Annotated in this window: 55 protein-coding genes and 2 pseudogenes (1 of these 57 running past the window's edge); 32 read left to right on the top strand and 25 right to left on the bottom strand. The window is 59.1% G+C overall.

What is annotated here, in order from left to right:
* On the top strand, positions 1-667 hold the 3' portion of the coding sequence (locus JQ616_RS28310; RefSeq protein ID WP_212020312.1) for a 2-hydroxyacid dehydrogenase. It extends 299 nt beyond the left edge of the window; only the last 667 of its 966 coding nucleotides appear in the window; its start codon lies off the left edge, out of view; it ends in the stop codon at positions 665-667.
* A gap of 473 nt (positions 668-1140) precedes the next feature.
* Here the strand turns inward: JQ616_RS28310 and JQ616_RS28305 are convergent, their stop codons facing one another.
* Positions 1141-1977, bottom strand: a complete 837-nt coding sequence (locus tag JQ616_RS28305; protein ID WP_212020310.1) for an alpha/beta hydrolase — start codon at positions 1975-1977, stop codon at positions 1141-1143.
* 186 nt (positions 1978-2163) lie between these two features.
* On the bottom strand, positions 2164-2601 hold the full coding sequence (locus JQ616_RS28300) for an SRPBCC family protein (protein WP_212020307.1): 438 nt from the start codon (positions 2599-2601) through the stop codon (positions 2164-2166).
* A gap of 546 nt (positions 2602-3147) precedes the next feature.
* Between JQ616_RS28300 and JQ616_RS28295 the strand changes: the two genes are divergently transcribed.
* On the top strand, positions 3148-3555 hold the full coding sequence (locus tag JQ616_RS28295; RefSeq protein ID WP_212020305.1) for a nuclear transport factor 2 family protein: 408 nt from the start codon (positions 3148-3150) through the stop codon (positions 3553-3555).
* Positions 3556-3561: 6 nt separating this feature from the next.
* Here the strand turns inward: JQ616_RS28295 and JQ616_RS28290 are convergent, their stop codons facing one another.
* The 6 genes from JQ616_RS28290 to JQ616_RS28265 form a co-directional block, all read right to left on the bottom strand.
* Positions 3562-4077 (bottom strand): methylated-DNA--[protein]-cysteine S-methyltransferase, encoded by a 516-nt coding sequence (locus tag JQ616_RS28290; RefSeq protein WP_249137370.1) that lies wholly within the window; start codon positions 4075-4077, stop codon positions 3562-3564.
* A gap of 30 nt (positions 4078-4107) precedes the next feature.
* On the bottom strand, positions 4108-4851 hold the full coding sequence (locus tag JQ616_RS28285) for a 2OG-Fe(II) oxygenase (RefSeq protein ID WP_212020300.1): 744 nt from the start codon (positions 4849-4851) through the stop codon (positions 4108-4110).
* Positions 4848-5429, bottom strand: a complete 582-nt coding sequence (locus JQ616_RS28280) for a methylated-DNA--[protein]-cysteine S-methyltransferase (RefSeq protein WP_349630050.1) — start codon at positions 5427-5429, stop codon at positions 4848-4850. The genes JQ616_RS28285 and JQ616_RS28280 overlap by 4 nt, the downstream gene beginning before the upstream one ends.
* A 112-nt stretch (positions 5430-5541) precedes the next feature.
* On the bottom strand, positions 5542-6252 hold the full coding sequence (locus JQ616_RS28275) for an alpha/beta hydrolase (protein ID WP_212020296.1): 711 nt from the start codon (positions 6250-6252) through the stop codon (positions 5542-5544).
* A gap of 41 nt (positions 6253-6293) precedes the next feature.
* On the bottom strand, positions 6294-7262 hold the full coding sequence (locus JQ616_RS28270) for a DNA-3-methyladenine glycosylase family protein (RefSeq protein WP_249137369.1): 969 nt from the start codon (positions 7260-7262) through the stop codon (positions 6294-6296).
* A complete protein-coding gene (locus JQ616_RS28265) occupies positions 7262-8005 on the bottom strand; it encodes a 2OG-Fe(II) oxygenase (protein WP_212020884.1) in 744 nt (247 codons plus the stop codon). The genes JQ616_RS28270 and JQ616_RS28265 overlap by 1 nt, the downstream gene beginning before the upstream one ends.
* An 843-nt stretch (positions 8006-8848) precedes the next feature.
* Between JQ616_RS28265 and alkB the strand changes: the two genes are divergently transcribed.
* The 4 genes from alkB to JQ616_RS28245 all read left to right on the top strand — a co-directional run bounded on the left by alkB (position 8849) and on the right by JQ616_RS28245 (position 12288).
* The gene (alkB, locus tag JQ616_RS28260) at positions 8849-9496 is read left to right on the top strand and encodes a DNA oxidative demethylase AlkB (RefSeq protein ID WP_212020294.1); all 648 of its coding nucleotides are present in this window, start codon (positions 8849-8851) and stop codon (positions 9494-9496) included.
* 167 nt (positions 9497-9663) lie between these two features.
* Entirely contained in the window at positions 9664-10113 is a 450-nt protein-coding gene (locus tag JQ616_RS28255) for an ester cyclase (protein ID WP_212020291.1), read from the top strand.
* Between the two features lie 337 nt (positions 10114-10450).
* Complete coding sequence (locus tag JQ616_RS28250) at positions 10451-11320, top strand: alpha/beta fold hydrolase (RefSeq protein ID WP_212020289.1); 870 nt, start codon at positions 10451-10453, stop codon at positions 11318-11320.
* 494 nt (positions 11321-11814) lie between these two features.
* On the top strand, positions 11815-12288 hold the full coding sequence (locus tag JQ616_RS28245; RefSeq protein ID WP_212020287.1) for a DUF3617 domain-containing protein: 474 nt from the start codon (positions 11815-11817) through the stop codon (positions 12286-12288).
* Between the two features lie 157 nt (positions 12289-12445).
* Here the strand turns inward: JQ616_RS28245 and JQ616_RS28240 are convergent, their stop codons facing one another.
* Positions 12446-13114: a hypothetical protein gene (locus JQ616_RS28240; protein WP_212020285.1), complete on the bottom strand. Its 669-nt coding sequence runs from the start codon at positions 13112-13114 to the stop codon at positions 12446-12448.
* Positions 13080-13598, bottom strand: coding sequence for a methylated-DNA--[protein]-cysteine S-methyltransferase (locus JQ616_RS28235; protein ID WP_212020282.1), 519 nt, complete (start codon positions 13596-13598; stop codon positions 13080-13082). Before JQ616_RS28235 ends, JQ616_RS28240 begins: the two co-directional genes overlap by 35 nt.
* Positions 13599-13943: 345 nt before the next feature.
* Here JQ616_RS28235 and def point away from each other — a divergent pair, with 345 nt between their 5' ends.
* The gene (gene def / locus JQ616_RS28230; protein WP_212020277.1) at positions 13944-14456 is read left to right on the top strand and encodes a peptide deformylase; all 513 of its coding nucleotides are present in this window, start codon (positions 13944-13946) and stop codon (positions 14454-14456) included.
* Positions 14457-14687: 231 nt separating this feature from the next.
* Here the strand turns inward: def and JQ616_RS28225 are convergent, their stop codons facing one another.
* Together JQ616_RS28225 and JQ616_RS28220 are read right to left on the bottom strand one after the other, a co-directional pair.
* Positions 14688-15554 carry an alpha/beta fold hydrolase gene (locus JQ616_RS28225; protein ID WP_212020273.1) on the bottom strand — a complete coding sequence of 289 codons (867 nt, stop codon included), beginning with the start codon at positions 15552-15554 and terminating at the stop codon, positions 14688-14690.
* 161 nt (positions 15555-15715) lie between these two features.
* Positions 15716-16495 carry an isocitrate lyase/PEP mutase family protein gene (locus tag JQ616_RS28220; protein ID WP_212020272.1) on the bottom strand — a complete coding sequence of 260 codons (780 nt, stop codon included), beginning with the start codon at positions 16493-16495 and terminating at the stop codon, positions 15716-15718.
* Positions 16496-16874: 379 nt separating this feature from the next.
* Here JQ616_RS28220 and JQ616_RS28215 point away from each other — a divergent pair, with 379 nt between their 5' ends.
* From JQ616_RS28215 to JQ616_RS28205, 3 genes are all read left to right on the top strand, one after another.
* Entirely contained in the window at positions 16875-17267 is a 393-nt protein-coding gene (locus tag JQ616_RS28215) for a helix-turn-helix domain-containing protein (protein WP_212020271.1), read from the top strand.
* A 66-nt stretch (positions 17268-17333) separates the two neighbouring features.
* Positions 17334-18788: a hypothetical protein gene (locus JQ616_RS28210; protein WP_212020268.1), complete on the top strand. Its 1455-nt coding sequence runs from the start codon at positions 17334-17336 to the stop codon at positions 18786-18788.
* A 7-nt stretch (positions 18789-18795) separates the two neighbouring features.
* Positions 18796-19710, top strand: coding sequence for an RNA-guided endonuclease InsQ/TnpB family protein (locus JQ616_RS28205; RefSeq protein ID WP_212020262.1), 915 nt, complete (start codon positions 18796-18798; stop codon positions 19708-19710).
* On the opposite strand, the gene JQ616_RS28200 is transcribed toward JQ616_RS28205, so the two are convergent.
* Positions 19658-20464 (bottom strand): DUF72 domain-containing protein, encoded by an 807-nt coding sequence (locus JQ616_RS28200; protein WP_212020257.1) that lies wholly within the window; start codon positions 20462-20464, stop codon positions 19658-19660. The two genes, JQ616_RS28205 and JQ616_RS28200, sit on opposite strands and share 53 nt — an antisense overlap.
* 767 nt (positions 20465-21231) lie before the next feature.
* Between JQ616_RS28200 and ada the strand changes: the two genes are divergently transcribed.
* Positions 21232-22323 carry a bifunctional DNA-binding transcriptional regulator/O6-methylguanine-DNA methyltransferase Ada gene (ada, locus tag JQ616_RS28195; protein WP_212020252.1) on the top strand — a complete coding sequence of 364 codons (1092 nt, stop codon included), beginning with the start codon at positions 21232-21234 and terminating at the stop codon, positions 22321-22323.
* Between the two features lie 102 nt (positions 22324-22425).
* Here the strand turns inward: ada and JQ616_RS28190 are convergent, their stop codons facing one another.
* Complete coding sequence (locus JQ616_RS28190; protein ID WP_249137363.1) at positions 22426-23334, bottom strand: LysR family transcriptional regulator; 909 nt, start codon at positions 23332-23334, stop codon at positions 22426-22428.
* Between the two features lie 120 nt (positions 23335-23454).
* On the opposite strand from JQ616_RS28190, the gene JQ616_RS28185 reads away from it, so the two are divergent.
* The 8 genes and pseudogenes from JQ616_RS28185 to JQ616_RS28155 all read left to right on the top strand — a co-directional run bounded on the left by JQ616_RS28185 (position 23455) and on the right by JQ616_RS28155 (position 29081).
* Positions 23455-24393, top strand: a complete 939-nt coding sequence (locus JQ616_RS28185; protein WP_212020244.1) for a ketopantoate reductase family protein — start codon at positions 23455-23457, stop codon at positions 24391-24393.
* A gap of 2 nt (positions 24394-24395) precedes the next feature.
* Positions 24396-24788 carry a VOC family protein gene (locus JQ616_RS28180; RefSeq protein WP_212020242.1) on the top strand — a complete coding sequence of 131 codons (393 nt, stop codon included), beginning with the start codon at positions 24396-24398 and terminating at the stop codon, positions 24786-24788.
* Between the two features lie 12 nt (positions 24789-24800).
* Positions 24801-25283 (top strand): MaoC family dehydratase, encoded by a 483-nt coding sequence (locus tag JQ616_RS28175; RefSeq protein ID WP_212020240.1) that lies wholly within the window; start codon positions 24801-24803, stop codon positions 25281-25283.
* On the top strand, positions 25280-26512 hold the full coding sequence (locus JQ616_RS28170; protein WP_249137361.1) for a CaiB/BaiF CoA transferase family protein: 1233 nt from the start codon (positions 25280-25282) through the stop codon (positions 26510-26512). Before JQ616_RS28175 ends, JQ616_RS28170 begins: the two co-directional genes overlap by 4 nt.
* A gap of 56 nt (positions 26513-26568) precedes the next feature.
* The gene (aroE, locus tag JQ616_RS28165) at positions 26569-27390 is read left to right on the top strand and encodes a shikimate dehydrogenase (protein ID WP_212020238.1); all 822 of its coding nucleotides are present in this window, start codon (positions 26569-26571) and stop codon (positions 27388-27390) included.
* Positions 27345-27494 (top strand): annotated as a pseudogene (glnQ, locus tag JQ616_RS39915) (glutamine ABC transporter ATP-binding protein GlnQ); the annotation flags it as partial. The gene aroE and the pseudogene glnQ, both read left to right, overlap by 46 nt.
* An 89-nt stretch (positions 27495-27583) precedes the next feature.
* Entirely contained in the window at positions 27584-28030 is a 447-nt protein-coding gene (gene aroQ, locus JQ616_RS28160) for a type II 3-dehydroquinate dehydratase (protein ID WP_212020236.1), read from the top strand.
* 13 nt (positions 28031-28043) lie between these two features.
* Positions 28044-29081, top strand: a complete 1038-nt coding sequence (locus tag JQ616_RS28155; protein WP_212020234.1) for a Gfo/Idh/MocA family protein — start codon at positions 28044-28046, stop codon at positions 29079-29081.
* A gap of 175 nt (positions 29082-29256) precedes the next feature.
* Here the strand turns inward: JQ616_RS28155 and JQ616_RS28150 are convergent, their stop codons facing one another.
* Positions 29257-29886: a glutathione binding-like protein gene (locus tag JQ616_RS28150; RefSeq protein WP_212020232.1), complete on the bottom strand. Its 630-nt coding sequence runs from the start codon at positions 29884-29886 to the stop codon at positions 29257-29259.
* Between the two features lie 370 nt (positions 29887-30256).
* Here JQ616_RS28150 and JQ616_RS28145 point away from each other — a divergent pair, with 370 nt between their 5' ends.
* From JQ616_RS28145 to JQ616_RS39910, 3 genes are all read left to right on the top strand, one after another.
* Positions 30257-30472, top strand: coding sequence for a hypothetical protein (locus tag JQ616_RS28145; RefSeq protein ID WP_212020230.1), 216 nt, complete (start codon positions 30257-30259; stop codon positions 30470-30472).
* Between the two features lie 873 nt (positions 30473-31345).
* On the top strand, positions 31346-32692 hold the full coding sequence (locus JQ616_RS28140) for a globin-coupled sensor protein (RefSeq protein WP_212020229.1): 1347 nt from the start codon (positions 31346-31348) through the stop codon (positions 32690-32692).
* A 248-nt stretch (positions 32693-32940) separates the two neighbouring features.
* Entirely contained in the window at positions 32941-33099 is a 159-nt protein-coding gene (locus JQ616_RS39910) for a helix-turn-helix domain-containing protein (RefSeq protein WP_433996014.1), read from the top strand.
* Between the two features lie 330 nt (positions 33100-33429).
* Here JQ616_RS39910 and JQ616_RS28130 read toward each other — a convergent pair whose 3' ends face one another.
* The 4 genes from JQ616_RS28130 to JQ616_RS28115 form a co-directional block, all read right to left on the bottom strand.
* Positions 33430-33774, bottom strand: a complete 345-nt coding sequence (locus JQ616_RS28130; protein ID WP_212020227.1) for a c-type cytochrome — start codon at positions 33772-33774, stop codon at positions 33430-33432.
* Between the two features lie 62 nt (positions 33775-33836).
* The gene (locus tag JQ616_RS28125; RefSeq protein ID WP_212020226.1) at positions 33837-35534 is read right to left on the bottom strand and encodes a PQQ-dependent dehydrogenase, methanol/ethanol family; all 1698 of its coding nucleotides are present in this window, start codon (positions 35532-35534) and stop codon (positions 33837-33839) included.
* Between the two features lie 310 nt (positions 35535-35844).
* Positions 35845-36237 (bottom strand): c-type cytochrome, encoded by a 393-nt coding sequence (locus JQ616_RS28120; protein ID WP_212020225.1) that lies wholly within the window; start codon positions 36235-36237, stop codon positions 35845-35847.
* 111 nt (positions 36238-36348) lie between these two features.
* Positions 36349-37785: an FAD-binding protein gene (locus tag JQ616_RS28115; RefSeq protein WP_212020224.1), complete on the bottom strand. Its 1437-nt coding sequence runs from the start codon at positions 37783-37785 to the stop codon at positions 36349-36351.
* A gap of 436 nt (positions 37786-38221) precedes the next feature.
* Between JQ616_RS28115 and JQ616_RS28110 the strand changes: the two genes are divergently transcribed.
* Complete coding sequence (locus JQ616_RS28110; RefSeq protein WP_212020223.1) at positions 38222-38488, top strand: hypothetical protein; 267 nt, start codon at positions 38222-38224, stop codon at positions 38486-38488.
* 235 nt (positions 38489-38723) lie between these two features.
* On the opposite strand, the gene JQ616_RS28105 is transcribed toward JQ616_RS28110, so the two are convergent.
* From JQ616_RS28105 to JQ616_RS28090, 4 genes are all read right to left on the bottom strand, one after another.
* Positions 38724-39458 carry an ABC transporter ATP-binding protein gene (locus JQ616_RS28105; RefSeq protein ID WP_212020221.1) on the bottom strand — a complete coding sequence of 245 codons (735 nt, stop codon included), beginning with the start codon at positions 39456-39458 and terminating at the stop codon, positions 38724-38726.
* A complete protein-coding gene (locus JQ616_RS28100; protein ID WP_249137359.1) occupies positions 39455-41302 on the bottom strand; it encodes a branched-chain amino acid ABC transporter ATP-binding protein/permease in 1848 nt (615 codons plus the stop codon). The genes JQ616_RS28105 and JQ616_RS28100 overlap by 4 nt, the downstream gene beginning before the upstream one ends.
* The gene (locus JQ616_RS28095) at positions 41299-42174 is read right to left on the bottom strand and encodes a branched-chain amino acid ABC transporter permease (protein WP_212020219.1); all 876 of its coding nucleotides are present in this window, start codon (positions 42172-42174) and stop codon (positions 41299-41301) included. The genes JQ616_RS28100 and JQ616_RS28095 overlap by 4 nt, the downstream gene beginning before the upstream one ends.
* Positions 42175-42316: 142 nt before the next feature.
* The gene (locus tag JQ616_RS28090; RefSeq protein WP_212020217.1) at positions 42317-43528 is read right to left on the bottom strand and encodes an ABC transporter substrate-binding protein; all 1212 of its coding nucleotides are present in this window, start codon (positions 43526-43528) and stop codon (positions 42317-42319) included.
* A 696-nt stretch (positions 43529-44224) separates the two neighbouring features.
* Here JQ616_RS28090 and pqqA point away from each other — a divergent pair.
* The 6 genes and pseudogenes from pqqA (at position 44225) to JQ616_RS28060 (ending at position 49452) form a co-directional block, all read left to right on the top strand.
* Positions 44225-44305 carry a pyrroloquinoline quinone precursor peptide PqqA gene (pqqA, locus tag JQ616_RS28085; RefSeq protein WP_212020879.1) on the top strand — a complete coding sequence of 27 codons (81 nt, stop codon included), beginning with the start codon at positions 44225-44227 and terminating at the stop codon, positions 44303-44305.
* A 446-nt stretch (positions 44306-44751) separates the two neighbouring features.
* Positions 44752-45060: a pyrroloquinoline quinone biosynthesis peptide chaperone PqqD gene (pqqD, locus tag JQ616_RS28080; protein ID WP_212020878.1), complete on the top strand. Its 309-nt coding sequence runs from the start codon at positions 44752-44754 to the stop codon at positions 45058-45060.
* Positions 45061-45065: 5 nt separating this feature from the next.
* On the top strand, positions 45066-46292 hold the full coding sequence (pqqE, locus tag JQ616_RS28075; protein WP_212020215.1) for a pyrroloquinoline quinone biosynthesis protein PqqE: 1227 nt from the start codon (positions 45066-45068) through the stop codon (positions 46290-46292).
* A gap of 35 nt (positions 46293-46327) precedes the next feature.
* Positions 46328-47481 (top strand): annotated as a pseudogene (locus tag JQ616_RS28070) (ABC transporter substrate-binding protein).
* Positions 47482-47516: 35 nt separating this feature from the next.
* Positions 47517-48506, top strand: a complete 990-nt coding sequence (locus JQ616_RS28065; protein ID WP_433996009.1) for a PQQ-dependent catabolism-associated beta-propeller protein — start codon at positions 47517-47519, stop codon at positions 48504-48506.
* A gap of 325 nt (positions 48507-48831) precedes the next feature.
* A complete protein-coding gene (locus tag JQ616_RS28060) occupies positions 48832-49452 on the top strand; it encodes a response regulator transcription factor (RefSeq protein WP_212020211.1) in 621 nt (206 codons plus the stop codon).
* A gap of 253 nt (positions 49453-49705) precedes the next feature.
* Here the strand turns inward: JQ616_RS28060 and JQ616_RS28055 are convergent, their stop codons facing one another.
* A complete protein-coding gene (locus JQ616_RS28055; protein ID WP_212020209.1) occupies positions 49706-50197 on the bottom strand; it encodes an SRPBCC family protein in 492 nt (163 codons plus the stop codon).
* A gap of 549 nt (positions 50198-50746) precedes the next feature.
* Positions 50747-51748 (bottom strand): GlxA family transcriptional regulator, encoded by a 1002-nt coding sequence (locus JQ616_RS28050; protein WP_212020207.1) that lies wholly within the window; start codon positions 51746-51748, stop codon positions 50747-50749.
* 481 nt (positions 51749-52229) lie between these two features.
* Here JQ616_RS28050 and JQ616_RS28045 point away from each other — a divergent pair, with 481 nt between their 5' ends.
* The 3 genes from JQ616_RS28045 to JQ616_RS28035 all read left to right on the top strand — a co-directional run.
* Positions 52230-54002, top strand: a complete 1773-nt coding sequence (locus tag JQ616_RS28045; RefSeq protein WP_212020206.1) for a NirA family protein — start codon at positions 52230-52232, stop codon at positions 54000-54002.
* Positions 53999-55585, top strand: coding sequence for a sulfite reductase subunit alpha (locus JQ616_RS28040; RefSeq protein WP_212020205.1), 1587 nt, complete (start codon positions 53999-54001; stop codon positions 55583-55585). The genes JQ616_RS28045 and JQ616_RS28040 overlap by 4 nt, the downstream gene beginning before the upstream one ends.
* 91 nt (positions 55586-55676) lie before the next feature.
* Positions 55677-56042 (top strand): acetamidase/formamidase family protein (locus JQ616_RS28035; protein ID WP_212020204.1); only part of this gene is annotated, 366 nt, incomplete at its 3' end.

Here is a 56042-nt window from a genome sequence, read left to right as displayed (position 1 = left end):
ACAACGTATGACCGAGTACATCGTTCTGCATGTACTTATGCATCACCGTCAGCAACTGTACCTGCAGCAGTGTCAGCGCGACAAGCGATGGGAGCCCAGATCCCAATGGGCGGCTAAGGCGATCAGGATTGGGATCATGGGCATGGGCCATCTTGGCCGAGATGCGGCCGAGGTACTTACCCGCATTGGCTTCAGGGTTGCCGGTTGGAATTCGAGTCCAAAACTCATTCCCGGTATCGAATGCTTCTCCGGCCACGCCGATCTCATGCCATTCTTAGCTCGCACCGATATCCTCGTATGTCTACTGCCATTGACAGCAGACACCAAGGCGATCTTGAACCGTAAGCTCTTCTCGTCTCTCGCACGCAACGGTCCGCTCGGCGCGCCTGTATTGATCAACGCCGGCCGCGGAGGGTTGCAGGTTGAGGCGGATATCCTCGGTTGTCTGGCCGACGGTACGCTCGGTGCGGCAACACTTGATGTCTACGAGCGAGAGCCCCTTCCCAAGTCGAGCCCGTTCTGGTCGCACCCGAATTTACTGGTTACGCCACACAATGCCGCTGATGCCGATCCCGACGCGATTTCGGCTTATATTGCGGGCCAGATAATCAAGTTCGAGGCTGGTGGATTACTCGAGAATGCCGTCGACCGTGTTCGTGGCTACTGAGGCATACGCCACCAAGGAAGCGTGCTCGGATCAGCAACATCGGCCGTGCTAGTCCGAGGCTCAGTGAGCAAGTTCGTTCCCTAGGCGTGTCTCCCGGCTGGGGGCGGCCGACGGTAATCGGCCGGGGGCTTGCGGTGTCGACGGCTCGTCTGGCGCCGGCGACCCGGGTTCATTGCCCGGCCCTTCCGGACCGGACGACCCAAGCAAGTCAGTTCGGAGAAACGTCGGTCCGTCCGCGCATCCACACGCTAATACGGATAGCCGAATTAGCGCTACCTTGCTGCCCTCCATTGAGCAGGAATCTGGACCAGCTTCGGTTCCGGACTGAACCGCAGTCGCATAGATGCCGCGCAGCGGCACCGAAACCTTCAGCTTCTCGAGTTCGACCACCGCTTCGAGACCCTTAAGCTACGCTAGCCAGTAACATCCCTCGAGCATCGCCGAGGTACTTTGGATTCGTAGAGTCTCGTCCATCACATCACTTGTGGCGCTGGCCTCGCAAGGTCGACAATGGCGTCCGTCAAAGCGCTGTGCGAACAGCGAAGTTCATCGAGTATCGAGAAGTGGTCGGCTCCCGGAACCTCGATGAGGCTCGACGGCGCTCCGCCACGTCTTCGGGCCTGGCAGAATGCGATCGAGTTGGTCGCCACGAGCGGCAACTCGTGCGTACCTACGGCAAGCGTGAACGGCTTTTTGACTGGCGGTCGGCGCAGCGGAGACAAATTGGCGATCTCGGCGTCGGTCAATTGTAGCTTCTTGTTCAGAAATGTATCTCGCAACGGCGCGAGCTCGAAAATCCCTGATAGTGTCACCGCTGCGCTGACACTTGGGTGCGAAGCCGCAAGAGCCGCGAGCAGTCCACCAGCAGATGAGCCAACGACGATCCGCTGCGGACCAACATTGTAGCTTGATCCATTCGCAGCTAGCCAGTCCAGCGCGTGATCGATTTCATCAACAATTTCGGTCAGCGACGCTTCGGGCGCCAGAGTATAGCCGATCATGGCTACGGACCAGCCGTAGCTCGCCACGCCACTCCCGAATACCGAAAAGATGTCTTTTGAGTTGAGTTGCCAGTAACCTCCATGGATGTAGACCATGCAAGGGGCGGTTGCGTCTATGCCAGGAAAAACGTCAATCTTCGCGCGTGGGCGTGTGCCGTAAGGGAGGTTCATGGTCGACGCGAAGCGCTCTCGATACTCAATCGAGGCTTCGTTCCACTCATTGAGCCAGCCTTGCCATTCCGGGCAGGCCGCCTTGTTATTGTACGCAGCATCTATCAGATGTTGGGGAACACGATCAACGTCAAGCATCTCCGCTCGCTCCTGGCAAAACCTTCTCCACATATTGCGTGAGCGAAATGCAGGCCTTCGAGAACATCTCGGAGTGCATCTCGCTTGGCGTCGAAGGGTACATTCCGGAATGCGCCATAACGGCTCAACTCACCGATGGACTCGGATGGGTATCGCGCTGTTGATCGGTCATCAATCACGCTAGTTTCACCAGCACGTACTTTCTCCCGCGATCCTCGCGATGTTCGCGAGACCGTCGGTTAAAATGCCGTCTAAAGCATTGCTGGCTTCGTCCGCCCTGGCAGCGTCGTCAATATCGTAGGAGATGTCCCACCTGAGCACGCTCTCTCCCGGCTTGGCGCCAGCTTCTACAGAAAGCTTGCCGTGGTGATTGGATATCGGGAGCGGTGCCTCAACGATCGTGTAGTCATAGCTCCGGTCAGTTATGTCCGTCAGCCTTTCGCGGACTTTCCCACCCCCTTTCTTGAGGGTAAGTACCCGCCAGACGGCGCCGTCGGCCATTTCCCGGGTGCAATCAGAGAACGCTGGATGCCAGCGTGAAATCGAACAATACTCGCCCGCAACACGCCAGATGACATCCGGATCAGCCGTGGTCACGAGGCTCTTCTCAATTCGCACCTTCATCGCGCACCTCCGCTGAATAAGCGCAACCGAGATTTTCGATTCAAGCGCACAGTCATTGCCGCCAGACACTCCGTTTCTTGCGATTGCGTTTTTGTGCGTTGCCAACTGAACGATTGGGGAGGGGCATCCGGACGGCGCCGGCTCGCGAGCGATCTGGCGCTTCCGTTCTAATCTATTGCTGCGGCGAGCCGCATGAGATCGCACAATGCGATTCTAAGGCAAAAGATGGAGTGCACGTACTGTCGGCGTGTGCAACACAGGCGCACACCACGTCGTCGACGGAGTGACGCGGCCTTTGTGTGTGGCCTTTAGACACGCGACCTGCGCCAATCCGCTCCATGGAGACAAGGAATGATACTCGAACTGATCGTCGCCATCGCAATGATGCGGTCCTTAGCGTCCACTTTCGTGGTCATGCTGAGGAGCCGTTTCGATCGCAAGAACCGGAGTGCGCGCCGGAGCGTGTCGCAGTTCAAGTCTCGGCATGAGGGCGCGAAACTGACGCTAACGTAGGGACCCGCGGGCCATTGGGATTGGGAGATACGCATGGCTCAAGAGGCCACTATGAATGCGTTCCGCCGTGCCTTCACCGGCTACGAGAACAACGACCGGGCCCAGCTTCTGGCGCTAATGGATGATGTAGTGGTGTTCGAATTCCCGGATACCGTGCCATATGGCGGGCGATATGAGGGATTGGATGCCTATAAGGCGCTTTGGGCGCGCTTATACGCGACCTACTACAAAGCGTTCGACTATGATCTGAAACGGCTGATTGACGGCGGTGACCATGTCGTCGCCGAGGTGATCGCGCGAGCGGTGGCCAAGACGGGGCAGCAGCTCGACTACGAACAATGCCTGGTCTTCGCCCTGCGCGACGGCAGGATCGTCCACGGCAAGGTGCATGCCGATACCGAGCGGCTGTGTGCATTTCTCGCACGTTGCGAGCTGCTATAGGCTCGATCAGCCTGACTTCGGGGGCAGTCTAATCATCGCGTAACGTGCCTCGTGGGCGAGCAGCCAGCGCTTCCGTTCCAAGCCGCCGCTATAGCCCGTGAGCTTGCCGTTACCTCCGATCAGGCGATGGCAGGGCACGACCACGCAAAATGGATTGGCGCCATTGGCGTGGCCTACGGCGCGGGCCGCATCGGGTTTGCCGAGACGGGCGGCCAGCGCGGCGTAGGGCAGGGGAGCGCCTGGATCGACCGACCGTAACTCCCTCCACACCCGCTCCTGGAATGGCGAGCCACTTGCCTTGAGCGGGACTCCCGCGATGGCGTCTAGCTGCCCTGAAAAATAGGCCCGCAGGGCTGCCGGGATTGCCTGAGGGAGCGTCCCTTGGACGAGCGCAACGTGGGATACGCCGAGCTGACGACTGAGCGACTTCTGCAGTCGGCTCTCACAGTCTGCGAAGTCAGCGGCTCGCAATCTACCTTCTCCATCAGCAACGAGATGGAAAACGCCGAGTGGTGTTTCCATTGTCTCGATCGTGAGGGAGGGCATCACCGACTACTGCGCGTCGTGAAAGATGATGCCCACGGTATGACGGTGGCCGGAACGCACGCGGCTTACCCCGTGGCGGAGATTGACGCGATATGTGCCCTTCGAGCCCTGCACGGGCCGATGATGAACAGTAAAAGCAACGGCATCTCCCTGCGAGAGCGGCACCACTTCGGCCCGGCTCTGCATACGCGGGCGCTGCTCGGTGAGGACGAACTCGCCGCCGGTAAAGTCCTTTCCCGGCTTCGAGAGCAGGATCGCGACCTGGAGCGGAAAAGCCAGATCGCCATAGAGATCCTGATGAAGGCAGTTGAAATCTCCCGGCACGTATTGAAGCAGCAATGGTGTTGGCCGGACCTGGCCAGCATCATGGCAAAGCTTCAGGAAATCTGCATGCTTTTTGGGATAGCGCGTCTCGATATTCATGCGCTCATTCCAGCCATTGGCGATCGGCGCGAGCCGCGGATAAAGCGCTGTGCGCAAGCCGCCCAGCAGATCCGGCAGCGGATACTTGAAATAGCGGTATTCGCCTTTGCCGAAGCCATGCCGCGCCATATGGATGTGGCTACGGAAATGCTCTTCATGCGGATAGAGCGCCGAGATCTCCGCACACTCCTCTGGCGAGAGCAGCTTGGGCAGGATCGCCGCTCCATAACTATCGAGGTCGCTTGCAAGTGCACCCCAGTCGTATTCGCTAACGCGCTCTTCGGCCGATCTGGCTGCTGAGGCGGAAACCTTGGCAAGAGCGTTCATTGGCGTGCCTCCTTGTCGAGCAGAGCCTGTTTGCGGTCCACACCCCAGCGGTAACCGGACAAGGCTCCATCGTTCTTGATCACGCGATGGCAGGGAATTGCGACCGCGATGGTGTTTGCCGCGCAGGCTTGAGCCACCGCGCGCACCGCCTTCGGCGTGCCGATGCGTCGCGCGATATCTGCATAGCTCGCAGTGGTGCCGACGGGGATGTCGCGCAGCGCTTGCCAAACCTTCTTCTGGAAGCTCGTGCCCCGAATATCCAGAGGTAATCTCAGGCCAGTCGTCGGCGCTTCAATGAATTCGGCGACGTCAGCTACCAGCGTCTGCAAATCATCCTCATTTGCGACCAGCTCAGCCCCTGGGAAACGCTCGTGAAGATCGCACATTAACTCTCCGCGGCTGCCGCCGAATAGGATTGCGCAAATGCCGTTGTTACTACGTGCAACAAGAAAGGTCCCAAGGGACGTGGCACCGGTAGCGAAGTTCAGTGTTTCGCGCGGCCCGGCCGTGGAGGTGATCCGAGCGTCCGCCGTGATGGTCTCCCTGCCAATTGCAGGGGCCGGCAATGCAATGGTCATCGTTCTGAATCCTTTTCGTCGCATCGTAGGCTGAACCTAGTCGCTTGAACCCGACATCGCACTCCGGCTCTTGCTTTCGAATTCGTCAGACTGAAGATCCGCTGACGTTTGGCTAGGCCTCTTTGCCCGCACCGTGAGCGAGAAAGGCGGACATGCTCCGATTGACCATTTCACGCGGAACGACGTGGCCGTCATCGAACTCGCAATAATCCACGTTGTATCCAGCCGCGCGCATCCGCTGGCCAAGGCTGCGTCCGCAGGGTTCGATAGGTAGGATATCGTCGCGCAGACCGTGGCAGATGAAGATCTGCGGCTGCCCCTCTCGGCGCTTATGCATTGTAAAGCCTGGCGAAAACGCTAGAACGTGGCTGAATAGTTCTCCGTTCATGAGGCCCAACGACAGCGCATATGAGCCACCGTCAGAAAAGCCACTGATCGCAATCCGTTCCGGGTCCACCGGATAGCGGCTCATGGTCCAGCCTAGCATTTCGTCGATTGCGGTTACGTCCGGGCCGTAACCACCTCGTAGAATGTCCCAGCTCGTGTCTTTCGATTTCGGTGCGACGACGATCATTCCGGAGTTGCGGGCATGCGCTACGGTCATCTCAACGAGACCGCCATCGATGCCGCTGGCGCCATGCAGTACGACTGCAAGTGGTAGCCGCGTGGCGGGATTATCCAGCTCGGGCACAAACACCACGCCCTTCTGACCATCGCCGGCGGTTACGGCATGAAATCCGCCTTTATGGCGGCTCGGAAGCGTGATTTGTCCGGGGCGCGCGAGAAGCGCGCCGTTGCGATGCCCTTCAGTTGTTTTGTCCATGCTCAACATTCTTCTTGGCCGTCGATGTCGATCCGCCATCTTCACCGCTGGCGGATGACCTTGTCCTCGTCCTCGGCCCAGATGTGATGGGCGGCGTAAGCCCGCCAGGGACGCCATGTTTCGGCGCGGCGGGTGAGCTCGGCAACGCTCGGGCGTGTTCCGTCTTCCGTGGCGGTGCCCCGTAGCAGCCCAGCGTCGCCGGCGGGGAATCCGTCAGGCTCGCGACATGCGCGGATAGCGATATACTGCGCCGTCCAAGGACCGATGCCTTTGATGGCGCAGAGGCGCTCGATGGTTTCCTCCACGGTCGCGCTGCGTTCGAACAGCCGGGGATCAGTCAGAAACGCCTCAGAGACTGCCTGGAGCGTGCGAACGCGAGCGCCTGGCATGCCCATATTCGACATGTCGGCGGCCAGAACCTCTTGCGGTGTCGGAAAAAGTCGATGCGGCTTGGTAGCGGCCGGTTCACCGATCACCATTCCGGCCCGATCGACTAGCCTTGCGTTGAGACGGCGCGCAGCGACCAGTGAGACCTGTTGCCCGAGAACGGCACGTAGGGCGGTTTCGAAAGGATCCCAATGCCCGGGCACGCGGATGGCGGGTCGTATGGCGATTAGCCTGGCAAGGAACGGATCACGAGACAGATGCCCGCCGATGCAAGCCAGGTCGGCGTCGAGATCGAATGTGCGGCGAAGGCGCGATGTGACATCATCGGGCTTAAACGCTGCCCTCGAATAAATCGTCGCGACGAGCTCCATGCTCTCGGGTGCATGACGCACCTCGACCGTGCCATGCCGCTCCCCGAGACGAATTGTGCGGATATAGGCATCATCAGTCACACACTCGACGCCTTCTACCGCCCGGAAGCCGAAGAAGGCCAGCATCGCGGGCCAATCGAAAGGCGACTGATAGGAGAGCCTGATCGTACTTATGTCCTTAAGTGTCCGGCGGCTCTCTCTTTTGGCCTTGGCGGCAAAAGCTGTCGTGATGGTAGTCGCTTTGGGGGGCATTATTTGGCGTCGTGAAAAATGATACCGAGCGTGTCGCGATGTCCGGAACGAAGACGGCTCACGCCATGGCGAAGGTTGACCCTGTAACTGCCACGCGCGCTCTTCACGGGCCGGTGGTTAACCGCAAATGCCACGGCGTCGCCCTGCCTTAGGGGCACTACATGGGGCCGGGCCGGCCCTTTGGGATTGTGCTCGACTAGCAGGAACTCACCGCCCGTGAAATCTCGACCAGGCTCCGAGAGCAGAAAGACGACCTGCATCGGGAACATCAGCTCCCCGTAGAGATCCTGGTGCATGCAGCAATAATCGCCATCGTTATACGTAAGAAGCAGCGGCGTTGGGCGCTTCTGGCCTGCGTCATGGCATTTCTGCAGAAAGTCAGCATGATCGGCCGGATAGCGCGATGCGATCCGCATCCGTTCGTTCCAGGCGTTGGCAATCGGCGCCAGATGACGATAGAGCGCGGTCCTGAGCTCTGCGACCATATCCGGCAGCGGATATGAGAAATACTGATATTCCCCCTTGCCGAAGGCGTAGCGCGCCATGACCACCCGGCTCCTGAACCGTGCACTATCGGAATAGAGTGCAGCGAGATACCGACATTCGTCCACTGTCAGCAATTTTTCGGCCACCGCCACGCCATCCTCTGCCAACTCGGACGACACGCGCTTCCAATCAATTTGGGCCACTCGCTGCGCCGGAGTGATTGATATTTCTTGTTCCAAATCCAATACGCTCATCATCCTGACCATTCGATCGTTCCGGCGTCCCAGAACCCTTTGCGCCCGCCGGACAATTGAGAATCAGGAAGGATTAAACACTCCGTCTCTTGCTTTCAAAATCCCCCGCCACCGGCTACCGAAATTGAAAGCAAGAAACCGGACGTGAGAATTTTGCCTGTGGGTTAGGTTGTTTGTGGGATCTGACCCAAAATTTCCGCAAATCATGCCTCTTCAGAACCGTGTCACGCCATTCGGCGATATCGTTGCGATACCGCAGCGCGGACTTTTCACCGGCAATCGCGGTATCATTCATGATCCAGCGACCCGGACACTCTTGTCGAAAAGGTGGGCGACGAAGACTTGGCTGATCTGCAGCTGTGACTTCAAGAATATGCGCCGTACGCCCATGAGCAGTCGAAGCTGGACTGAGTTGTTTTTTCTTGACGAAGCAACGGCCCTTGCGGCGGGACATCGGCCTTGCTTTTTATGTCGCCGCGACGCAGCGGAAAGGTTTTGCATTGCGTGGACCGGGGGAAACAGTAGCGAGGTGCCGACTGCGACAACCCTGGATGAGGCATTGCACTGCGAGCGGCTTCAGGGAAGACGGAAGCGAATCCACGTCCTGACTCTAGCGTTTGGGCAATTGCCTACCGGAACCATGATCGCTGCAGGGGACACGGCATTCGTTATCGCGAATGGCCACGCCTTCCGCTGGACCCCTGACGGCTATCAAGTGTGCAATCGCCTTCCGTTCATTGACGGGCTTATCACGCCACCCTCCACGGTCAGGGCCTTGCAATCGGGGTATCAGCCTGTGCTGCATCCGACCATTGATTGTATTTGAAATAGGAGCATCCGCGGAAGATGAAGGACTTGTTTGACGAAATTGATGCTCATTCGGAACGCCAGCCGATCGGTGAGGGCGCGGTCCTGCTGCGCGGCTATGCCTTGCAATTGGATAAAGGTCTCCTCTCATCATTGCATGACATCGGTGCGGTCGCTCCGTTTCGTCATATGGTGACCCCTGGCGGTTTCGAGATGTCCGTCGCCATGACTAATTGCGGCCAGGCGGGATGGATAACGGATCGTGCTGGTTACCGCTACGACAGCCACGACCCGGTCAGTGGAAAGCTGTGGCCTCCTATGCCCGATGCGTTCCTGGATCTTGCAACGGGCGCGGCACGCGAGGCAGGCTATCCCGAGTTCAGCCCCGATGCCTGTCTAATCAATCGGTATGAGCCTGGAGCGCGCCTCTCGCTGCATCAGGACAAAAACGAGCGTGATTTCGCCAATCCGATCGTTTCGGTCTCCTTGGGATTGCCGGCCACATTCCAATTCGGTGGCCTCAAGCGAACTGATCCGGTTCGAAAATTCGCGCTGCGCCACGGCGATGTCGTGGTTTGGGGCGGGCCATCGCGCCTTTGCTATCACGGTGTTCCGACGCTGAAACATGGAAGCCATCCGCAACTAGGTAGCGTGCGTTTTAATCTGACGTTCCGAAAGGCACTTTGAACGCGTTCCCGTAGGTTGTTCCATGCGCGAGGCGTACGCGCGCGCGACAAAATCAAATTCATCGCAACAATCGGAGTGTGGCACGCCCTGCGTCTCACTAAGTTCCGTTTGCTTGATGACGAATGGCTTCGTCACGCGTCATTCAGGAACAACCTACGGAGATAGTCATGTCGAAAGAACAAGCCAACAAGGCAGTCGTTGAGCGTTGGTTCAAGGAATTCTGGGGTAACCCATGGAACCCGAAAGTGGTCGATGAACTCGGTACCCCCGATGTTCTCGTTCATTATCCGATGCATGGCCCGCGCAAGGGACGTGAGGTCGTCAAGAAGATGATGACTGAATTTCGTGAAGCGTTTCCCGATCTCAATTTCTGGGGCGTCGGCGAGTTGATCGCCGAAGGCGACTACGTGGTTGGTCGTTGGGATGGCGGCGGCACCCATACGGGCCCGGCGTTCAAGGACCTGCCGGTCGGGGCTCTGCCCGCGGCATCGGGCCGAAAAATGCGTTTCACCGGCACCACGGTGTTCCGCATCGTAGATGGCAAGATTGCCGAGGAGATTGGTGAGGAAGGTGCGTTCAACGCGCTGACCCAGCTCGAGCTCATCAAGGCCGCCTGATATCAGGTGCCAAAGCGTGTTGCCCGTCCCGAGGCGGGCAACATTCATTTAAGCGCTCGAAACGGATTGTGCGTCTGTCCATTCCCGATAGACGCACAATCCAAAATTAGCGAAAGGCGCTGTATCATAGGGCTGCTGCTGGCGCTACGTCGTGCGGGCGCGTCCACCCGAATGAGCGCGTGGATCTAGGCCGCGATAGGCCGAGGGGGGCGTCGACAGGACGGGGGCCGGCGGCCAGATCATCTCGAATTCGGAAGCAATAATCGGAGTGCAGGTATAGCAGCCCGAAATTACGTCGATCTTGGGCACAGAATGCAGACAAGAAAGAGTGTTAGGGATGGACCGGGTTCAATTCGAAAAAGGCCGAAAATTCGTTGCCACACCTGCGGGTCGCATTAGCTATGTAGAGCACGGGACCGGTCCCGTCGCATTATTCATTCACGGCGTTCTCGTTAACGCGTGGCTTTGGCGACACCAGCTCGCCGAGTTCGCGGGCGAGCGGCGTTGCATTGCCATCGATCTGATGGCACACGGCCTGACTGAGATCGCGTCGGATCAGGATGTTAGTTTTGATGCACAAGCTGAGATGCTTGCCCAGTTTCTCGATGCGCTAAAGATCGATCGCGTTGATCTCGTTGCCAATGACAGTGGCACCGGCGTCGCGCAAGTGTTTGCGGCACAAGAGCCGGAGCGCATCCGCTCGCTCACCCTCACCAATGGCGACGTGCACGACAATTGGCCACCGAAAGACTTCTCAGGCTTTCTCGATATGGTGGCCGCGGGAGGATTGCCCGCGACCCTTCGAAGGATGTTGGATGACAAAACTTTCTACCGCGGCCCCGAGGCGATGGCAGGAGCATATGAGCATCCCGAGGCCGTCACCGACGAAACGATCGAAATCTACATCCGCCCGCATTTGACCTCGCCGCAGCGCACGAAAGATATCGAACGGTTTATTCTCGGGTTCGACAACGCCCAGACCGTACGCGTTGAGGGTTTGCTGCGCGAGCTGCACGCGCCCACGCTTGTTGCCTGGGGGACGGGGGACGTATTCTTCAATGTACAATGGGCCTATTGGCTGAAAGGTACGCTTCCAGGTGCGGTGACTGTCGAAGAATTTCCGGGCGGCCGGATGTTCTTCCCCGAGGAACGTGCCAAAGAGCTCAATGCAAAGATCCGGGCACGCTGGAATACGGCGACCCATTAACGAATTGCTGTCGTTCATCCGGCTAAACCGCCGGCACATCAAGGAAAGCGAATTGTGGGTCGAGCCGATTCAATAACCTCGGAGGGCACGCCGGGGAGAGGTACCACCCTTACCCAAGGCCGCGCGGCCCGACGCCAGCGCCGGGCGAAGTGTGATCAGAATGAACGCGATAAAGCGCTGGTCATGCGGGCGGTTCGCACTCTTGTACACGAGGGGAAGGCGACTTGGCGCGAGCGCCCCAGTGGGGATATCGAATTGCGCCTGAGTGCCGGCCAGACCTATCTATTGGGCGAGCGGGAGGTGACCCGTATCTGTTAGCCCAAAGCGGGGAACCGCTCCCGGCCCGGTGGGCTGCGGATCTTCGATCGGTGGCTAGCCGTCAAACGAATGGCTTCATTTCGAGCGCAAGAAACGGAGAGACAAGTCGCCTGCGGAAAGAGCAACATCGACCCTAATGCGCCCGGTGGAGGTGCTGACATCTGGGAGGGGTCGCAATGGTTCGGATAAGCGCATTATTGATCCCAGTGGCTGTGTTTTTGACGTCAGGGAATTTGGCCGTCGCGGACTCGGCAGTGTTTCCCAGCGGCGCTTATTCAATTGTGTCTCGGTTGGAGTTGCCGCACGTGGAGCGCTGGGCGGTCGATCAGACATCGAACGTATGCCTCTCGGGGAGACTGGGTGAAGGCGACATACCGATCCCTGTGCTCAGCGCCAATAACCCGTTTAAAGAGTGCACTGCGGTCAATCTGGTAGCCAGTGGCGCTGCCATTGAATACGACATTATCTGCCCGGGCCGCGCGTCCGCGAAGGCTCACGCAACCTATCAGGTTGCGCAGGGCGAATTTAGTGGCCGCGTCGCAATGATCATGGGAGCAAAGAACATGACCATGACCGAGGTCGTGCGCGCCCGTCGGACCGGCGAGTGCGAGTCCCGAAGTGATACTCGAGCTGCAGCCGTGGTCCATTGAAAAAAGGCCATAGGCGGGTGGCCTCTCAACCGGCTTGGCCGGATAATCCGAATTCACTGCGACGTACTCACATGATAAACGGATAGTCCGAATTCCCGGCGACGGCCGACCTTGCGCGCTCGTCGACGGTGCAAGGCACTGGGTCTCCCTCGGAACGTTACCAGCCAGGATAGAGAGCGACAAGTTGCGCCCAATCGGCGAGCGCGCCAGCCGATCGCATATGACCGATCGCGTCAGCGGCGTGCCAAGTGCAGGGAACGCGCCGAAGCCAGCGGTTGTCCTTGCCGGCCCGGTAAAGCCAGATGATCGACGCAGCCAACATCTGGCGTTCGTCCGACATGGCGCGATAATCCGCACGCCACTGTTCCATGTCGATGGCAACCACCTCGTCATGGTGAAAGTCATAACCGGTCGGGCGAATGGCGTGATGGTGGGCACCGGGGCCGTCGTCGCTAAACAAGGTATCGAGGCCGTAGACCGTGATCACATTGCGCAGATGACGATCGAATAGTCGATTGAACTCGCTGAAGGGCGTAGGCAGCTTGATCTGAAACATGGCGGTGAGATGCTCGATGTCGGTGTCGTCCATGTCGAGACGCGACGCCACCAGCCTTGTCAGCCGATATGTTGGAAAGCGCCGCCTCGCCGCCTCCGGCGAGCGCGACGCGAGATCGATCAATGCCAGCGGCTCAATGAGATCCCCGCGTGGCTCGCTCGTATCCTCCTGTTGTTCTGGTAACGGAAACGCGCTGTTTTGCCTGCCGACGCAGTCATCGGCCCTCTGCCGATAGTTAGACAAGCTGGAACGCCTCTGAACGCTGCTCACGTGCCAGCAGCTCCCGCTTGCGCTTTGAGCCCCAGCGATAGCCCGACAGGGAGCCGTCTTTCTTCACGACACGATGACAGGGAATTAGAATTGCGATCGTGTTGGACGCGATCGCCTCGGTGACGTCGCGCGCGTCCCGCGTTCCCATATTTGCCGCGATTGCGCCGTAATTAGTGGTCGTTCCGGCAGGGATTTCTCGCAGGGCCGCCCAGACTTGTTTCTGATAGGCGGTACCCCGCATATCGAGGGGGATGCCGGGATCACGATCGGGATGATCGACTACCTCGGCAAGCCGGCTGACCGTCTCAACCAATCCGGCTTCATCGTGTTCGATCACAGCCTCGGGGAACTGCGCGCGCAGCGCATCGATGGCTTGCGTGCCACGGCTGTCGAATTCGAAGGCGACGAGCCCAACGTCAGAGGCGGCTGCGATAAAATCGCCGAGGGAGCTGTGGCCCCACGCGTAGCGAATACGCTCCGTCATTTTTCGGCTCCTTGCTATGATATTCTCGGGAGCTGGTCTACACCGCGGACCGTTTCCCGACGACCTACTTCTTGCGTTCAAATTCCGTGACGGAAGAGCACGGCGAGCCCACGCAGCGCCTCTGCGTGCAGTCATTGGCTCATGGAGGAAGCCGTGCAGGCCACTGACAATGCAATTGTGGAACAAATGCAATGGGGCGCTATCGGGGCGCGTTGCCGGGCGCATGGATCTGCGCACGTGGCTTGAATTGCGCCGCAAGATCCGGAGTTTGCGCATTGCGATGCCACGCTAGCGCTGATTTAGCTCGGAACGACTGGGCGTCATCCCCACTGCCTGAGACCTGCCATGGCGCGCCTCAACATTCTGCAATTTCCGGACGCGCGGTTGCGCACGGTGGCCGAGCCGGTAACGTACGTCGATGACGCCGTTCGTGACGTGGTTCTGGATATGTCGGAGACGATGTATGGCGCATGCGGGATCGGTCTCGCTGCGACACAGGTCAACGTGCACCGGCAGATCATTACTGCGGATGTGTCTGATGGCGGCAATCAGCTGCACGTGCTGATCAATCCCGTGGTTGTCGATCAAGGTGGCAGCGCCGCGCTGGGCGAAGGTTGTCTCTCGATTCCTGATATTTTTGCAAAGGTCAACCGAGCGGCCTGGGTCACGGTGCGCGCGCTCGATATCGACGGAAAATCGCGCGAGCTATCTGCCGACGGACTGCTCGCCATGTGTATCCAACACGAGATGGATCACCTTCAGGGGACACTGTTCATCGACTATTTGCCAGATCGGGTACGGCGGCGGCTGAATGGCGTCAATGAGGTCGGCAGTGGAACTCGGAAGCGGCGGCGTTAGCCTCGCTGCTCACTGACGATGCCGCGAGCCGTAGCAGCCGCTACCGGTTCCACGCCGGCGTGAACGCGGTGATGAACATCCTCCCCACCGCTTCAGCCCAATTGGAGGAGCTCCGGGGATGGTCTGTAAATCTAGCCGGACTGCCGACTGGAAACAGGAACAGAACGCCCGCTGGAATCTCGGCCCTTCAGGGCCGAGAGTAGTCACACCGGCAAGCAGTCGCCCGTATCATCATGAGGCGGACTGCCAGTGCGTCCGGATGAGTGGATTGAGCAGTGCACTGCGCTCTTCGGGGAAAAACATGCGACCACCCGGGAACTCCTCAACGGTGACCGGCCCTGCGAGCGTATCCTTGAGCCAATAGGCCCATTTCACCGGGAAGAACGGATCGTCGGTGCCCCAGGCGACCAGTGTCGGGGCTTTCAGCTGTTTCAACTTGGCCTCCACCCGCACGGTCTGCGCATGATCAAAGCCTGTAATGAAGCGGACCAGATCGTTCGTCCGCTCAGGGCTGGTCAGATGCGGAAGGACATAGGCCTCGATCGTCTCGTCGCTGACAGCCTGCGGGTTTTCATAGGCCCCAGCCATGGCGTCCGGCCCCCGATAGAAATCCTTATCTTCGAGCATGCGGCGCAAGGTATCCGGCAGGCCCCCGGCGGCGACCATGTCGAGGAAGCCGGAAAAGTCCTTCGGCGGCCAGTTGTCATGGACGTCGCCGTTGGTGAGTACCAGACTGCGAACCCGCGCCGGGTTGCGGGCGGCGAAGACTTGAGCGACGCCGATGCCGCTATCATTGGCGACGATGTCGATTTGGTCGAGACCGAGCGCGTCAGCCAACTGAAGCAACATGTCAGCCTGGGCGTCGAAGCTGACGTCTTGGTCCGGTGCAATCTTAGTCGCGCCATGTCCCATCAGATCAATCGCGATGCAGCGACGCAGGTCTGACAGGTCTTCGAGCTGTTGACGCCAGAGCCACGCATTGACGATCACGCCGTGGATGAAAACGGCGGCAGGGCCATTGCCGAACTCAACATAGCTGATGCGGCCGGACGGCGTTGTGACGAACTTGCGCGCGGCTTCAAATTGGGTACGATTCATAGACTTTGTCTCCTTTTTTCTCTTGAGCGAGCCGTGATCTTGGCGCGCTGTTGGAATCTCGATCGGCAAAGAACCAGCACCCGGCGGACCAGCGCTCGGGTTGTTTGCGATTGAATCTCGAATTGACTAGTGGGAGGCGGCGCGCCGCGATCCTTTGATGTTCAGCCTGCGGGGAAGCTCGCTCGCGGCAGGTTACCCGTGTCGATGAACTGACGGGCGGCGTCGGTGAAACCGGCCCACGCAGCGTGCGCGAGGAAACCGCCGACACTAACGCGACGCACGCCGAGTTCCCCAAGTTCTGCGGCCTTCATGGCTGGGCTGACCAGCAGGACGTTAACTGGCTTCGGCGCGACGGCGTCGACGATCGTCTTGATCGCAGCTGGCTCTGAAACGGCAGGAGCATACAGAACATCCGCGCCAGCATCGGCATAAGCTTTGAGACGTTCGACCGTGGCAGCAAGGCTTGTGCGGCCAATGAGAAAGCCTTCCGAACGGCCGACCAACATCACGTTGGCGCCGCTGGTGTTGATGGCCTCGCGGGTAGCCCGAATGCGCTCGACGGCTAGTGGCATATCGTAGAGTTCGCTGCCCGTGCGATCTTCGATCGAAAGCCCCGCGATACCGGTATCAACGGCGAGACGGACGTTCGCTGCGACCTCCTCGGGCCGATCGGCGAAGCCGGCCTCGAAGTCGGCATTGACCGGCAAGTCGGTCGCGTTCACGAGGACGCGCAGATGCGCCAGTACCTCGTCCCGGGTCACTTGGCCATCGTCGCGCCCGAGAGACCAGGCGAGCCCCGCGCTCGTCGAGGCTAGCGCGGCGAAGCCAAGTGCCTGAAGCCGCTTCGCGCTTCCAACATCCCAAGGGTTCGGAAGCAGAAAATAGCCTTCCTTGTGGAGCGCGCGGAAGTCCGCACGCCGCTCTTCGATATCCAAACTCATACCGCTGTCTCCGGGCGTTGAAACGCTTGCCAGGAGTTGCTAATTGGGGTCAGCCCAAGATGCACTCCGTTCTTTGCTGTCGAAAACCTCTAGGGCAGGCTCGCATTGTGGCTGACCAGCGGTATCAGCGATTTCCGGATTATGGGTATCTTGCGATAGCCGTCGTAATTGAAGATTCAATCGGGCAACCGGTCGATCGCAGATCTCGCCGAGGGACCGCATCCTGGAGTGGGCATGCCCCTCTTGCGCGCTGCAAGCCCGGTCCTTCAGGGCCGGGTCTGGCCACGGCGCCGATGGGTCCGGAGCGTTTTTTAGGTTTTCCACGTCTTCGTGCGACAGGCCGCTTCCACGATTCGGGTTTCGATGCGCAGGCTGGTTCATGCTTCTGCGCAGGGCCGACCGCTTCAGGATCTACACCGACGCAACCCAGGAAGAGCTCTTCCGGCGAACCATCGGCTGCTGCCGGCTCGTCTACAACCTATGCCTCGATCAGAAGATCCTGGAGCGCGAGCGCAGCAGACCGAGGCAACTGACCGCCTTCGACCAGATGAAGGCGTCGCTCAAGGAGGAGTTCGACTTTCTCTACGAAGCGCCGAACCATCCACTCCAGCAGGCGACCACGATCTGCACAAGGCCTTCGCCAACTTTTTTCGAGCGGCGCGCCGGCTTCCCGACGTTCCGCAGGAAGGGCCAGAACGGCAGTTTTCGCTATCCGGATCCGAAGCAGATCAAGCTTGAAAAATGGGCTATTCGGATTTTGGTGTTGACCTGACTTTCGATTAACCATTTTCCGAAGCCACTGCTTGACCCGGAACGTAAGGCGAACGCATATCGATGCGTGCAGACCATCCGGATTCCCTACACCACCGACGCAGCCGGCCGCGATCTGATCGCCTCACTGCGACGTGTCCAGTCTGCGGCGATCCGCTCAGCCTACGCTAACGCGATGGCGCCAGATGGCAGCTTGGTCGTAGAGAAGGACGTGCGCGCCTTGGTCAAGGCGCGGTTTGGCACGGCCGTCCTGGATTCCTGGGCCCTGCATTGCGCCGCGCGTCTGGGACGTGCCAAGCGAAAGAACCACCCTGATGGTAAGGTCGTATTCGGCGGTCGCTCACAGCTCGAGCGACGACGGAAGGGACTAATCACCGAGGCGGAGTGGAAGTCAAAGCGTCTGCTGCCATTCGTCTCCTATGGCGATAGGCAGAAGGTGCGCGGCAATCAGAACGTCCATCTTCGCGATCCGCGAACCCTCCGACTGAAGATCGGGCGGTTTCGCAGCGGCCGCCGCGGCAAGCTAACGGTCGACATGGCCGATCTTCATTTGGCGCAGCTCACCGGTAATGCCGGGCAGATCATCAGCCAGGTCGCCGCGAAGTGCGCCAAGCCCGAGCAGCGCGATCGGATCAACGTCTCCTACTCGATCGACGACAAGTTCGTCTCCATCACGTTTGATCCTCAGGACCTGCCGGATCACCCGGAACGGCGGGCGCCGGTCGCCGCGATCGCAGGCCGCGCCGTCGGTATCGACCTGAACCCGAGCTGGATCGGGATCACGGTCGCGGAGAACATGACCGATCAGTCGCAGCTCGGCGAGACGGAGGCGCTGGACTGGGCGTTGATCAAGCTCGAGCACGCGCCGAACGCGCCGGCGGAAGTGGTGCGCGAGGTGCTCGCGGCGGCCGCGGACCGCGCCATCGGCCTGGCGCGCAAATGGGGTGCCGCCACGATTGCGATCGAGAAGGGTCTCGGCAAGCTGCGCAGCGGCGGCAAGAGCCGCAAGCTGAACCAGCTCTTGAACTACTGGGCCAGGACGCTCTTCGTGGCGATGCTCCGCCGCAAGGCGGGCCTTGCCGGCATCAAGGTGGTCGAGGTCTGGGGCGGATACTCCACCACGATCGGGAATTTACGGTTCGAGCTGCCGGACGCCTGCGCGGCCGCAGCCGAGATTGCGCGCCGCGGGTTTACGGGGCGCGCCAAGCTCAAGGATGTCCTGCCGGCCTTCGATGAAGGGTGGCGCGCACGCCTACGGAAGGACGTGCCGCTGCCCGCCGAAGCCGAAAGCTGGGCGGATGTCCACCGGGGTTTGAAAGCGGCGAAGACGATTGGCTACCGCCGCCCGCATCCGGACATGTGTCCGGATCCCGGAGGCCGCACCAGCGGCATTGCGGTGCGACGGCTCGGCCGGCGCCGGCGACCCGGGCTCCTCGCCCGGCCCGTCGGGACCGGCCGGCCCCAGCATGTCAGTTCGGAGAAACGTGAAATGGACCTCGAGTCCACACGGAAATCCGGATAGCCGAAAAATGCCGCATCTTCCTGCCGAAGGCGAGCTGGACGCGGATCGTCACCCACCGGCCGATCATCGGGAAGGTCAAGAACGTCACAGTCGCGGTCGTCGCCGGCGATTGGTTGCCTCGGTGCAGACGGAGCAGGAGACGCTGGTGCCGGTCAATCGCGGACCGGCCGTCGGGATCGACCTCGGCAGTGCCCAGGCGATCGTTCTCTCCGACGGGGCCGTCGTCGATCTGCCGCGCACCTCCGCGGATCGCAAGCGGCTTGCGACCGCGCAGCGGGCGGTCGCCCGGTGGCAAAAGGGTTCGCGCACTCGCGAGAAGGCAAAACGCAGGTTGGCCAGGTTGCAGGCCAGATACGCCCGTCGCAGGAGGGATGCGGCGCACAAGGCAACCACGATCATCGTCAAGAACCACGGCGTGGTCGTCACCGAGGACCTGAAGGTCAAACAGATGACCAGGACCGGACGCGGCACGGTCGCGGCGCCAGGGGCGCTCGTCCACAAGCGGGCGAACGAAAACCGGGCTCTGCTCGAGGTCTCACCTCGGACGATCCGGACCTTGCTGGAGTACAAATCCCTCTGGTATGGCTCGAAACTCGTCGTGGTCAACCCGGCGCAGACCTCGCAGACCTGCAGTGCTTGCCAAGCCGTCGATGCGGCGAGCCGCATCAGCCGCTCGCACTTCGTGTGTACCAGTTGCGGAAGGATGTTCGACGCCGACGTGAATGCGGCGAAGAACATCCTTGCCATCGGCATCAGCCCAACCGGAGGACTTCCGGGGATGGCCTGTGAATCGAGCCGGACTGCCTGCCGGAAGCAGGAACAAAACGCCCGCAGGCGGACGCTCGGCTCTACAGGGCCGAGAGTAGTCACTAGCCGACGCGCTCGATCAACGAAATCGCGGCAGCCGGATTGCGCTGTTTGAACCCACTAATGACGTAGAGAAAGACCTCCCGCACTTGAACGTCGGGCGGCGAAGCGGCTACGGTCTTCAATCCTTGCGGAATGCCACCCGCAGCCCATGTCTTTGCACGCTGAGACCATTGATTTAGGTCATGGTGGGAATATCCGAGCTCTTCATTTTCAGTCGTTCCCATAATGCGTGCATAGACAAATGACGTCGTCACGTCAGCGATCTGGGGATATTCGGAGTCGGCAGCGATTACGATGCCGACGTCATGCTCGCACGCTAAGGCGATGAAGTCCGGCGAGCGAAAGCTTTCGTGGCGGACCTCAACAACGTGCCGGATGCTGAGGCCGTCAACGGATGCTGGCAGAAGCTTGAGGAACGCACCAAAATCGTCGGGATCGAACTGCTTGTTCGGCGCAAATTGCCAGTTAATTGGGCCGAGCTTGTCCTTCAGTTGCGTGACGCCACTTCTGAAAAATCGTTCGATCGACCCGCCTGCTTCGGCAAGAACGCGGCGGTTGGTTGTGAACCGCGGACCTTTCAGCGAAAAAACGAAGCCGTCGGGCGCTTCGTCGCGCCATTTCGCGAAGCTTTCCGGCTTTTGCGAACCGTAGTAGGTGCCATTGATCTCTATTGACGTGACCTTGCGGCTTGCATATTCGAGTTCGCGCTTCTGGACGAGGCCCTCAGGGTAGAAGGAGCCGCGCCATGGCTCGTAAGTCCACCCGCCGATGCCGATGTGTATGGCCCCCGAAGCCTTCTCATGCACGCTCGAATCCTCGCGATTTAATCGGTCGGTGGGCAACTATTGTCTGGCGACGCTAGTGCGCACTCCGTGTCTTGCGCTCGAATTCGGGGCGCAAGATCTCCCCTGAGCGGTGACGCCCGCGTCCGCGGCCGATGCCTGCCTTCTCCCGGGTCTCCGGCCATTTGGGTAGGGGTTTTTGCAGCGCGACCGTTCGGCCGGCGGCGGCGATCCGGATTCCATGCCCGGCCCGTCGGGGAGGGACGCTCGCGGAAGGTGATAAACTGGCCATCCGGAACATCCTGTTGCACTCGCGCAGAATTCGGATTTTCGGCCGTCCGGGGGACGTTTTCGCCGGCCCGTCGGCACGGCCCGCGCAAGCAAATTCGAATAAGCGAAAATTTCATCTGCGGATCCGGATCGCGGAAATCGGGTGTCGCGGCATCGCCGCGCATGCAAAGCTTGAGGCCTGCTCTTGGTTCTCGATGGAGTGGGGCGACTGTCTGCGCAGTAGTGCCTCTTGCTGCCCGCCAAGGCCGAGGACTGGGCGATAGGCAGACGCCTCCGGATGCCGGCCATCCGGCTGGCGTGCTGCAGCCGCTTGGCCGCCGCCGGCGACCCGGATTTCTCGCTCGGCCCGTCGGGACCAGAGGGCCCGCCAGTCGGTCCGGACAAACCCGTCCCGGATCCACACGGATCTGGACAGCCGAATTTGAAAGCAAGGAGCGGAGTGCGGGAAAGTCGTGTTCACCCTATGTTTTCGTTCTAGAATGGATTTACAGGATACCTCCATGGAGACGGTCACCGAGAAAAAACTCAAGCCGGCGGGACCTCGGCCGGCCGACCTCGCGCAGGATCCACGATGGATGGCTGTTGTGAGTCGCGACGCCAGCCAGGACGGTAAATTCGTTTATTCGGTGAAGACGACTGGCATCTACTGCCGTCCTAGCTGCCCTTCGCGCCTCGCAAAGCCCATCAATGTCGCCTTTCATGCGACGTGTCAGGAGGCCGAAAAGGCAGGGTTCCGCGCTTGCAGGCGCTGTCAACCCAACAAGGCTTCGCTAGCTGAACAACATGCGGCGACAGTGGCCGCGGCATGCCGCCAAATTGAAGAAGCGGAAGAACTCCCCAAATTGGACGCGATTGCTGAGGCCGCTGGGATGAGCCCGTTCCATTTCCACCGGTTGTTCAAGAGCGTGACCGGGTTGACCCCTAAGGCCTATGGCGTGGCACATCGAGCAAAGCGCGTTCGTGCACAACTCGCGACAGGCAAAGGGAGCGTAACTGAGACGATATATGGAGCGGGCTTCAACTCTAATAGCCGTTTCTACGAGACGTCTAATGACATGCTGGGAATGACCCCCTCGGCATTTCGGGACGGTGGCGCCGATACGGCCATAAAATTCGCCGTCGGAGAATGTTCGCTAGGTTCAATCCTGGTCGCGTGCAGTGAGAAAGGTGTCTGTGCCATTCTACTTGGCGACGATCCGGACGTGTTGGTGCGCAATCTCCAAGATCAGTTCACGAATGCGATTCTGACAGGTGGGGACGCCGAATTCGAGAAAATGGTGGCGGAAGTCGTCGGTTTCGTTGAAGCCCCCAGGCACGGTCTTGACCTGCCACTCGATGTGCGCGGCACCGCGTTTCAGCAGCGCGTGTGGCAAGCCCTTCGAGAAATCCCAGTCGGCTCCACGGCTAGCTACGCCGATATCGCACGAGGTATTGGATCGCCGAAATCTGTGCGCGCTGTAGCGCAGGCTTGCGCGGCAAACGCCATCGCGGTCGCAATCCCCTGCCATCGTGTTGTGAAAAGTGACGGCGGATTGTCCGGCTACCGCTGGGGCGTAGAACGCAAGCGTGCACTGCTTGCAAGAGAGCAGTAGAAATCGGGCCGAGATCCGCTGGCCAAGTTGCGCCGTGGCGCGGCCCAAGATATCGGCGAGACGATAGCTACTCCAGCGCGCGTTTTGCGCGTGAAGATGCGCCTAGGGGCACTTCCTCAAAAATAGTCCGGCGCACAGGCTGCGCAGCCAGCGATTGGCCATGTCGTGATGATAGCGGGCGTGCCAGTGCTGCTTTACGAAGAACGGCGGAATCGGAAACGGGCAGGCGTGGATCCGCAATCCGCCGAGCTCCGCCAAGGTCTCGCCGATATGGCGAGGCAGCGTCACGATCAGATCGGAGGCCGCAAGGATACCGGTGAGCCCAAGAAAGCCCGGCAGCTGCAGCATTACCCGGCGTTGCAGCCCAAACCGCTTTACCGCCTCTTCCAAGAGCTGCTGTCCGGTGCCCGAGACGATGCCGATGTGTTCCTCCGCTTGGTACTGCGCGAGCGTGAGCGATTTCTTGATGCGCGGATGGCGCGGACCCGTCAGACAGATGAAATCTTGTGGGAATAGCGTCTGCTGGTAGAAGCCGGTTTCGAGGCTTGGAATGAGCCCGAGTGCCAGATCGGCTTCACCAGACTGCAACGCCTGAGGCATGGACTGGTCGATCCGCCCTGCCTCGAGCGTAACGCTCGGTGCAGCTTTGCGCACCGCGGCGAGTATCAGAGGCAGTAAGGTGATGTGGCTCGCATCGGTCATGCAGATGCGAAACCTGCGCGCGGCGGAAGCGGGGTCGAATGTGGCTTCCAGCTCACAAATGTGCCGAACGGAATGCAACACGTCGCGAATGGGTCCGATGAGCACGTCGGCACGCGACGTCGGCTGCATGCCCTCGTTGGTGCGAACGAATAGCGGATCGCTGAATTGCTTCCTGAGTTTGCCGAGACCGATCGAGATCGTCGGCTGACTAAGGCCCATCTCCTCAGCAGCGAGGGTCACATGGCGTTTGGCATGCATGGCCTCGAAGATGCGCAAAAGACGGAGGTCGATCTCCTCAAGGCTGGTCATAGCGGCCCCCACCATTAAGATTTGCAATGAAAGCTATTATCATCATTGCATAGCTCAAAAATGCGGACACGCCTAGGGTCCTCCCACTGCCCGGCCACACGGGCAAAAGGGAGCGCGACTGTGAGGGTTGGGATCGTCGGCGCTGGAGCGCTCGGCTCGGCAATTGGCGGCACACTTGCGGAAGCCGGCAATGACGTGCTGCTCGTCAACCGGAACCGGACCCATGTCGACGCGATCAATCGCTACGGCCTGACGATGCACGCCCAGGACAAGGATCGCATAGTCCCTGTTCGTGCTGCAGTCCCCGCGGAGGCAGGCGAGCCGGTTGATCTCGTGATCGTGCTCGTTAAATCCTTCCACACAGCCGAGGCGGTTACGGCCACCATCGGGCTTATTGGTCCGAACACGACTGTACTCTCTCTGCAGAACGGCCTCGGCCACGAGGATATCCTCGGTAACCTGATTGGGCGCGACAAGGTGATCGCCGGCAAGACCTATGTCGCCGGCGTCATGCTCGGCTCCGGCCAAGTCATCGCCGCCGTCGCGGGCAAGGAAACAATCATCGGCGAACTCGACGGCCGGGTCACACCTCGCATCGAACGCATCGCAGCGACTTTCGAAGCGGCAGGCATGCCGCTGGTCGTTAGTCGCAACATCTTGGGCGCGATGTGGGACAAGCTCCTCGTCAATGTCGCGACCGGTGCGCTGAGCGGCATCACGCGGCTCGCCTACGGCGGGCTCTATGCAGTGCCTGAACTTGAGGTGACCGCGACGGCCGCAGTGGCGGAAGCTATCGCGGTGGCGAAAGCAAGCGGCATCGCTCTCGAGACGGTTGATCCACACGAAGCCTGGGTAAAGGCCGCGAGCGGCTTGCCAGCGGAGTTCAAGGCCTCGATGTTGCAGAGCCTGGAAAAGGGCTCGGTCACCGAAGTGGATTTTATCAATGGCGCGGTGGTGCGTGCCGGCACAAAGACAGGTGTTCCGACGCCGGTCAACGCGACGCTGGTCGCTTGCGTCAAGGGGATCGAACGCGCGGCGTGCACCGCCGGGAGGAGATGACGATGGAGAATTCTCATCCGAATAAAGCCTACCTCGAACACGTTGCCTTCAAGGTGAAGGACATTCGCTGGCACATCCGCTTCTTTCGCGACGTCCTCGGTATGACGCTGCGCGAGGTCGACGGTGACCCAGCCTCGCCGCGCCAGGCCTGGACTTTTGGCGGCCTGCAATTGATGGCGGATCCGGAGTTCGAAGGGCCCGAGGGTCGCTTCGCTCATCTCGGCGTGATGTGCGAGGACGTGGATGCGGCGATCGCGGCCGCGCAGAGCTTCGGCGTTTTGCATCTCGACAAGGGACCGAACTGGCTCGTGCTGCACGATGGGCTGATCGTCGAACTCATTGCGGCAAGCCCCGGCACCGTCGCTGCTGTCCTCGCCGTCAATCCACGCGCTTGAAGAGCATCAAAGATGACCCCCGATAAGAAGCCGCACGAACGCTACTACGACGATGTCAGGCTCGGCGACGAAGGCGTCACGCCCGAAATCACCGTAACCAAAGAAATGATCCGCACCTATGCGGATCTTACCGGAGATCACACGCCGGTGCATGTGGACGAGGAAATCGCCAATGCCTCACATTTCGGTAGCATCGTCGCACATGGACTATTTGGTCTCGCGCTCGCGGACGGATTGAAAACGCAAGGCACGCTGCAATTTCCGCCCGGCGCTTCGCTCGGCTGGAATTGGGATTTTCTCAGGCCTATCCGCGTCGATGATCGCCTGCATGTGAAGTACCGCATCGATGCAATGCGGATCACGAAGAAGCCTGGCTGGGGCATTGTCAACCTCGCCTCTGAACTCATCAACCAGTCCGGCGAGGTGGTGCAGAAGGGCGAACACAAGCTGATGATCTTGCGTCGGCCGGGCGCCTCGCAGGAAATATCGCCATGAACACGCCCATCGCCACGCAGAATGCGCCGCTGACCGGTATTCGCGTCATCGACTACAGCCATTTTCTTGCCGGGCCGCATATGTCGCGCTGTCTCGCTGCTATGGGGGCCGAAGTCATCAAGGTCGAGCGGCCGAAGGCCGGTGATGCCGGTCGCGCCCATGGATATTTCAAGGATGGGCAGTCCGGCTATTTTCTGCAGCAGAATATGGGCAAGCAAGGGCTGTGCATCGATCTTAAGGACAAGCGTGGGCTTGCAATGATGCAAGATCTCATCAAGACCGCCGATGTGTTCGTCGAAAACTATCGCCCCGGCGCACTCACGAAACTCGGTCTCGGGTATGCCGAGTTGTCGAAACTCAATCCGCGACTCGTCTATTGCTCGATCTCTGCCTATGGGCACACGGGACCCGATTCCGCCAAGGCTGGGTTTGGTCTGATCGCGGAAGCCAAATCCGGCGCGATGGCGCAGCTGGGGACCCCCGGCGAAGTGCCGCCGTTGCTGCGAATGCCGATCGCCGACATGTACGCCGGAGTGCACGGCGTCGCAGCGATCTGCGCCGCGCTGGTCGGGCGCGCGACCAGCGGGAAGGGGCAGCATATCGATCTCGCCCTGTATGATTGTATGGTCTCGATGCACGACTACGCGGTGCAGCGCTACTACCTCAGCGGCGGCACCGATCTGCCGCAACGCACGGGTGCTGGCCAGCCGGATTCGCCTATTTATGGTGTCTTTCCCGGCCAGGACGGTTATCTCGTCATCGCTGCTCAAGTGGACGACGCGTGGAAGCGCCTCGCCAGGCTTATCGGCGGTGAGACCCTGGCTGCTGATGAGCGGTTCGCGAAGCCCGAGGGACGCGCGAAGAACTATGCGGAAGCGACCCGCATCGTGGAAGGCTGGACCAAGGAGCGAACGGTGAGGGAATGTCTCGCCGCGCTCGATGCCGCTGAGGTGCCCTGTTCTGCCGTGCAGACGATCGATCAAGTGCTGGCGGACCCACAGATCCATGCCCGCAACATGGTGATCGAGCAGCAGCATCCGTTACTCGGCATCGTGAAATTGCCAAACCTGCCGTTCCGTTTTTCCGATTGTGACACCACGCCGAAATTGCCTGCGCCTCTGCTCGGACAGCACAATCGCGCGATCGCTGCGTCCCTCGGCTATTCCGATACCGAGATCGACGCGATGACGAAGGATGGCGTCCTTTATTCCGAAACCGCGGCGGGCTGAGATGAAGATACCTCTGCGATTTGTTGCAGCTTCCATTTCACAGGAGGGAGATCGGCATGACGGACCGTTACGCCGTATTCGGTAATCCCCTGAGCCACAGCAAGTCGCCGCTGATCCATATGACATTCGCGCGGGACACCGGCGCGGACATCGATTACGGCAGGGTCGAGGCGCCGCTCGATGGCTTTGCCGCCAGCGTCGAAGCGTTTCGTGCCGCCGGCGGTCGCGGCATCAATATCACCGCGCCGTTCAAGCTGGACGCCTACGCGCTCGCCACCAGGCGGATGCCGCGGGCGGAATGCGCCGGCGCCACCAATTGCCTGAAATTCGAGAACAATGAAATTATCGCGGAGAATTTCGACGGCATCGGCCTGGTGCGGGATATCGAGCGCAATCTCCGGATGCCGCTCGCCGGCAAACGGGTACTGCTCCTCGGCGCGGGCGGCGCTGCGCGCGGCGCCCTGTTGCCAATCCTTGAGGCGCTGCCCTCCATACTAACGATCGTCAACCGCACCCGCGCTAAAGCCGACGCCATGCAATGCCAGTTCGCGCGCTTTGGCGCGATCCACGTCGCGAACGGCGACGAGGTTGGGCCCCGGTCCTTCGACGTCGTATTGAATGCGACCTCCGCGAGCCTGCGCGGCGAACTGCCGGCCTTTGCGGCAGAAAGTATCGCGCCCGGTGCGCTCGCCTATGAGCTCGCCTACGGCAAGGGATTGACGCCGTTTCTCACTTTCACCAGGTCGGCTGGCGCGGGACCACTCGCCGACGGTGTCGGCATGCTTGTCGAGCAAGCGGCAGAGGCCTTCGCCTGGTGGCGCGGAACGCGTCCGCGAACCAGGTCGCTGATCGACGATTTGACGATTCCGCTGGAGTAGGGCCGAACGGCCAGCAGGAAGAACGCCCGCCGGGCGAATTCTTCAAGAATCCGCGGCACCAGCGCACGAGAAGATTTCTGGGCGAGATTCTGGGGGGACACTAATCTTGGTCGATCGAGCATCATCAACAGCGACTTCAGGACGCTTTAATTTCAACTCGAGAAAGCCATGAACTAGAGATCTGGAGAACTCAATGAACCGCCTTGTCTATATCCTCAACGGCCCCAACTTAAACTTGCTTGGCAAGCGCCAACCTCACATCTATGGCCACGAGACGCTTACCAACGTCGAGGCGGAATGCCGCAAGGTCGCAAGTGAGCACGGGTTGGAGATTCGATTCCACCAGTCGAACCGTGAATACGAGATCATCGACTGGATCCACGAGGCGCGCGAAACTGCTATCGGGATCGTGATTAATCCTGCTGCATTCACTCACACATCGGTTGCGATCCTCGACGCGTTGAACACCTTCGAACCGACGGTCATCGAAGTGCACATCTCGAACGTGCACAAGCGCGAGACCTTCCGCCATCACTCCTATGTCTCGCTGCGCGCCGACGGCGTCATAGCAGGGCTCGGGATCCAGGGCTATTCGCTCGCGATCCAGCGCATCGCCCGCCTGAACGAAACCAAGAAGTGAAAGGGAATTTGTTATGGCAAGAGCTGTCAACCTCGCAGTGCTGGGCGCCGGCCTGATCGGCAAACGCCACATCGAGCATATCATTTCGGAACCGGAAGCGGAGCTCTACGCCATCGTCGATCCTTCGCCGGACAGCAAGGAGTTGGCGGCGGTAAAACGCGTGAAATGGTATCCGAATTTTGCCGCGATGATCGCCGAGGGCAAGCCGGATGGCATCATCGTCGCGACTCCCAACCAGATGCACGTTGCCAACGGCAATGAAGCTATTGCCGCCGGAGTTCCGGCCCTGATTGAGAAGCCCATCGCTGACGATCTTGGTGAAGGACTCAAGCTGGTCGAGTCAGGTGAAAAAGCCGGCGTTGCGATCCTCACCGGCCATCACCGGCGGCACAATCCAATGATCCAGCGTGCGAAATCCATTATAGAGCAAGGCCGGCTCGGCCGGATTGTTGCCGTGCACGGCTTCTTTTGGCTGATGAAGCCGGACGACTATTTCGATGTGCCGTGGCGGCGTGAGGTCGGTGCGGGGCCCGTGCTGCTGAACCTAATTCATGACGTCGATCTCTTGCGCTATCTCTGCGGTGAGGTCGAGGCGGTGCAGGCGTTCCAGTCGAACGCCGTGCGGAATTATCCCGTCGACGAAACCACCGTCGTCATCCTGAGGTTCGCGAACGGCGCACTCGGTACCATCAATGTCTCTGATACGGTGGTTGGCCCCTGGAGCTGGGAGCAGACCACCGGCGAGAACTCGGTGTATCCCCGTACTGACCAGACCTGTTACCACATCGGCGGCACCCACGGTTCGCTGTCGGTGCCGCGCCTCGAATTGTGGACCAACGAAGTCAAGCGCAGCTGGTGGGACTCCTTCAAGGTCGAGCGTCACATTGCGCCCGACAACGACCCGCTCCGCCTGCAGATCCAGCAATTCTGCCAGGTTATTCGTGGGCAGGAAAAGCCTCTGGTTTCCGGCCGCGAGGGATTGATGACCTTGAAGGTGATCGACGCGGTAAAACGCGCGGCGTCGAGCGGCGAGCTGGTGAAAGTTGACTAATGGTCATTTCAACCGGCGCGTGGTTCGTCCGCGATAGACTGGCACCGCCAGCCTTGGGATGCCGGAAAGGCGGTGACGGTGACGGGCAGTCTTTGCGTGGAGATCGAATACGCTCTTGCAGCTTGAAGATGTTCCACCCGTCGATACTCGAAAGCACGTCGGCGGTGTGGAGAGCTCAGACGTGCTTGAGCCTTTCCGCCGACATCGCTTCTGTCACTGCCGGATCCTGAGCGACACGTGCGTAGTGCTCTAGCAAATGGTCGAGACCGGCCAAGTCGAGTTGGGTGACTTTAGCCCAGCGCACCAAGACAAAAAGATAGGGGTCAGCTACCGAGCGCTGCTCACCGGCGATCCACTCGTTGGCCGTAAGCTGGGCATTGAGAATCTCGAAATGGCGCCGCAAGGCTGTTCGAGCAATTTGCTTGGTTGCTTCCTGCGCCGCGGCGTCTCCCGGAATACGCTCGGGATGGAGCAGCGGTGAGAACGCCTTGTGGACGTCGGAATTGATGTAACCAAGCCAGCGATTTACACGAGCTCGACCGAGCGGGGTACCGTCGCCGCACAGCTTCGCCTCGGGATACAGGTCGGCAAGGTAGTTGAGAATAGCGATGTTCTGGCTCAACATGTTGCCATCGGGCAATGCGAGTGCCGGAACTGTCGAAGATGGGTTGATCTTTTGCTGATAATCCTTGGACTGCCTGGTGTCATAGTCGACTTTGTTCAGCGAATATTCTGCGCCGAGCCAGCGCAAGACGATGTGAGTGGCCAGTGAGCAATAGCCAGGCCAGTAGTGAAGTATGTACATTTGGATTCCAGTCGTAGAGATGGCACCTACGATCCCACTTTCGATGTGATCAATCACAACCATAAATTGGCTGGCGGAAGCCAAAAATGACGAACTTCCCTCATTTTAGGACGTTCAGAGCGCTCGCGTCGTGATCTAGCATCGATCGAATACGCTAGCGCGTCTGTAATCCATTGAAATCGCTATCCGGAATATTGAATTGGGGCCAGCGTTTCTGTCAGCCCGACGCCTTATCCATTTTCGGGCTATCGGACCGAAAGGCGCCGGTTTGAAAGACGAAATCAACGAATTCAAACGCAAGAATCGGAGTGCAGAGACTTGATTGTTTGGAATGGTGGGTGGCGTCCAATTTCATGCAGAAGTGTAGTCTATGCGGAATGCCGTGATGTCGAATTCATGCAATCGAGGTGGTGCAGATGCCGAGGTGGAGCTGGCCGACACTCAAAGATCGGAAGTGCGCGCGCGAGCGATTGCTGAGATTCAGCGCATGATCTGGTTCCGGAGAGCCAACTCCGAGTGTCTTGATGATCCCGAACCGGTAGATGTGTCGTTCGACGGCAGCAAGTTCAACGTTGTCGGGCGATAGTCTGGCTATTTGCGCAGTGATTGGCGATCCTCGCATCCTAATCCGATTTAGCGAGCGAGCGGTTACGCGACCCAACTTAGACTAAACACCGTCCCGACCTGCGAACGGGCTAAGAGCGGGACTTATGAAGCTAGCCGACGTGACGTGCCCACACTGTAGAGCTGGCTTCCAGCGGGTCGAGCTGTCGTCTATGTCAGGCACCAAGAGCGAATATCGCTGCCCGGTCTGCGACACTGTTCTCGAACTTCTCGACGGCAATACGCTTGTCGCGTATCGCCTTACGGTGCAGCCCACGACCGTAAGAACTTCGAAGGCGTAGGCCGCCCTGATCGGCGGCACCTTATTCATTCCGCCGCGGCCGCGACGTGGAACCGCATGAGGGGGGCGGCAGCGCTCGGCTGCCAATCGCGCTGAAGGCCGCTTACTGAATTTGAAAGCAAGGCCCGGAGTGCGATGAGCCGCGCACACAAATCTCAAGGTTCAGATGTGACGCCAGTTTCGACGACAGGTTCGTATACTCAGGGTTGGCTTGAAGGTCGTCGGGGCCATCGAAACGCGCTGTAGTGGGCGGGCACGGGTGATCATTGGTCGCTGAGTTTCGACTGTTGAGCTCGCGGTCGGCTGAGCGTTTTACCGGCTTGCCACGCTGAAGATTGAGGTCAACTGGCTCGAGATCATTTCCCAGTTTCGAGAATCACTAGGCAGAATCGGTCAGAAACTGCTCATTGATCGTTCGGTTGAGCGCTAGATTTGTTCAACGCGGCGTGAAGAGCAGTCCTGTGAGCCGATTAAGGTTAATGGATGATACAAGCTTCTCTCCTAATTGGAACGAACCGGACAGCTTCTGCCCCGGATCGAACAGGGAGAGCCATCATGAGCAGCAAGTTGAAGTACGATGATGATCGCAGTAGCCGACTGCGCTTCATGCGCATCGACCGGGAGACCGGCGAGGCCTTGCGCGAATTTTGGCCAGTGGTGGAAAGGGCGCTCCCGGGAGTTCTCGAAGGATTCTATCGGCACATCGCGGGAGAGCCGAAGTTGGCGAAGCTGGTGGGCAACCAGATGGCGCGTCTAAAGAGCGTCCAAAGTTCGCATTGGGCGCGCCTGTTCAACGGCGGCTTCGACGAGACCTATGTTCAGGGTGTTCGAACCATCGGCCTAGTACATAACAAGATCGGTCTGGAGCCGCGTTGGTATCTCGGCGGCTACGCATTCATCCTTTCTCATCTAACCGATCTCGCGATTGCCACCTACGGATGGAAAAAGAAGCGTTTAGGCGAGGTCATTACAGCGGTAAATAGCGCTGTAATGCTCGATATGGATCTTGCGATTTCGGTCTACCAGGAGGCCATGCTGGAGGAGCGGGCAAGCCGTCAGAAAGCTGTCGATGGTCTTATTGCGGACTTCGAAAAGCAGGCGACCGTCGCACTGGAGGCTTTGGCCGCAGCTTCCACCGGGTTGGATGTCACGGCCAAAAACATGGCTCGGACGGCGGAAGCGACGACGCAACGGGCAACCAACGTTTCAGCAGCATCAGAACAGGCATTGACAAATGTGCAGTCCGTCGCGTCGGCTGCCGAGGAGATGACGTCTTCTGTGATTGAGATTGGTCGGCAGGCCCACGAATCGGCGCGGATATCGGGGGAAGCGGTAGAACTCTCGCGTAGCGCCGATCAGCGCATTCATTCGCTCTCCGAAGCTGCCTTGAAGATCGGCGCCGTCGTCGAACTCATCAATACGATCGCTGGGCAGACCAATCTGTTGGCGCTCAATGCGACAATTGAGGCGGCGCGCGCCGGCGAAGCTGGGAAGGGCTTTGCGGTGGTCGCGTCCGAGGTCAAGACATTGGCGGAGCAGACCTCGAAGGCCACCAGCGAGATCGGTCAGCAGGTCGCGGGGATTCAATCCGCGACGCAGCAAGCCGTTACGGCGATTCAGGAGGTTGGCCGCATTATCGGGCGCATTTCCGAGATCGCAAATGCGATCGCTGCCTCCGTGGAAGAACAGGGGGCGGCGACACATGAAATTACACGCAATGCGCAGCAGGCCGCGCAAGGTACGGGTGATGTTTCGTCTAATATCGCAGGTGTAAGCCATGCCGCGAGCGAGGCCGTCGCCGCATCAAGTCAGGTGCAAACGGCGTCGGCCCAATTGGCAAAGCAAGGCGAGACTTTAGGCGCCGAAGTCGAGCGTTTCCTGGAAGGTATTCGCGCGGCTTAACTTCAGGGCAGCCTAAGTTTTTTGAATAAGTTGCTGTGACGGCCGCTCTTTCCGTCGCGAGCTATGCTCAGGCTGCCAATTTTTCAGCACGTGCTTCGCGGGAGGGCGCGACGACTCTTATCGTCGCACTCCCTTGCGTTTGCCCTCTCGCGCGCCGAAAGCCCGATCCTTGAGCCGGGTCCAGGCGCGCGCCGACGGCGGAGCCGAGGAGGACGTTTGTGATCTCTGCGCGCGAACCACAGCTTTCCATGCCATCCTTGGTGCGCAGGCATAATCGTGCGTTCGTGCAAGGCCTACAGCTTCGGGGGCTACCGCGCGCAGCCCAGGATGAGTTCTTCCGACGGACCATCGGCTGCTGCCGGCTCGTCTACAATCCATGCATCGATCAGAAAATTCCGAAGCGCTAGCGTAGTAGACTGTGGCCACTGATCAACTTCGACCAGATGAAGGAACTGACGTCGCTCGAGGGGGAGTTCGATTTTCTCTACGGAATATCGAACGATCCGCTTCAGCAGGCAATCCACGATTTGCCCAAGGCCTTCGCCAACTGTTTCCAGGGCGCCGGCTTCCCGACATTCCACAAGAAGAGCCACCGAGTTGCAAACACTATCGCACGGTACCCCGCTATCGCTGGAGCGTCACAAGCGCACGACTTGGCGAAGGGCCTAGTGACTATCATTGGCAAATACACTTGAGCGTCCGATCGTGCCAGTCCAGCGTCTCGTATATTCGGACGCTTAGTCGTTCGTTTGCACTGTCAACAAGAAGGCCCAGATATTGTCAAACGTCGCGTCGTCGATGATGCCCTCCCATGCGGGCATTCCCTTATCGGGGCGGCCTTGATTGACTGTTTGACGAAAAACGTTGTGGCGGTCGTCCCCATATCGTTTGGTCAGTCGCCGAAGGTTTCGGGGCCGCTCACCTTGCACGGCGTCGGGGCCGTGACAGTGGGAGCAGTATTGATTGAAAGCTTCCCGCCCTTCGGTTGCAGCATCTTCTGCTCGCGCGGCCGGAGAGGGGACAACAACCAAAATTCCGACGCAGCCGAGCGCACCAAGGGCCATGCAGAGAAGTGGTTTCATGTGATCTATCCGATTGAAAAGAAGCGCGCCGATCCAGAGGATCGGCGCGCCGTCTTGCGATCTTATTTGTCCAGCGCGAACACCACGACGTAACCGCCCAGCGGGCTCGCGGCTATCGCCCGCTCACCAGCCTTGCCCATGAACGAGACGGCTCCTGCGCCGCGCCCTGCGACGACGGCCAAGTATTGTTTGCCGTCGATCATGTAGGTGATTGGGCTTTGGTTCACCCCGGTGCCGAGATTGAACTTCCACAGAACCTGGCCGCTCTTTGCGTCGACCGCGTGCAGGAAGCCTCGGATATTCCCGTAGAACACAAGACCGCCCTTGGTCGTCATGGTCCCGCCCAGCAGCGGCAGATCCTCTTTGATGACCCACGCCGTCTTTTGGTTAACCGGATCCCAGGCTAAAAGTCGGCCTGGGTCGGGCCGCTGAGGAGGCGTGTCCATCCGAAAGTCGGCTCCGAGGTAGAACTTGCCGGTTTTTTTCTGCTCTTCCTTGCCCATGATATCCATGCACATTTCCATGGCCGGGATGTACACAAGACCGGTATCAGGGCTGTAGGAGACCGGCGGCCATTGTTTGCCACCGAATAGAGAAGGGCAGACGTCCTTTGCCCAAACGTTGAGGAATGGCCGCTTGCCCACGCCCTCGATCGGCCTGCCCGACTCGGGATCTACGCCCGTCGCCCAATTCGTCTCGACATAGGGTTTCGCCGAGATGATCTTGCCGGTCTCGCGGTTCATCACGTAGAAGAAGCCGTTGCGCCCGGCTTTGAGGAGCGTGTGTTCAACGCGTCCCTTAATGTCGATGTCCGCCAGAACCTGTTCGTTGACACCGTCGTAGTCCCAAGCGTCCGCGGGAGTGTCCTGATAGGACCAAACGATTTTCCCGGTCTCCGGATTCAGCGCGAGTGTGGAGGCCGTATGAAGATTGGTGTACTGGCCGATATCGGGTTTGCTGGCGCCTCGCGGCTCGGTGCTCCACGGCCCTGCGTTGCCCGTGCCCCAATAGAGCAGATTCAATTTGGCGTCGTAGGCCCCGACGTTCCAGAATGTTCCTCCCCCATTCTTGCCGGAGTCACCTTTCCATGTTTCGCTGCCGGGTTCGCCGGGAAGTGGGGTGGAATACGTGCGCCAGACAAGGCTACCGTCGGACTGCTTATAGGCCTGGAGGGCACCGCGAACGCCAAATTCGCCGCCGGTATATCCGGTAATGACCAGATCTTTAATAAGCATGGGTGGTGATGTGATGCCCGCGCCCTGCTTGTAGTCGTTGACCTGCGTCGTCCACAGCTCTCTGCCGGTCTCGGCGTCAAGCGCTGTAAGCTTAGAATCGAGCCGGCCGACAAAAAGCTTGCCATCTTTGTAGGCCAATCCGCGGTTGCCGATGCCGCAGCATGTATACTGTTTGAAGTCTTCCGGAATATCTGGCTCGTAAGTCCATTTGATCGAGCCATCCTTGGCGTTGAGCGCAAAAATTGTCTTGGGGCCCGCTGAGGAGGTGACGTACATCACTCCATTGATGACTAGCGGGGTTGACTCTTGCGACTCGAGCGAGCCGAGCGAGCGCATCCAGGCTACGCGAAGACCGGTTACATTTTGGGTATTTATTTGTGACAGCGTACTGTATCGGGTATTGCTCGTGTCCCCGCCATAGGTAACCCACTCGTCTCCTGAATCCGCCCTCGCGTTCGTGTATCCGGCGCAAACGCCGGCTAGTACCATCGCCGTCGCGGCGGTTCGCCTCAATCGTGATTTCATGCGCGTTTTCCTTCTTCGTCCGATAAGTCACGCCACACGCGCCGGTTGACGCGCGTCAGCCTCTTCCCCAGTACGAACCGTACGGCTCACTAGGTATTTCCCGCGTGGCGTCCTGCTCTTGCGCCTCGCATAGCGTCGCGTCTCGCTCGCCGTGACCGGAATGTTCAATTTTGGCCTGGTGGAGGTGGAGCCTCCGTCGCTGAATTGTCGGCGATGCGGCGGGCATCGGCGACCTTCGTTCCGTGGTTGCGAAATACACCGGTGACCACGTACAAGACTCGCCCGAACATGCGGACACGGGAATGCGGTGTCATCGAGAGAATCTCTTGAGGAAAGCCAGGAGATCAGCGGCGTCGCTATCGGCCTGATCGCCCGATAGGCCCGGAAAGACCATCTTGTTTCCTGGAATGGTGGATCGCGGGCTCTTGATCCACGCCGTCAATTTCGCCTCAGTCCAGAGGCCGCCCGCTTGGCCTTCGGCCTTTAGCGCGTCCGAATATGGGAATCCCGGCGAATGCGAACCGATCTTGGCCCCAACTACGTTGTTGAGCTGCGGGCCTGCCTTGTCGGCAGCCCCTTCACCAATGGAATGGCAGGTAATGCAGCGTGCGAAGAGCTTTTCTCCATTGGCCGCATCCTGCGCCTTTACGGGACTGGAGACGGCTAGGATGGCGCCGAGCGCCAATGCTGACAATGACTTCATAGCGCTTCTCTTCGTGGGTATTCCATTCCAACCGAAATGGTCAGAACGTGGCGACGGTTGGTTTGCGCGTCGCGACTGCTCGCGACGCGCAATGCTCCCGGACATCACGAACTACGCGGCAAAGATCTTGGAGCTGGATCCCAGAATATTCTTCGGATCGTACTTTTTCTTCGCGGCTTCAAAGGGACCCCACGCTGGCCCGTAGTGCCGGATCCAGTCGTTCTGCGTGAACGGAATCGCGCTAGCGGTGAGGCGCGTCCCTCCAAGATCGCGGGCTTCCTCGTAGAGCGACCGATTGACCGCGAGGAAAGCTGGAATATCTGCCTTGTTTGGCAATACGCGGTTGAATTGAGTCCGAAAGATCAGGTCTTCACTTGCCACGCGCGCGAGCGGCCGTTTGAAGACATTGCCGCGCCAGGCGGAGATCCAGGGCGCAACATAGGCCGCCCTCTCGGGCTCGTTCAATGTCTTGCCTACGAAGGCGTCGAACTTGGACGCAGGGACGGTGAGATAAAGGGACGGCTTGGGAGCGTCGAGGCAGCTGTAGCATGTCTCAGCGCGACGGTAGTATTCCTCGTAAGTCCAGGTCTTTACCTCCTGGCTGGCAAAGTGGAGCCCCTTCGCCAACTCCTCAACCTTCGGCGGAGGGCTTGATTGATCGTAGAAGAAACCACACTCGACATAGTATTCGAGCCCGCCGATTGGATAGGGCCGGCTACGCAAGTCGAGATGATTGAAGCGCCCGTCCTTGGCGAGGAAGGCGAGGTCATGCGCAGCGGAGAGAACGTCATCGCGGTAGAAGAACCTTATGTAGATGACATTCGTCGGCGCCGCCACGAGGCGCATGACTGCCTTAGTGATGATTGCGCATTGCCCCATGCCCGAGAGCACGGCATTGAACAGTGCTGAATTTTGCTCCTCCGAGCAACGTACGAGATCACCTGCGCCGGTGACGACCTCAAGCTCAAGCGTGTGGTCGACCATAAAGCCATTGTTCCACGTCGTCGGGCCAAATCCAGCGGTGCTGAGCGATCCGCCGACGGAGAGGAATGTGTCATTGATGACTGGCAGCGTACGCTTCTTCGCTGCAGCCGCAGCCACGGCCGGCCCCCATGTAGAACCGCCCCCGACTTCAATAGCGCCGTCATCGATGACGCGCAGGGACGACATTGCACTCATATCGACCAGGACGCCGTCCTCGATCTGGGCTTGACCGTACATCGAATGCGCCATTCCGCGCGTGCCGATTTTCAGTCCTTGGGTGTTAGCGAGCTTTACCAACTTTACGATGTCGTCCGTTGAGCGAGGCACGAGAACCGCGTCGGGGGTGAGGTGCACGATCTTGCCAAAATCGTCCGCGTACACCTTGCGGGACGCTTCATCGAGAACGAGCTCTCCGGAGAGACCCGTGAGATCCTTACGCACAAGGTCCGCTGTTCCGCTCGCGCGCGCAAGGGCAACCGAGGATGTCGTTTTCAGTAACGCTGCAGTCGACAAGGCCGTGAGCGCGCCTTTGGCAAAACCCCGACGAGTAATACTATAACCCATGTTGGCAGTTCTCCTTTTCCATCCTCGGCGCCCTCGCTGACCGCATGCGACCATCCGAGTTGCCTGATATAGACGTCACCTCCGCCGCGACCGCGTGAGAGGTCAGCAATGAAGTCCCACGAGTTGCTGCAGCGCATTTCGGCGCACTATCGGCAGTCATATTCACAATGGCCGCCGATGCTCTTCGGGTTGTTCACTCGAACGAATGTTAACGAATGGATAATCGTCACAAAGGACGAATTTCCTCCAAATCCTGCCATTGGCGCGAACACGGCAGCGCATCAGCGAGGTGGGGCCAGTAGTTATCCTAGGTAGAGTAGATGTGTCGCGACATCGATCGCTAAGGGCGAACGGACACACGCAGGCCGATACGCAAAAGCGGGTATACGGCAGCGCACAAGATCGCTAATGGTGCCGTGGTTGTTTGGGAGGACGCATGAAGAGTTCGATTGAATGCATCGTAGACGGATATGTTAGGCTCAACGATCGCCGCGCACTGGAAGATCTGCTTTCGCATCGAGAGATGCTGTTGAATCGCCTTGGTGGGCAGACCGGTCTCGATTTGAGTGGCACGATCAAACAGATTGCGGATGAGAGGCGGGTTATTGAAGCGGGCATTAGGCAGCTCAAGTCCGGCGACTTTTCGTGCCTCAGTTCCAGCGGCTTCGCCGACTTTCGTGCGGTCGACCAGTCTGAGGTATGAGCTTTCCTGTCTTGCGCGCAAGAATCCGGTCCGGCTTTGCGCAGCCGGTTGCTACGCTACGGCTCCCGCGCTTCCAGGCATACTCTCTATGCGACAGGAAGACAGACCTTCCTGCCGCTTTGTGCGCTGGCTCCCGCTGCGTGATCTTAGCCGCGGTAGGGCTATTCGCGCCGACTAACCTACTGTTGAGCCAAACGACATTAAATCGCCTCCTGTCACCGCGTCGGTTCGGTCGTCAGCTGGCTTCGCGATGGCCGAGATAGGTGTCCAAAATGCGGGGATCTCCGATCAAAGTTTCCGAATCTCCATGCATCAGGACACCTCCGTTCTCCATGACGTACGTGCGGTGGGTAACCTGCAGCGCGTAGGAAGCCATCTGCTCCACCAGAAGAATGGACAATCCCGCTCGATTAAGCTCGGTCAGTACCGGAAACAGCAGATCGAGGATCTTCGGCGCAAGACCAAGCGAAAGCTCATCGATAATCAAGAGAGTGGGTCTCGACAGAAGACCGCGCGCGATTGCGAGCATTTGTTGTTCGCCACCCGATAGAGAGCCGGCTGCCTGGGGCAGACGCGCCCGGAGCACAGGGAAGAGGTCGAGCACGCGTTCCGTATCCGCGGCAAGCTGCGTCTTGGCCCGGCCGCCGCGAAGATAGGCACCCAGTATGAGATTGTCCTCAACAGTCTGGTCTCCAAAAATGTGTCGACCCTCCGGCACCATGGCGAGCCCCTTGGCGACAACTGTGTGGCTCGGCAAGCCAGTAATTTCCACACCGTCAAACGTGATTGAGCCGGCCGAAGGAGATTTCACGCCGCTAATCGCGCGCATGACCGAAGTCTTACCTGCGCCGTTCGAACCGATTATGCCGACGAATTCTCCTCGACGTACTTCCATACTAACGCTTCGCACTGCCTCAATGCGCCCATAAGCAACCTTAAGATCATTCACCTTCAATAGTACGTCGGTCACTTCGCGCCTCCGATCTCTACGGGCTCCGGGAGAAGCCGATCCGGTCGTTTGAGACTTAGATTCCCGCGACCGAAGTAAGCTTCGATAACCTTCGGATTGTCTCGTACGTCCGCGACGGTACCGGCGGCGATTACCTTTCCGTAATCGAGCACAGTAATATGATCCGATACGGCCATAACCATTTCCACGTGGTGTTCTACCAAGATGACGGTCACCTCGTTGTCGGCTAGTAGCCGGATAAGGCGTTTGAGGTCTTCTATTTCTCCATGTGTGAGGCCCGCCGCGGGTTCGTCCAACAAGAGCAGTCGCGGCCGCAGCGCGAGCGCCCGGGCGATCTCCAGACGCCGCTGGTGACCAAACGGCAGGTGCCGTGCTTCATCGTCAGCGTAGTCGGAAAGACCGACAAGACACAGCAACTGTTGCGCCCGTTCGCGGAATGCGAACTCCTCCCGCCGAAAGCGTGGTAACCGCAACAGCGTCTCCGTCAGCGTGCTGGCGTAGTGTGTGTGGAAACCGACCAGAACGTTATCAAGTACCGTCATTTGGCCAAATAATTCGGTGTTCTGGAACGTCCGAGCCATGCCGCGGCGCGCAAGTTCGTGACTTTGCCTGCCCCCGACGCGTTCACCGAAAAAGAGAACGTCCCCCGACGTCGGTTGATAAAAGCCTGAGATCAAGTTGAGGAGGCTCGATTTGCCAGCGCCGTTTGGACCAATCAGGGCGTGAACGGTCCCGGCGTACACCGAAAGTCGGACGTTATCGACCGCAGTGAGACCGCCGAAACGTACCGTTAGTCCCTCGGTAACGAGTGCCGCGTCCGTTTCGTGCTCTGCCATGAGCGTCGCCGGTTCGACCGATATTTGGTGATTGGGCCAAGGTTCAGCCTCACGGCGCCGCGCCCGGCTCGTGGTATGGTGGTACAGGTCGGAAAGTGAGCCTACGATACCCCGTGGCATGACGAACATCACCGCTGCCAGGAGAACGCTGAAGGCGAAAATCTGCCATTCCCTCAGGTTCTGTAGTGCTTCAGCGATGTAGGTGAGGATGGAAGCGCCAAGCAGCGGCCCTAACAGGGTGCCGAGCCCACCGAGAACCACCATCAGGAGAAAGCTGACTGAATGGAAGAAGCTGAATGTTTCGTAGTTTACGTAAAGATTCAGGAATGCATAGAGGCCGCCGGCCAGACCGGCTAGCGCCGCCGATATCACGAATGCAAGCGTACGCATTCCCGCGAGGTTGATGCCGAGTGCACGGGCGGCACTTTCGCTCTGTGCCGTCGCACGCATCGCGCGGCCATAACGGGAATGCATAATGTTGTACTGCACGACGAACGCAAAGAAGAGGCAAGCCGCGACCACCCAAAAATAGATCGGACGCGTGAGGACGACACCGAAGACATTTCCTCGCGGAATCCCTATTAGCCCCTGAGAACCTCCCGTAACGCTCAGCCATTCGATCAAGATGTTTTCGAAGACAAGACCAAAAGCAATCGTGATCACGGCGAAATATGCCCCCCGTACTCTCACGGTGGGATAAGCCAAGATAGCGCCGCAGCACGCACTCGCGAGTATGGCAGCCGCGATGGCTGGCAGAAACGAAACGTTGTGCCGTACAGCAAGCCACGCCGCTACATAGGCACCCAAACCGTAGATCGCGGCTTGGCCCAATGAGACAAGTCCGGCCTGGCCGATCAGGATGTTGAGGCCGATCGCCACGATCATCAAGATCATGGTGCGCATCAGCAGGCCAAGTTGATAGCCCGACGGTCCCAACTCGCGGAACACCACGAGAAAAATTGCGCCTGCGGCCAGAATGAGGAGGAGTTGAACGCGCGGAGACATCATACTTTCTTCACCTCGCCACGTCCGAAGATCCCCTGCGGAAACGCAAGAAGCGCCAGGATCACAAGTGAGAAGCCAAGGGCGTCGCGCGCGCCAGTGGAGAGGTAGCCTTCGATGAACTTCTCCATTACGCCGTAGGCAAGACCGACGATGACGACGCCACGGGCGCTCGAGATGCCGGCCACGATAGCTACCCCGAACGCCTTTAGGCCGGTCAATGCACCCATCGTTGGGAGGGCTGGAAGCACGGGCGCGATCAAGATACCGGTCAAAGCGCCGATACCAGCCGCCAAAGCGAACGCGATCAAGGCTACCAAATTCGAATCGATTCCCATCAGTCCCGCGGCCATGCGATCGGCTGCGACAGCGCGCATGGCTCGACCAAGTCTCGTACGCCGATAGAAGACCTGTAGCCCAAACATTGTTGCGACAGCTGCGATCGGCAGCAGGAGTTCCTGTGCGTACACTCCGGCGCCACCCAGGCGAATTGGCTTCTCTGCAAGAATTGAGGGAAGCTGTCGGCCTAAAGACCCGTAGGTCTGCGTAGCAGCGCTTTCAATCATCATGCCGACAGCGATTGTCGTCAGCATCCATCCGATAGAGTGCGGCTCCGTATTGAAGGGCCGAACGAAAAATCTCTCGATAAGAGCACCGACCACAGCGGCTATCGCGACGGAGGCGGTAACGCTAACAAACAGCGGAAGCCCACGTTCGGTGAGAACCACAGCCACAATGGCACCGAGCATATAGATGTCGCCATGGGTAAAGTTCGCGGCCTTGCTGGCTTCCCACATGATGTAGAGCCCAAGGGCCAGTAAAGCATAGATGCCCCCGAGCGTAAGCCCGTTTAACAAATACTGGACGATTTCTCCCATAGTCCCCGTTACTCTCCAATGAGTGCGAGCGCGACCGGACGGTTGCTCCTGACTCCTCAATGGAGCAACCGTCACGATCCAAGAATAATCCGAACGCTTGAGCCCTGGTGTCCGGGCCCGATACGTCAGGCCTGTTTCAATTTCACTTGGTTACGTACGGCGTCTGTTCGACGGGCATCAGCAAGCCCTTGTAGTACGCCAGCAGCTTATATTGAGACGGGAGAATCGAGTCGTGGCGTTCGGCCGCTAGCTCGAACGCGGGATCGAAAGTACCAGTAATCCCGTTGTACTTTACCTTGTAAAAGGCATCACGCATCTTTGCCCTATCGAATGAGCCCGCGATCTTCAATGCTTCGGCGATGATGTAGACAGCGTCGTAGGCGTTAGCCGTGCCACTGGGCATAGAGACCTGACCCGGATTTTCCAGGGAGAATTTGGTCTTCATCCGCTTCCAGATCCCTTCAGCCCGTGCATCAAGCTGTCCGGTCCAGGCGAAGGTCCCTGCGACAAAAACTCCGTCCGCAAGCGTACCGGCGGCCTCGCCGAGCTTGGCGCTCAAACCCCATGCGCTGACAATCGTTGGCTTATATCCAATCCGCTCCATGCTCCGCAGCATGGCCTGGCCCTCCGGGTCGACGCCGTAATAGACGACGGTATCGGCGCCTCCGTCACGCAGGCGAATGAGCTGCGCGCTGAGGTCCTGGTCTTTGAGGTTAAACGTTTCTTTGCCGACCAGTTTAACTTCCAATCCCTTCGCAGCAGCTTCGATATCAGGCACCGCGCCCTGACCCCAACCAGTAGCCTCGAACATCAATCCGATCTTCTTGTTCGAACTCCGCTCGAGTGCCTTTTTCAGAAGAAATGGTGCAACCCAACGATCCTTCATCGAGGTGCGGAACATCCACTCGTTTGTGCCTTGCTCCCACTCAATGACGCGAGTGCCGGCGGACATGACGCCCATCCAGGGCAGTCCGATCTCAGAAACGACTGGGCGGATCGCGAGCGCATTTGGGGTACGGAACCCGCCGATCATCGCGATACAATTGTCTTGCTCGCCGATGCGTCGAGCATTGTCGACTGCACGAGATGGCTCTCCTTGATCGTCATAGGCAATGACCCGGAGCTTCCGGCCAAGTACACCGCCAGCTTCGTTAATTTCATCAACGGCAGTTTCCACACCCATGCGAACCGCTAAGCCCATATGCGCGATAGGGCCAGTGAGCTCCCATGATCCCGCAATACAAGGCTCGGCCTTTTGCGCCCAAGCAGGCGTGCCAGCAAGTGCGATCGCGAGCAAGGCGTTGGCGGCGACGACCGTCGCGCGCAACCCGGTGGGGGACGAGATCAAAATCATACAACTCTCCGACATTAAGGTGATTGCGTGCCGTGGCACAAAGCGCCTGCGCGATGCTGCGCGCATCGTGCGGCATTGCTCATCCTGCGAAGTTCAGCAAGTTCCGTACCAAGCATCTTCGCGACGGTTGGAGTCTCGCTAAGTTTGCCGACTGGTCGTAAGGCGAGCAGTTTTCGGCGCCGGCAAAGCAAGGTGGAACAGCTAGCGAATACAGTCGCCCGTAACGATTTCGTAAACTCTGCGCAGAACGTAATCGAATCTCGCTTATGTTTTCGGCAGCAATTTCGAGTCCCTCTGTTTCTTGCTTTCAAATTTGTTCGAATTCAAAAGCAAGAAATCGAGTAGTGTCGATGCAGCCGGTCGTTCACATCACGGCAGCCGCGTTCGATCGGGCGGCGTGAGTAGTCTGCGCCATCGACGCTGTTCAGTGTTAATCGCGTCGTCCGTGGGTTTCTTGAATGGTCACGCTAAATCCTCGGCCAAACGGCCTTGTTCCTGGTCGTGACCGAATTCGAGGCGCAAACGTCATTTTCCGCGTGCTTGTGCGATCGTAAATACGAATAGCGATTTGACGTTTGCTCTTCGCCGGTTCGAGGTGTGCGGAACGGATCCGACGCTTTTGTAAGGCGGTCCGCGTGCCCCGATCGACTGAGGCGGCAATGGTGCCGCGCTTCAGTGAACCAATGGAGACTGTGTATGACCTGGAAGACGCCAAAAATCGTCGAAGTGGCCGTTGGGCTCGAGATCAATATGTATGCCTGCGCGACGCGGAGGTAGAGCTCTTACGCGATGAGAGCTCCGGACAAGGTGGCGATCGAGTCTTCATGAGGTGCCTTTGCCTTTGTCTCCCTCAAGGCATTTGACCGTGGAGATTCCAGCCACCTTGTCCCCCTTGCGACAGCCTTCATGAGAGCGCTTCGATGCGCGTCATGGTGCGCTGCGCGCGCGCCGGGGGGACTACCAGTGGATCTGCGGGCGTTCACTCTGGCTGGAGGCACTTGTTGGCCGCCAGGTACCGGAAAGTACAGAAGCATCACCAGAATTGGTCACTGATCAATGCTGCGCCAGCGACTGATTATTACACCTTGTCTGCGTCCGCGGCGAAAACGACAGCGCCATATCGCGAATCGCACCCAGCGATCATCCCCCATGCTGAGGTCGATGCCGTCGCCGGATTGCTGATCCTACGCGAAGGCTCGCCGTTTCGGCTCTACGAGGATCTGATGCCAGTCGTTCGACAGCGCTTGACGATGAGCGAAGAGAGCCGGCCCGCGCTGTCGCGTTACGCGAAGCTGAGGTTCGATGGGGTTCGGCAGCGCTGGGTCATACTCGCTCCCGAACGCGTGTTGGCGCCGGATGACATCGCGGTGGAAGTCCTACAGCTGTGCGACGGCGACCGGACGGTTATGCAGGTGATTGACATCCTCGCAGAAACGTACACAGCAGACCGCGCCGAGATAGCTAGTGATGTGCTCTCAATGTTAAGAGCTCTTGCTGAGAAGGGGTTTTTGATCGAAGGCCGGGAGAGTTAGATTTCATGACAAGCCACAGTAAGGATAGCTGCGGCTCCCCACAGGGCGCGGTGGACGCGCTGACCACCCTTGAGGGTAGTGCGTCGGCCGCGCGGTCATTCGGGATTCCGCTTGCTGTGCTCGCCGAGCTAACCCACCGCTGCCCGCTGCAGTGCCCATATTGCTCGAACCCCGTTACCCTAGAGCGCGCGAGCAGCGAACTGACGACGTCGGAATGGAAGAAGATCCTGGCAGAGCTCGCCGAAATTGGCGTGCTGCAGATCCATTTCTCGGGAGGCGAACCAACTATTCGAAGGGACCTCATCGAACTGGTCCAGTATGCCAGCGACGTTGGTCTCTATTGCAATCTCATTACTTCCGGTGTGCGACTTGACCGAGAGAGACTAGGGCGCCTGGTCGATGCCGGACTTTGCCATATTCAGATCAGCTTTCAGGGCAGTAAAACTGCGAGCTCCGACCGGGTGGCCGGGTTGGCGGGGGCCCATGCAAAGAAGATCCAAGTTGCGGGGTGGGCGCGCGAGCTCGAGCTGCCACTGACCGTCAACGCTGTGATGCATCGACAAAATCTGCGCGAGCTTCGCGATGTCATCGAAATGGCGGTAGATCTTGGGGCGGATCGGCTGGAAGTCGCGAATGCGCAATACTATGGCTGGGCGCTAAAGAACAGAGCCGCGCTGATGCCTACAATGCAGCAGGTTGAGGAATCAACTCGTATCGTAGAGGAGGCCCAAATTCGACTGAACGGAATCCTCGCGATCGACTACGTGGTTCCCGATTATTACGCATTGCGTCCGAAGAAATGCATGGGGGGTTGGGGGCGGCAATTTTTCACTATCTCACCCGCCGGCAAGATATTGCCATGCCATGCTGCGGAGACCATTACGGGCCTCGAATTCGAATCAATACGCAGTAACCGATCGATCGCCTGGATATGGCAAAACTCTGAGGCCTTCAACCGCTATCGCGGAACCGACTGGATGCCGGAGCCGTGTCGCAGCTGTAAGTACAAGGAAACGGACCTCGGTGGCTGTCGTTGTCAGGCCTTTGCTCTGACCGGTAATGCGGGTGATGTCGACCCTGCTTGCACGCTGTCGCCGGTGCACGCGCGTCTTTTCGCGACTGCCGAAGCCGAATCGGCCACCGAAGAAAATCGTTTCATCTATCGCAATTTCTCTAGTGGCGCGACGAAGTGCCGTGGCCAGAACGAGGGTACCTCTGAGGTAGGAGACTAGTTTATTGCGTCTCGGGATCGTGGTCCTCTGCGTCGCTGTCGGCTGGTGCGGCGTCAGCTTTGGCGAGCCTTCCCAGCAACTTAAGATCGGCTATATGTGGATGAAACCCTCCAAGATCAGGGTCTCGCTGCTTGATGTCCCGGCTGACAATGACGGTCTCGCAGGAGCGCAACTCGCAATCGACGATAACGCCACCACGGGTCAATTCCTGAACCTAGGTTTCGATCTTGTCGATCGTGAGGTGTCGAAAGGAGAGGATCCAACCGAGGCGGTCAAGGAGTTGGCAGACGAGGGCGTCGGCATGATCGTGACGAGCCTCGACGCCGAGCGGTTACTAGCGGTCGCCAGTGCTGCCATGGCGCACGGCCAGCTCATCCTTAATGCGGTCGCAATCGACGAGCGGCTACGCGCGGAGGATTGTCGTGGCAACGTTATCCATGTGGCTCCCAGTCGGACCATGCTGTCCGACGGACTGACGCAGTATTTGACCTGGAAGAATTGGAAGCGATGGTTACTGGTGGTGGGCTCCCACGACAATGACAAGTTGTTCGCCGATGCGCTGCGGCGAAGCGCGGCCAAATTCGGTGCTAAGATAGTGGATGAGCGCGAGTTCAAGGATACCGGCGGCGCGCGTCGCACCGACAGCGGCATCGTTGAGGTCCAACGGCAAATGCCACTGCTCACGCAGGGGGCGCCCGAGCATGACGTCGTGGTTGCCGCGGATGAGAGCGAGGTGTTTGCCGGCTATCTGCCCTTCAGAACCTTTGTACCGCGACCGGTCGTGGGTTCCGCAGGGCTCGTCCCAGGCACTTGGAATGCGGCGTTCGATCAGTGGGGTGCAGTGCAGTTGCAGAATCGCTTTGTTATCAAGTTTCATCGACCGATGAGCACGCTCGATATGCAGGTCTGGACCGCAGTGCGCATGGTGGGCGAAGCCTCCGTGCGCACTGGCTCCGCGGACGTTGCGAAACTAGTGGACTACATCAAGAGTCCGGAGTTTTCAGTTGCCGCCTTCAAGGGGCAGAAACTTACGCTGCGCGATTGGGATATGCAGTTGAGGCAACCGATTCTCCTGTTCGACGGCCGTAATACGGTGTCGGTCTCGCCTCAACACGGTTATCTGCACCAATATTCAAGCCTGGATACGCTTGGGACCGACCGCCCGTCGAGCAAGTGTAAGCTGAACTGAAAATTGTGGGGAAAGAGCACGTGGAGAGACCGAGATTGCGATCGCCGGTTGGACTAGGCTGCACCATTATCTTTGTGGCACAATTGGCGTCTGCGGCATCCGCCGTTGCCTATACAGCCTATGTTTCCAACGAGAAGAGTAATTCGATCTCGATAGTGGATACTGATGCAATGAAAGTCACCGGTGCAGTTAAGACCGGTCAGCGGCCGCGCGGCATCGAGACGTCAAAGGACGGGAAATTTGTATATGTTGCCGTGGGCGACGACGATACAATCGAGATCATCGACGCGGCGACGCTGCAGGTCGCGGGCAAACTGCCGTCGGGCGAAGACCCCGAACAGTTCGCGATTGATTCCGGCGACAAATATCTCTATGTGGCGAACGAGAACAGCGCGCTTCTGACCATCATCGATCTTGCAACGCGCCAGAAGGTCGGACAGGTTGCAGTCGGCATCGAACCAGAGGGGGTTGCGATCAGTCCCGATGCGCGGATCGTCGTCTGTACTTCAGAGACGACGAGTATGGCGCATTTCATCGATGTTGAGGGGCGCAAGGTCGTTGGCAACCTGTTGCTGGGCGCCCGCCCGCGCTCCGCGGCCTTCAAAGCCGACGGATCCGAGCTGTGGGTGACATCGGAAGTGGGCGGTGGACTTTCGATCGTCGATCCGGCGGCGCGCAAAACCAAGCAGGTGGTGAAATTCGCTATCCCTGGATTGCGGGGCGAGGAGATCCAACCGGTTGGCATCAATCTCACACATGATGGCAAGCTCGGTTTCGTCCATCTGGGTCCGGCCAATCGCGTCGCCGTAGTCGATGGAATCAGCCATGAAGTACTCAAATATCTCTTGGTAGGCCAACGGGTGTGGCACGGCGCGTTCACGCCAGACGAGAAATACCTCCTGGTGGCCAATGGCGCGTCCAATGACATCTCCGTCATCGACGTTGCGGCGCAAAAGGTGATCAAGTCAATCCAGGTTGGCGAAATGCCTTGGGGGATCGCGATCGCGCCGACTAGGGATCGGTGATGGCGGCTACTGCTACCGGCTCGATCCCATCGCTTGACGCAGATCCCGATGCATCCAGATGGCGCAGCCACGGCTTCATCGACCGCGGCTGCTACTGCTCGATGAAGCAATCGCCGACCACGATATCCGTGCGCGCGCCGCTGTTCCTCCGTGTTAGCGGGCCGAAAGCCACCGACATACGTGCCGCCTTTGGCCGGCTCACGGCGGCCGCGGACGAGATCGTTGGGTGCGGCAATGACAGACCTCTTCGAGGGACGATATGCGGGTGGCATCGGCCCGGCACCGTACTTGATTTTCTTTGGCGGGATCATCCGGCTGCAACCACATGCGAATCCTGATCGTTGACGATCATCCGATTGTTGCTTCCGGCTGTCGAGCATTGTTTGCTTCACATCCGGAAGTTGAGATTGTCGATGCGGTCGATGCAGATGCCGGGCTCGCCGTCTTCGTCGCCGAAGAACCCGACATTTGCGTGCTCGATGTCAATCTTCCCGGGGTCTCCGGCCTAGAACTCGCGAGGCGTATTCTAGGGCGGAAGGCCTCCGCGCGGATCGTCATGTTCAGCATGAATGAGGATCCATTCTTCGCGGCCCGAGCAATCGAAAGTGGCGCGCGGGGCTATGTGTCCAAGTCAGGCGAGCCCACGCATCTCGTTGAAGCCATCCGAAGGGTCGCCGGCGGCGGCCAATATCTCCCGCCATCGATCGCCGAACGTCTCGCGTTCGGGCAGATCGAGTCAACCAAGGGCCCGTTGGCGAAACTGTCGGCACGCGACGTCGAAATTCTGCGACTGCTAGGAGCAGGCAAAAGCCTGTCCGAGGCGGCCTGGCAGCTTAGAGCATCCTATAAGACGATTGCCAATACGTCAGCCATCATTCGCCAAAAGCTCGGCATGCGTACGCTGTCCGAACTGGTTCGGTTCGCGATCGAAAATGGGTTGGCGTGAAGCCGGTCAATGTCACGGCACGCCGTTTCGGATGGTGCCGTCCTAAGATCCGCAACAGTCGATTTGATGAAGCGGCGATAACGTCTGCTTCGGGATCACGCTGGTCGGCATGGCGATGACGTGTTGGTCTCAGCGCGCAATCCGCAGCATCAACTTCTATCGGCCAAACGGCTACACCTTGGGGTCACGAAGAAACAGAGATGTCTAACGGAAATCGGGAGCTGCACTTGCTTGTGCAGCTCCCGAAGTGAGTTCAGTGGGTCTTCTCGGCGATTTCCTTAATCCCGCCCAAGCCGGCGACCAGGATGTCATTAATTGCCTGGGTCGTCTTTGCTTTGTCGTTTCCTGCCTTCACGTCGAACGATACATGCCATTTCACAACCGTGTGGCTCGCATCGCTGCCGGGTTCCACCCAAATCTTGCCGGTGTGATGCTCGATCGGAAGCGGCGCCTCCATGATGGAGTAGCTGTAGCTGGTGTCGCTGACATCAGTAAGCTTTTCCTTCACGATCCCACCGCCGTCTTTCACGGTCAGAAAGCGCCACACGACGCCGTCCTTCATATTTTGGGTGCAGTTCGAAAAGACCCTTCCCCAAGTCTTGATCGAACAATATTCGTTTGCCACCTTCCAGACGACATCCGGGCTTGCGGACACAACGATCTGTTCCTTCACCTCGACCGCATTGGCCGTTGCAACACCTGCCAGAAGCATACAGGCAGAGAGGGCAACCATCTTCTTGCGCATTCGTTCTTCTCCTATCCGAGACCTTCGTCTCACGCGTTGATCGTCTAGAACTCCCAGAATTAGCGTTTCCCCGACGGCAGGCACCTAGCGCCGCAACCGACTCTGACTAGGTCTCCGGGCCGCGAGATGCACCCGAGCGAACGCTTAAAAAGGGCGCGGAAATCTTCCTTCCGCGACGCCCGATTTTGCTCAGAAATCGGGCGCCGCCTTTTTGTACGATCCTTGGGTTCGACACAAAATGACGTTTACACCTCAGTTTCTGTCGCCGGGGCCGAACGTCGCGAGGTGACGAGCGTTTGTGCCTGCCTCTCGACCGCGCGTTTCTGCGCGGTGCGGGCGAAATAGGCGGATCCTCCTAGGACGAGGTGCACCACGTGGGGCTAGGTCGGATTAGGCAACGCCGCGTGGGCGCAGGAGCGCTGCACCGTGCAGGTCTTGAGCGTCGTCAAGATTGGGTCAGACGGCAATTCGCGTCTGCTGTCGCGTGAAAATTCGAGGCCCGGAGATCCGTGGACAACGACGGATGCGGCGGTCGTCAGTTCGCGCGCACTAAGCGGGGTGGGCTGGTGCCCAATCTCGGCTGCCAGGTCGATCTACAAACGCGCGCGTATCGCGCCGGACCGCCAGCGGACACGTTCCGTACTTCCGCATGAATGCTCGACGCATCCGTTCGCGGTCGCCGAAACCGACCGACTGCGCGATGACATCAACGCTTTCGCACCCGGCTTGCAGCTTTTGTCGCGCGAGCTCGGCGCGTAGGCCCTCTACCGCCTTGGCAGGAGTCTGTCCAGTCTCCGCGACAAACGCGCGAGCAAACTGACGTGGGCTCAGATGTGCTGCCTCAGCTAAGCGTTCGACCGATAGGTTTTCGGCGATGTGTTCACGAGCGAACGCAAGGGCAGCGCGGATTCTATCGGTCGGCGGATCCATACTTAGCAGCGCCGAAAATTGTGACTGGCCGCCTGGTCGTCGATAGTAAACTACCAGGTCCTTAGCCACCTCGCGCGCAACGTCCGCGCCTAGGTCGTCTTCAATAAGGGCAAGTGCCAGATCGATGCCGGCAGTCACGCCTGCCGACGTCCAAATCCCACCATCCTGCGTAAAGATTCTTTCGGCGTCGACTTGGATGTTGGGGTACATCTCTTGAAGAAGAGTAGCCTTGCGCCAGTGCGTCGTCACCGTACGACCATCGAGAAGACCTGCCGCAGCAAGAATAAACGTGCCACTGCATACACTCGCGATGCGTCGCGAAGTCGTGCTGGCGTTCTGGATAAATTTAACGCAGCCTTCGAGTGCTTCAACCTCATCTGCGTCTACGGCGCCTCTGCCTCCGACTACGACCAGCGTATCAGGCGAGGCCCCCCGGTATGGGACTGTTTGGACCGCGACACCGGCGGAGCTGACGACAGTCCCGCCCGTCTCGGACAACACTTGGATGTCATAAGGCGTTGGAGACCGAAAGTTGCACGCCGCATCGAATGCGGCGAGGGGGCCCGTGAGGTCCAATATGTGAAAGCCCGGGAAAGCAAGGAAACCAACCACAGTGCTCATCTAGGCTACCCGCAAAGTGACCAGAGGAAGTACGGACACGGTCGCCGAAGCTTCCGCCTTGAGTTCAACAGTTCCGTTGCTCCTCTGCAAGAGGCGGGCCGATTATTTCGTTATTGCATCGCGGCGGGGTGAATGCGGTCAAAATTGGTACCGCGAGCTGAACGCATGGTTCGCTCAGGCAGTGATGCGTATCATCAAGGCGTTAACCAGACACTTCAATGCCCAAGTTTTCATCGGATAGCGCAGGACTTAATCATTCGAACGCCGCAGGGTTGATGCTCTGCGGCAACAGTGCGTGCTTCCGTGTTTGGAACCAAGGCCAATGGCAGGAAAGGAGGCGGATACGTCATTTACGCGCATCGTGAGGATGTGCGGAATTTCACTAACGGAATCTGCAAGCAGTCGGCACCTCGCGTGATCGTCTGCCTGCCGGCGTGTGCTCTGATAGAACCGGAATTTGAACGTGGCTACGGAAACATCGATGGACGGCTTTACTGAGGTCCAGAAGCGTTATCTCGAAGGCTTTATGTCCGGCCTTCAGCTCGGACGTAGTGCGGGGCTGCGCGGACCCTCTAAGCAGACTGTTGCGTCGGACGCCGAGCCCACCGGGCCTGACGCAGCACACATTAGGGCGCAGAACCGCTTCCTGGGCGAGGGAAAGAAACTCTCAGAGCAGGAAGTGATCAAACGTGAGCAGCACCCTTTTGATGGCTTTGATCGGCTAAAAGAAGAATCTCGCACGAACTCTCCGCCATCAGCAGCGGACGCTTTTCGCTGGCGCTGGTTCGGTCTGTTTTTCCAGCCGATGGTCGGCAAGACCTATATGTGTCGTGCCCGCGTTCCGAACGGGTCCGTTAAGCATTGGCAGTTTGCTGAACTGGCCAACCTCACGGAGCGATACGGAAACGGCAAAGTGCAAATCAGCACGCGTGCAAATCTTCAGATCAGGGATGTGCAATCCAAGGACACGATTACCGTTATTCAGGCTTACCAGGAAATCGGCCTAACCGGCCTAGCGTCTGGCGCGGACAATGTGCGCAATGTTATCGGCAATCCCGCCGCGGGTATCGACCCGCAGGAGCTGCTCGATACGAGGCCCTATGGCAAAGAGCTTCATTTTCAGCTTCTCAGCGATAGATCACTGAGCGGAATTCCGCGCAAGTTCAACGTTGCATTCGACGGAGGCGGAATTATTCCGCTAGTTGAGGAGGGCAACGACGTCGCATTTGTGGCTACCAACATAAAGGACGGTTTCGGTGTCGAGCCAGGCATCTGGTTCCGCCTTTGGATCGGCGGTGTGCCGCCACACAACATTTTTGCAAAGGACAGCGGGGTAATTGTCCGGCCGTCAGATGCAGCCAAGCTTTCTGTCGCGATCGTGCGGGTCTTCATCGACTACGGCAATCGGGCAGCGCGCAACAAAGCACGACTAAAATATCTGCTGGACGAAATTGGGCCCCACAAGTTCTTCGAGCTCGTCGAAGAGCGCTACGGAAATAAGCTGACCAGAGTGTCGGCGGACGCGATTTCGGACCGTCCGCCGGCCGATCGCACTGCGCATATCGGTGTACGCCCCCAGAAGCAGGCAGGGCTCAATTGGATCGGAGTCGCCATGCCGCTTGGCATGATGACAAGCGAGCAGGTGCGCGGCCTAGCCAAGTTGGCGCACGATCTTGGTGATGGCGATATTCGGACGACGATCTGGCAAAATCTTCTCATATCCGGGATCGCTGACCATAACGTGCCGTTGGCGACTGCGGCGATCGAGGCGCTTGGCCTGGCCGTGAAGGCATCGCCGATCCGGACCGGCCTCGTGGCTTGCACTGGCACGCTAGGCTGTAAGTACGCCAACACGGCCACGAAGCGCCACGCGTTGGAAATCGCATCGTGGTGCGAAGAGCGGGTAGCTATCGACACTCCGCTGAATATCCATGTCACCGGATGCCCAAATTCCTGCGCGCAGGCTGGCATTAGCGATATCGGCTTGTTGGGCACCAAGGTGAGCAAGAACGAGGAAGAGGATTCCGTCGAAGGCTATCATATCTATGCCGGGGGTAGCTTTGGCCCGAATGGGACCTTCGGAAAGGAGGTCTTCAGGGATGTGCCGGCAGACGAAGCGCCGTCATTCGTGGAATCGCTATTGCGCGCGTACGTTGCGAATCGTACTGCGCCTGATGAGCCTTTCGTGGTCTTTGCGAGCCGATACGATGGTGAAGCGCTCAAGAAACTCGCTGAGGCGGAAGCCGCGGCATGACTTCCGTTATGCCTCCGCGAGAGGTTATCTCGCCTTCCGCGCCGTTTTCGGACGCCCAACGCGCTTGGCTCAATGGCCTGTTCGCAGGTCTGTTCGAGCCTGACGACGGAGCATCTCCCGCGGTACCGACGGGAGTCGCGAGCGACGGAGACGATGGCGCCGCGCCTTGGCACGATCAGACGATGCCTATCGCGGAGCGCATGAAGTTGGCGGAGAACCGGCCACTGCGGCGGCGAATGATGGCAGCCATGGCCCAGCAAGATTGCGGCCAGTGCGGTTTCAACTGCAGCGACTACGCAGACGCTATCGCCAATCGATCGGAGGCGCGCCTCAATCTTTGCGTTCCAGGCGGAAAAGAAACCGCAAGGATGCTGAAGGCACTGTACGCCGAACTGGGAGGCGACGCGTCATCCGGTCTCAAGCCCGCAGCTGAGGTCGTGCCCGCGGTATCCGAGATTCGCACAAGCGAACGCGGCAGGTCGCGCGACAACCCGGTTGAGGCGGCGTTTCTCTCACGGTTACGTCTCAACAAGGCTGGCTCGGAGAAAGAGACTTGGCATCTCGATTTCGATCTGACCGATACAGAACTCGACTATGAGGTGGGAGATTCTTTGGGAGTGTTTCCGAAGAACGATCCCATTCTCGTCGGCGATGTGATCGCCGCGCTCGGCGCGAGCCCTGACCACGTCATTGGCGAGGTGGCCCTGAAGACCATCCTTACGGAGCGCGTATCGCTATCGCCGGCACCCGATACGCTCTTCCAATTGCTGTCATACATTATAGGTGGGACAGCGCGTCAAAAGGCGAGGGCGCTGGCATCCGGTGAAGATCCCGACGGGGATGCGGCATCGCTCGATGTGCTGGCGGCCCTCGAGAAATTTAGCAAAGCCAGACCTGATCCAGAGGCGTTTGTTGAGGCGCTCGAGCCTCTGCAGCCAAGGCTCTATTCGATTTCGTCTTCGTATAGGGCCTCGCCGGCCAAGGTGTCGCTCACGGTCGATGTTGTCCGATACGAAGCCGGTAAGCGCCGTCGGCTCGGTGCCGCTTCGACATACCTGGCCGAACGCATACAGTCCGGAGAGAAGCTGCCGATCTATGTTCAAAAGGCGCATGGATTCGCCCTGCCTGCGGATCCAAATCTCCCAATTATCATGGTTGGACCTGGAACGGGTGTAGCGCCGTTCCGCGCGTTTCTTCAGGAGCGCGGCGCGCTGGGCGCATCTGGACGCAACTGGCTGTTCTTTGGTCATCAACGAAGCGACTTGGATTTCTTCTATTCCGACGAGCTTAAGGCCATGCGGTCGAAGGGCCTGCTGACGCGTCTGTCGTTAGCGTGGTCGCGCGATAGCGATCAAAAATTCTACGTGCAGGACCGCATGCGCCAGTCGGGACAGGAGGTGTGGTCATGGTTGGCGGACGGAGCGCATTTCTACGTCTGCGGCGACGCTAAACGTATGGCGAAAGACGTTGAGCGAGCGCTCGTCGAAATTGTCGCTGAGTTCGGAAAACGCAGCACGGACGACGCCATAGCATTCGTCGCCGATCTAAAGAAACGAGGCCGCTACCAGCAGGACGTCTACTAGGGGCCCCAATCGAGGCATTGAAGAGAAATTAGGCCGGCAGCGCCCAGTCGCCAGCTCATTCCACGTCATTAACCAAGCAGGGATGCACTCAATGACAGACACACTGATCAAGGTCGATCTCACCAAGTCGGCTTATGAAAACGACAAGATTCACAACCGCTGGCATCCGGAGGTTCCGATTGTCGAGTGGGTTAGCCCCGGTGACGACTTCATCATCGAGACCGTCGACTGGACCGGCGGCTTCATCAAGAACAACGATTCCGCCGACGACGTGCGCGACATCGATCTCTCGATCGTGCACTTTCTGTCTGGCCCGATCGGTGTCAAGGGCGCCGAGCCCGGCGACCTCCTGGTCGTGGACCTGCTCGACGTTGGTCCCCTGAAGGAGAGCCTGTGGGGCTTCAACGGCTTCTTCTCCAAGCAGAATGGCGGCGGCTTCCTCACCGACCATTTCCCG

It is taken from the genome of Bradyrhizobium tropiciagri, from assembly GCF_018130545.1.
Lineage (GTDB): Bacteria > Pseudomonadota > Alphaproteobacteria > Rhizobiales > Xanthobacteraceae > Bradyrhizobium > Bradyrhizobium tropiciagri_A.
This window is presented reverse-complemented; position numbering and strand designations above follow the sequence as displayed.

Bases quoted from the DNA above. Each gene is read 5' to 3' on its own strand.
- JQ616_RS28305 (WP_212020310.1), bottom strand. From the start codon at position 1,977: ATGCTTGACGTTGATCGTGTTCCCCAACATCTGATAGATGCTGCGTAC.
- JQ616_RS28300 (WP_212020307.1), bottom strand. From the start codon at position 2,601: ATGAAGGTGCGAATTGAGAAGAGCCTCGTGACCACGGCTGATCCGGAT.
- JQ616_RS28295 (WP_212020305.1), top strand. From the start codon at position 3,148: ATGGCTCAAGAGGCCACTATGAATGCGTTCCGCCGTGCCTTCACCGGC.
- JQ616_RS28290 (WP_249137370.1), bottom strand. From the start codon at position 4,077: ATGGAAACACCACTCGGCGTTTTCCATCTCGTTGCTGATGGAGAAGGT.
- JQ616_RS28285 (WP_212020300.1), bottom strand. From the start codon at position 4,851: ATGAACGCTCTTGCCAAGGTTTCCGCCTCAGCAGCCAGATCGGCCGAA.
- JQ616_RS28280 (WP_349630050.1), bottom strand. From the start codon at position 5,429: ATGACCATTGCATTGCCGGCCCCTGCAATTGGCAGGGAGACCATCACG.
- JQ616_RS28275 (WP_212020296.1), bottom strand. From the start codon at position 6,252: ATGGACAAAACAACTGAAGGGCATCGCAACGGCGCGCTTCTCGCGCGC.
- JQ616_RS28270 (WP_249137369.1), bottom strand. From the start codon at position 7,262: ATGCCCCCCAAAGCGACTACCATCACGACAGCTTTTGCCGCCAAGGCC.
- JQ616_RS28265 (WP_212020884.1), bottom strand. From the start codon at position 8,005: ATGATGAGCGTATTGGATTTGGAACAAGAAATATCAATCACTCCGGCG.
- alkB (WP_212020294.1), top strand. From the start codon at position 8,849: ATGAAGGACTTGTTTGACGAAATTGATGCTCATTCGGAACGCCAGCCG.
- JQ616_RS28255 (WP_212020291.1), top strand. From the start codon at position 9,664: ATGTCGAAAGAACAAGCCAACAAGGCAGTCGTTGAGCGTTGGTTCAAG.
- JQ616_RS28250 (WP_212020289.1), top strand. From the start codon at position 10,451: ATGGACCGGGTTCAATTCGAAAAAGGCCGAAAATTCGTTGCCACACCT.
- JQ616_RS28245 (WP_212020287.1), top strand. From the start codon at position 11,815: ATGGTTCGGATAAGCGCATTATTGATCCCAGTGGCTGTGTTTTTGACG.
- JQ616_RS28235 (WP_212020282.1), bottom strand. From the start codon at position 13,598: ATGACGGAGCGTATTCGCTACGCGTGGGGCCACAGCTCCCTCGGCGAT.
- def (WP_212020277.1), top strand. From the start codon at position 13,944: ATGGCGCGCCTCAACATTCTGCAATTTCCGGACGCGCGGTTGCGCACG.
- JQ616_RS28225 (WP_212020273.1), bottom strand. From the start codon at position 15,554: ATGAATCGTACCCAATTTGAAGCCGCGCGCAAGTTCGTCACAACGCCG.
- JQ616_RS28220 (WP_212020272.1), bottom strand. From the start codon at position 16,495: ATGAGTTTGGATATCGAAGAGCGGCGTGCGGACTTCCGCGCGCTCCAC.
- JQ616_RS28215 (WP_212020271.1), top strand. From the start codon at position 16,875: ATGCTTCTGCGCAGGGCCGACCGCTTCAGGATCTACACCGACGCAACC.
- JQ616_RS28205 (WP_212020262.1), top strand. From the start codon at position 18,796: ATGCCGCATCTTCCTGCCGAAGGCGAGCTGGACGCGGATCGTCACCCA.
- ada (WP_212020252.1), top strand. From the start codon at position 21,232: ATGGAGACGGTCACCGAGAAAAAACTCAAGCCGGCGGGACCTCGGCCG.
- JQ616_RS28190 (WP_249137363.1), bottom strand. From the start codon at position 23,334: ATGACCAGCCTTGAGGAGATCGACCTCCGTCTTTTGCGCATCTTCGAG.
- JQ616_RS28180 (WP_212020242.1), top strand. From the start codon at position 24,396: ATGGAGAATTCTCATCCGAATAAAGCCTACCTCGAACACGTTGCCTTC.
- JQ616_RS28175 (WP_212020240.1), top strand. From the start codon at position 24,801: ATGACCCCCGATAAGAAGCCGCACGAACGCTACTACGACGATGTCAGG.
- JQ616_RS28170 (WP_249137361.1), top strand. From the start codon at position 25,280: ATGAACACGCCCATCGCCACGCAGAATGCGCCGCTGACCGGTATTCGC.
- aroE (WP_212020238.1), top strand. From the start codon at position 26,569: ATGACGGACCGTTACGCCGTATTCGGTAATCCCCTGAGCCACAGCAAG.
- aroQ (WP_212020236.1), top strand. From the start codon at position 27,584: ATGAACCGCCTTGTCTATATCCTCAACGGCCCCAACTTAAACTTGCTT.
- JQ616_RS28155 (WP_212020234.1), top strand. From the start codon at position 28,044: ATGGCAAGAGCTGTCAACCTCGCAGTGCTGGGCGCCGGCCTGATCGGC.
- JQ616_RS28150 (WP_212020232.1), bottom strand. From the start codon at position 29,886: ATGTACATACTTCACTACTGGCCTGGCTATTGCTCACTGGCCACTCAC.
- JQ616_RS28145 (WP_212020230.1), top strand. From the start codon at position 30,257: ATGCGGAATGCCGTGATGTCGAATTCATGCAATCGAGGTGGTGCAGAT.
- JQ616_RS28140 (WP_212020229.1), top strand. From the start codon at position 31,346: ATGAGCAGCAAGTTGAAGTACGATGATGATCGCAGTAGCCGACTGCGC.
- JQ616_RS39910 (WP_433996014.1), top strand. From the start codon at position 32,941: ATGCCATCCTTGGTGCGCAGGCATAATCGTGCGTTCGTGCAAGGCCTA.
- JQ616_RS28130 (WP_212020227.1), bottom strand. From the start codon at position 33,774: ATGAAACCACTTCTCTGCATGGCCCTTGGTGCGCTCGGCTGCGTCGGA.
- JQ616_RS28125 (WP_212020226.1), bottom strand. From the start codon at position 35,534: ATGAAATCACGATTGAGGCGAACCGCCGCGACGGCGATGGTACTAGCC.
- JQ616_RS28120 (WP_212020225.1), bottom strand. From the start codon at position 36,237: ATGAAGTCATTGTCAGCATTGGCGCTCGGCGCCATCCTAGCCGTCTCC.
- JQ616_RS28115 (WP_212020224.1), bottom strand. From the start codon at position 37,785: ATGGGTTATAGTATTACTCGTCGGGGTTTTGCCAAAGGCGCGCTCACG.
- JQ616_RS28110 (WP_212020223.1), top strand. From the start codon at position 38,222: ATGAAGAGTTCGATTGAATGCATCGTAGACGGATATGTTAGGCTCAAC.
- JQ616_RS28100 (WP_249137359.1), bottom strand. From the start codon at position 41,302: ATGATGTCTCCGCGCGTTCAACTCCTCCTCATTCTGGCCGCAGGCGCA.
- JQ616_RS28095 (WP_212020219.1), bottom strand. From the start codon at position 42,174: ATGGGAGAAATCGTCCAGTATTTGTTAAACGGGCTTACGCTCGGGGGC.
- JQ616_RS28090 (WP_212020217.1), bottom strand. From the start codon at position 43,528: ATGATTTTGATCTCGTCCCCCACCGGGTTGCGCGCGACGGTCGTCGCC.
- pqqA (WP_212020879.1), top strand. From the start codon at position 44,225: ATGACCTGGAAGACGCCAAAAATCGTCGAAGTGGCCGTTGGGCTCGAG.
- pqqD (WP_212020878.1), top strand. From the start codon at position 44,752: ATGCCAGTCGTTCGACAGCGCTTGACGATGAGCGAAGAGAGCCGGCCC.
- pqqE (WP_212020215.1), top strand. From the start codon at position 45,066: ATGACAAGCCACAGTAAGGATAGCTGCGGCTCCCCACAGGGCGCGGTG.
- JQ616_RS28060 (WP_212020211.1), top strand. From the start codon at position 48,832: ATGCGAATCCTGATCGTTGACGATCATCCGATTGTTGCTTCCGGCTGT.
- JQ616_RS28055 (WP_212020209.1), bottom strand. From the start codon at position 50,197: ATGCGCAAGAAGATGGTTGCCCTCTCTGCCTGTATGCTTCTGGCAGGT.
- JQ616_RS28050 (WP_212020207.1), bottom strand. From the start codon at position 51,748: ATGAGCACTGTGGTTGGTTTCCTTGCTTTCCCGGGCTTTCACATATTG.
- JQ616_RS28045 (WP_212020206.1), top strand. From the start codon at position 52,230: ATGGACGGCTTTACTGAGGTCCAGAAGCGTTATCTCGAAGGCTTTATG.
- JQ616_RS28040 (WP_212020205.1), top strand. From the start codon at position 53,999: ATGACTTCCGTTATGCCTCCGCGAGAGGTTATCTCGCCTTCCGCGCCG.